Origin of the sequence: Flavobacterium amnicola, from assembly GCF_004122165.1 — a bacterium.
In the GTDB taxonomy this organism is placed as follows: domain Bacteria; phylum Bacteroidota; class Bacteroidia; order Flavobacteriales; family Flavobacteriaceae; genus Flavobacterium; species Flavobacterium amnicola.
On record NZ_SBKO01000005.1, the window covers coordinates 1 to 57,671 of the forward strand.

The window sequence follows — 57,671 nt, forward strand, 5'->3', positions numbered from 1 at the left end:
ATAACGTAACCGACAGATGTTATGCTGGCGGAAGCGATTCAGCTACCTTTACCATTACTCCAGCGCCAGCTGTTGTGGTGAGCAATGTTCAAGATGCAAGCATCTCAGCCTGTGCAAGTGAAGCGGACATCAATGCGGCGTATGCAGCTTGGTTAGGAAGTTTTGGTGTTAGCGGTGGATGTAATCCACAAGGCGGTTTTACGGGTCCAACTACAATGCCAAATATTTGTGGAGGCTCAATCCAACTGACTTATAACGTAACCGACAGATGTTATGCTGGCGGAAGTGATTCAGCTACCTTTACTGTAATTGCTCCAGATGCACTTGTTATTAATTGCCCAGACAGTATAGAACTTACTTGCAGTCAAAATCCACAACAAGTATTTGATTTATGGATTTCTGGTTTTAGTTTCTCTGGAGGTTGTAGTCCAACTGCTACAGATTTATCGGGTTATCAATTGCCTTTGCCAGGAAATACCTTATCAATAACTTATGAAGTTACAGATAAATGTGAAGTAAAATCCTGTACAGCAACATTTATGGTACCGGATTGTGTAAAACCACATTGTACTTATACTCAAGGTTATTATGGTGATTATAATGGTGCTGCTTGTGATATTAATGGTAATCCAACAACCGATTATCAAATTATGGTAAATGCTATTAATGAAGCAGGTGGAGCTTATAATTTTGGTAGTAAACCAGTAGGTAATTATTTTACATTAAAAGCAAGTGATGTATATGGAAATCCTACCATTGCAGCAAATAATGTATTTACAATGTTACCAGGTGGTGGAACTCCAAGAGCGTTAGTAGGTTTTGCTACTTTTGATACGTATTCGACTTGGTCTGATGGTGATCCATTAACAGCAAGCGGAAGTAATTCTGGTAAAATCAATAATAACTTATTGAGCCAAACCATGACAATGTTCTTTAATTTATCTGTAGATAACACTTTAGGAAGTTTTGTTTTAGAACCAAAATTCGCAACATCAGATGTAAATTGTGGTAGCGATGAGCCTATTCCAAATACTTATAAAGAGTTTAAAATTCACCCTAATATAATTGCATATTTAAATGCTAATTATGTTGGTGGTGCCACAGTTGCTAATTTATTTAAATTGGCAAATAGAGCATTAGGTGGTGAAAATATAGGTAATTTGAATCATCCATTGATTAATGATGCGGTTGATAATATTAATAGAGGATTTGACGGTTGTAGAATTCAAGTACCACTTGTAATTATAATCATTAAACCAAATGTTGATATTCTAGATACTTATAGAACAAATGAACCTATTTTCACTGTGTATCCAGTGCCATTTAAAGATGTCTTTACGTTGAAATATGATTTTGATTATCCTTCAGACGTAAAAATTCAAATATTTGACACTAAAGGAACCTTGTTACAAAGTGAAAATGATACAAACCCATATTTGAATAAAGAATTGTCAATTCGACCAAAATTCAATAGAGGCGAAGGTCAAATGTTCTTTGTAAAAGTGATAACCGAAAAAGGTGTAAGCATCAAAAAAGTTATTTCTGAAAAATAAAAAAAGTTTAATCTAAAATAAAAAGGCACGCATTGCGTGCCTTTTATAATATATACTACAAAGGAAATTATTTTACTAATCCTCTTGAAATTACAATACGTTGAATTTCTGAAGTTCCTTCGTAAATTTGAGTAATCTTAGAATCACGCATCATTCTTTCTACATGATATTCACTTACATAACCGTTTCCTCCATGAATTTGAACGGCATCATTAGCTACCTCTAAAGCAATTTCAGATGCATATAATTTTGCCATAGCTCCAGAATGAGCAATATCTAATCCTTGATCTTTTTCAGCAGCAGCTTTATGAACTAACAATCTTGCAGCAGTAGTTTTAACGTGCATATCTGCTAATTTAAAAGCTATCGCTTGATGTTGAAAAATTGGTTTTCCAAATGCTACACGCTCTTGCGCATATTTTAATGCTAACTCATATGAACCTTGAGCAATACCTAAAGCTTGAGAAGCAATTCCAATACGTCCACCGTTTAAAGTTGACATAGCGAAAGCAAAACCGAAACCATCAGCACCAATTCTATTTTCTTTTGGAACTTTTACATCATTAAATAATAAAGTATGTGTATCTGAACCACGAATTCCCATTTTCTTTTCTTTCGGACCTACTTCAAAACCCGGCATTCCTTTTTCCATAATAAGAACATTGATTCCTTTATGTCCTTTTGAAGCGTCCGTTTGTGCAATAACTAAATAAGTTGAAGCGGTTCCTCCATTGGTAATCCAGTTTTTAGTCCCGTTTACTAAATAATGATCACCCATGTCAATGGCTGTAGTTCTTTGCGAAGTGGCATCAGAACCAGCTTCTGGCTCAGACAAACAGAAAGCACCAATAACGTCTCCTTTTGCAAGCGGCGTTAAATACTTTACTTTTTGTTCTTCAGAACCATATTTTTCTAAACCAGCACAAACTAATGAGTTATTAACTGACATAATTACTGCAGCAGAAGCGTCAACTTTTGCAATTTCTTCCATTGCCAAAACATACGAAACACTATCTAATCCAGCTCCTCCGTATTTCGGATCAACCATCATTCCTAAAAAGCCCAATTCGGCCATTTTTTTAACTTGTTCTGTCGGGAATTTTGAATGCTCATCTCTTTCAATAACTCCAGGTAATAATTCAGTTTGAGCAAAATCTCTTGCTGCTTGTTGAATCATTAATTGCTCTTCGCTTAAATTAAAGTCCATCGTATTTTGTGTTTTGTTTGTAATTTTAAAAGTTTTCAAAGATAAGTATTTATACCAATTTTTCAAGAAGATTGAGTATTTTTGAAACATGAATAAACAGAATTACAACGTTGTAGGTGTAATGTCGGGGACTTCCCTTGATGGAGTCGATTTAGCACATATTATTTTTTCAATTTCAGATGGAAAATGGAAGTATGAAATTTTGGAAAGTGAAACCATTCCGTATACGAATCAATGGGTAAATAGATTGAAAATAGCCGTTGATTTTTCAGAAGAAGAATTACTACAACTCAATAACGATTACACCGAAGTTTTAGGGGAAATAATTACAAATTTTATTCAAAAATTTAATTTGAAAAACCTTGATGCTGTTTGCAGTCACGGTCATACAATTTTACACCAACCTCAAAACGGATTTACTCTCCAAATTGGGAACCTTCCTGAAATAGCAAAAATTGTCAACCAAAAAATAATTTGTGATTTTAGAGTACAAGATGTGCAATTAGGAGGTCAAGGTGCGCCGTTAGTGCCAATTGGCGACCGAATTTTATTTTCAGAATTTGACTATTGTTTAAATCTGGGAGGATTTTCTAATGTTTCTTTTGAAGAAAATGGAAAACGTATCGCTTTTGATATTTCGCCTGTTAATACCGTTTTAAATTTTTATGCCAATACAATTGGATTACAATATGATAATAAAGGAACTATTGCCAAGTCCGGTATCACTTCAGAAGATTTGTTAGCTGAATTGAATGCGTTAGATTTCTATCAAAAAAAATATCCAAAGTCACTCGGATTTGAATTTGTTAAAACAATAGTACTTCCTATTATCGAAAAATATGAATTATCCATTGAAGATAAATTGAGAACTTTTACCGAGCATATTGCGTTTCAAATCGCAAACGCATTACCATTAAAAAATGGAAAACTCTTGATTACTGGTGGTGGAGCTTACAATGATTTTTTAATTGCGCAAATGAAGAATTATCTTCCTGAGATGCAAATTGTTATTCCGAATGCGAAAACTATCGAATTTAAAGAGGCCTTAATTTTTGCTCTATTGGGCGTTTTAAAACTAAGAAATGAAATCAATGTGTTGTCTAGTGTAACTGGTTCTAAACAAGATCATTGCTCTGGAGTGTTGTTTGATTCTTAACAAAAAATTCACATTAGAGTTGATGAAAAATAGGTGTATTTGTAGTACTTTTGCAAACCCTAAATTTATTAAAAAATGAAAAAAAATGTAATCATTGTGCTACTCTTTTTAGTACAAGTCTTTTCGGTTAATGCACAATCTCAATTTGAAGTGGAAGGAGTTACGGTTCCAAGAACTATTACTTTTGAAGGTCAAAAATTAGAACTTAACGGTTTTGGTGTGCGTTCAAAAGCTTGGGTGGATGTCTATGTACAGGCACTATATTTAACAACATTGAGCCAAGATCCTAACTTTATTATGGATAGTGAGACGCCAATGGGAATTAGAATAGAAATTCTTTCTTCTTTAGTTTCTTCTAAAAAATTATCAAAGGCCTTGTATGTTGGTTTGGAAAAATCAGTTGGAGATGAAGGTATGATGAAAATTCAAAATGAAGCCAAACAATTAGAAGCACTTGTAAATGGTGATATAACCAAAAAAGGCGATGTTTTTAATTTAATTTATAATCCGTCAGATACTTCTATTTGGATTGTGAAAAATGAAAAATTTGTTGGAAAAATCGCTGGTTTAGACTTCAAAAAAGCCTTTTTAGGAATATGGTTGTCTGAGAATCCAGTCGACAAAGATTTGAAAAATGATTTACTTGGAATTATAAAATAATATTCTAAATAAAAATATTTTATTGTTAGTTGTGCAAATTACAGATTTCGATTTGTTAAATTTGCACAACTTTTTTATAAGCTTAACACAATTAACATACCATGAAAGACCTTTTAAAGAAATTCGAAGATAAAGAACCAGAAGTAGTTTTTAACTGGAAAGATCCAGAAACGGAAGCAGAAGGATGGACCGTTATTAATTCATTACGAGGTGGTGCTGCCGGTGGTGGTACACGTATGCGTAAGGGATTAGACATGAATGAAGTATTGTCGTTGGCTAAAACTATGGAGGTTAAATTTTCAGTTTCTGGTCCTGCCATTGGTGGTGCTAAATCGGGAATCAATTTTGATCCAGCTGATCCTAGAAAAAAAGGAGTATTACAACGTTGGTACAAAGCCGTTTCTCCTTTATTAAAAAGTTATTACGGTACTGGTGGCGATTTAAATGTGGATGAAATTCACGAAGTAATTCCTATGACCGAAGAGTGTGGTGTTTGGCACCCACAAGAAGGCGTTTTCAACGGACATTTCAAGCCAACCGAAGCCGATAAAATTAACCGAATTGGTCAATTACGTCAAGGGGTTGTAAAAGTAATCGAGAACACAACATTCTCTCCTGATATCAACAAAAAATACACGGTTGCCGATATGATTACCGGTTATGGTGTAGCACAAGCAGTTCGTCATTATTATGATATTTACGGCGGAAGTGTAGTGGGTAAAAAAGCCATTGTACAAGGTTTCGGAAACGTAGGTTCTGCAGCTGCTTTTTATTTAGCCGAAATGGGTGCAAAAGTGGTTGGAATTATTGATAGAGATGGTGGAGTGATTAATGAAGACGGATTCTCTTTTGAAGAAATTAGAACCCTATTCTTAAATAAAGACGGAAACAAATTGGTTTCTGATAAAATGATTCCTTTTGAAGAAATCAACGCTAAAATTTGGGCTATTGGAGCAGAAGTATTTGCACCGTGTGCCGCGTCAAGATTAGTGACTAAAGCGCAAGTCGATAGTATGGCTGCTGCTGGATTGGAAGTGATTTCTTGTGGTGCGAATGTTCCGTTTGCCGATAAAGAAATTTTCTTCGGACCGATTATGGAAGAAGTAGATAGCAAAGTGAGTTTGATTCCAGATTTTATTTCAAACTGCGGAATGGCGCGTGTTTTTGCATATTTTATGGAGAAAAAAGTGCAAATGACTGACGAAGCCATCTTCAACGATACTTCAGATATTATCAAAAAAGCAATTGAAAAAACTCATGCATTAGGTGAAGACAAGAAAAACATCAGCGCCAGAGCATTTGAAATTGCATTAAAACAATTGGTATAATTATTGATTTTTCTTCTGTAACATAACAAATAAATAGTATTTTCGTTACTATTGTTAGACAACAAAAGAATTATGCAAACATTAGATTTATCAGCAAAAGAAAAGAGAAAATCGTTACTATTAACTGTAGTGATTTACACTTTGTTTTTGCTGATTTTGTTTTTTATACGTTTTTGGCCACCTTCCAATATGAATGAAGCACTTCTCGCAGGAGGTGGAGGAGGTGGTGGTGTAACTATCAATTTCGGGAATAGTGATTTTGGCTCTGGAAAAGATTTTCAAAGCGAAGAATTGGATGTAAAAACCGTTAAAAATGTGGCGGCAGCATCCGAACCTGAGGAAGATATTATTTCGGGTGATGCGGAAGCTAATGAAGCCGTAAATATACCGAAGAAAATTAATCCCGTTAAAGTTACCAAGCCAAAAGTTAAAATTGATCCGAAGCCGGTCGCAGAGACCAAACCGAAAGTCAATAAAAACACGAATGATGCCTTGTCAAGTATTTTAGGAGGCTCCAAAAAAGGGGGCGACGGAGACGATTCGCGTTCTGGAAACAAAGGAAAAACTAACGGAAGTCTGGGTTCTAATGATTACTACGGCAGTGGTGGTTCTGGAGGTGGAGCCGGAGGCGGAACTGGTACGGGTAACGGAACAGGAACAGGAAGTGGTTCGGGTTCAGGATCAGGTGGTGGTTCAGGAAGTGGAAGTGGAGGCGTAGTTGGTTATTCCTTAGGTAATAGAAAGGCACTCTCTAAACCACAACCGAATTATACCTGTAACGAAGAAGGTAAAGTTGTGGTAGAAGTTACTGTAGATCAAACTGGTAAAACGATTAATGCTGTTGCGGGTGTTAAAGGAACAACAAATACCGCTTCGTGTTTGCTACAACAAGCAAAATTAGCAGCATTGAATACCAAATGGCAAGCCAGTGCCGATGCTCCAGAACGACAAGTCGGAAAAATTATTTATAGTTTTAGTTTGAATTAGATTAAAAGAATTTAAATATCTGAAATAGATATAAATGAAAACGTCCCAAATTATTTGGGACGTTTTTTTATTCATTTAAAATTTTACTTCGAAGCACTCGTAGCAATCACAAATTTTAAATTATTCCTTACTCCAATTTGTAGTACGTCAACTAAATCCTGTACTTGTAAGTTATACGGAATACGAACTACAACGGCTTGTTCTTTATTATCTCCAATTTTTGCAAGTAATTCAGCTTCCAATTTATCAAAAGTAACTTCTTGCTTGTCTAAGTAAAAGCGTTTTTCTTCGGTAACCGATAAACTAATTAGTTGTTTATTGGTTTTTTCATTGTTTTTAGCCTTTGGCAAAGTCATTTTAATCACGTTCGGATTGGCTAAAGTCGAGATAATTAAAAAGAACAATAGCAAGAAGAACATGATGTCGCTCAAAGAACTGGTGGCGACTTCGGCTTCAAATCGTTTATTTCGTTTTATCGGCATTTGGTCTCTGAATTATATTAACAAACTCTAATACGTGTCTTTGCATGTTTAACGAATAATTGTCAATCATACTGTTATACAAGTGATAACCAGAGTAGGCTACAATACCTACAATAAGTCCAGCGCCACTACTAATCATTTTTTCGTATAAACCTCCAGAAATATTTCCGATACTGATGTTTTCTGTCACCGAAATGCTGTAAAAAATCTTGATTACCCCAGAGATCGTTCCAATAAATCCTAAAGTAGGTGCAATACCGGCAACTAATCCCAAAATAGCTAATTTTTTCTCCATTTCACCAATTTCAATATTGGCTACTTTTTCCATATTCGATTCGATCTCAGCAATTGGTCTTCCAATCGTTTGAATTCCTTCTTTAATCACATTGGCTGATGCAGCTCCATCTCTTTCGGCAGCTGTAATAGCTAAATCGATACTTCCGTTGTTCAAATGTGTACGAATGTCTTTCAATAAGTGCGGATCGTGTTTGGTCGCTTTTTTAATGTAGATGTACCGTTCTATAATAATGTAAATGGTGTAAAACAATAATAAAGCAATCGGAATTAAGAAAAACCCTCCTTTGAAGATAAATTCCAATACCGAAATTTCATTTTCTTTTCCAATGTTTTCAATCACGGCTCCGGATGCCTGAGCAATAGTGTCGTTTTGCGCTTGTAATAAAAATCCAATCATAAACTAAATTCGTTGTAATTTATTTTAAAAATAATCTCAATTTTGCAATAAAGATAAAAGTCTCTAAGGTATTAAACTAAAAAATGATTCTTTTATTTTATAGCAATGATGTAAATAGCAATTATTATTCCAAATGACCTATCAGGAAACAATTAACTGGATGTTTGCGCAGTTGCCTATGTATCAATTACAAGGGGCTTCTGCTTATAAAGCCGATTTGAACAACACGGTTTTATTAGCCAATCATTTGCAGCATCCAGAACAAAAATTTCAATCGGTTCACATCGCGGGAACCAACGGGAAAGGTTCAACTTCCTCAATGATAGCTTCGGTGCTTCAAGAGGCAGGTTATAAAGTGGGTTTGTATACTTCGCCGCATTTAAAGGATTTTAGAGAACGAATTAAAATCAATGGCGAAATGATTTCAGAAGATTTTGTGGTCGATTTTATTGAAATTAACAAGTCTTTTTTTGAATCAAACAGTTTGAGTTTTTTCGAAATGACAGTGGGATTGGCCTTTGATTATTTTGCCAAAGAACAAGTAGATCTAGCCATTATTGAAGTCGGTATGGGTGGAAGGTTAGATTCTACAAATATTATTACTCCTTTGGTTTCGGTGATTACTAATATTGGTTTCGATCATACACAGTTCCTTGGTACTACTTTAACGTCAATTGCATCGGAAAAAGCAGGAATTATAAAGCCGAACATTCCTGTCGTTATTGGTGAATATACTCCAGAAACAAAAGAAGTGTTTTTGGCAAAAGCTTCGGAATGTAATGCAGAAATTTATTTTGCCTCCGATTTGATATCCAAAGAATATGACTCTGCTTTACTGGGCGATTATCAATTTCACAATAAAAAAACGGTGGTGCAAACTATTGAAGTGTTGCGAAACTATTTTACGATTTCAGAATCTGATTTGACAAACGGATTGTTAAAGGTTGTTAAAAATACCGGTTTGTTGGGAAGATGGCAACAAATTAATGCGAACCCGAAAACAATTTGTGACACGGCGCATAACAGTCACGGATTAAAAATTGTGCTGAATCAAATTCAAAAAGAAAAATTTGAACAATTACACTTTGTTTTAGGAGTAGTGAATGATAAAGATTTGGAAGATATTTTACCTTTATTTCCAAAAAATGCGAAATATTATTTTTGTAAACCCAATGTTCCTCGAGGTTTAGCAGCAGCAATTTTAAAAGCAAAAGCAGCAGAATATAATTTAATTGGAGAAGTATTTGATTCGGTATCAGAAGCTTATGAAAAGGCACTAAAAAAGGCCCATCCAAACGATTTCATTTATATCGGTGGAAGTACTTTTGTAGTGGCAGAAATTGTGTAATTTTTTTCAATTATTGTTTGCAGATATGAAAAACTGTTCTATATTTGCACCCACAATAACGGAAGATATTCTTCTTGTTTATTGGGCGATTAGCTCAGCTGGTTCAGAGCACCTCGTTTACACCGAGGGGGTCGGGGGTTCGAACCCCTCATCGCCCACAAAATGTTTCTCGAAGACATTTAAAATAATTTCGGGCGATTAGCTCAGCTGGTTCAGAGCACCTCGTTTACACCGAGGGGGTCGGGGGTTCGAACCCCTCATCGCCCACATAAAAAAAGCACTTCATTTGAAGTGCTTTTTTTATTTCTCATATTGATCTTCCATTTGTTTAATGGCATCAATCATCTCTTGTATCCTATCGTATTCTTTTTGTTTTTGTTTTTTACCTAAATAGAAATACGCAAAGAGCATCCAACCGACATAAAGAAATAATACAAATGCTTTAAGACCAGTTGACATAGGTTGCATTACTTCAATAAAATAAAAGACAAATGCTATATTTAAAACTATAAAATAAGCAAGACTAATTTTGGTGCTTACTATTTGTTGAAAAGCATAATATTTTTCAAGTTGGTTTAAAGTTAGGGATGGTTTTTGAGTCAAATCTATTTTTCGCAACGTGATCATTTGTGATAATCGTACCAAAGAAAAAGCTGTAACGCATAAAGCCATTAACAATAATCCAATATAAGTTGTTGACATTTTAAAATTAATTGTTGAGCCTACCCAAAATAAAACGGGTAATACTAAAACGAGAGTGGCAATTTGAAAAAACACTTTATTAGAATATTGTGTTCGGTCTTTTTTTGCTTTCGTGATGATTTGAGAAACATCAGGAAGCGTTGTTTGTTGCTGTTGTTTCCAGATTTCCTGAAGGTTATTAAATTCTTTCATATTTCGAATAAATAGTGCTAAGTTGTTGTTTGATTCGGTGAATTTTTACTCTTAGATTTCCTTCTGAAATATCGGTAATCGATGCAATTTCAGCATAAGGAACTTCTTCTAATAAAAGTGTAATGATGAGTCGGTCGGATTCAGGTAATTCGCTAATACATTTGTATAAAAGCTGAATTTGATTTTCCTTTTCATCAGTATCTTCACTTATTTTTAAAACAGTTTTTTCAATATCTACTTTAGTCGTTTTTTTAGCATTTCTGATGTACAAAAGGCACGTATTAACAGTAATTCGGTATAACCAAGTGCTGACTTGCGATTCGCCTCTGAATTTTTCTAAATTTTCCCAAACTTTTATGAATACTTCTTGCAGTAAATCATCCGCCTGCATACTGTCACCGGTGTACCCCAAACACAACCGATGGACTTTTTGAGAATAAGTGGAATAAATGTCTTTAAATTGATTTTCTATTGAACTCACTATTTGTTTATGATTTTGAGTTTAAAAATAAATCAATTTCGTTATAAAACCATTCTGGTTGATCATACATGATGAAATGTTTTGCTTCGGCTACTTTGATGGTTTTGTTTTTTAGCTGTACATATTGAATTCCGTACTCTTTTTCACTGGCTTCTTTGGTTCCCCAAAGGCTGGCTAAAATCAAAATAGGCGCTTCAATTTTTGAAATTTCTTGTCTTAAATCGGTTGTCGACATTTCTACTATCGTGCTACCTAAAGTTTTGCGATCACTTTTAAAACTCCATTCAGCAATTTGTTTGGCACGAACACTATCATTTACCTGATACAACATGGCTTTGGTCATATTTTTCACATAACCCTCAGAAGGTAATGATTCAAAATTTTTGATTACTGCTTGTTTGTTAAATTGCGGATTGTTTTTAGTAATTTCAGCAGTGATTTCAGGTTTTCCTACCGCAGAAACAAATGGAAGTCCATCAACACAAATACTTTTTCCAAACATTTTTGGCTGGCTGCTTTGTAACCAAAGAGTCATGAATGCACCAAGACTGTGACCTATAATCATTGGTTTTTTTAATTTCTTATCGTTTACATATTGAATGATGTCATTGTGAACGGTTTTAAGTATTTCCTCATTTTCAATAGGTTTTACGCCTCCAAATCCTGCAATAGTAATTACATGAAGTTCGTATTTGTTTTTTAAATGTGCTACGGTTTCTTTCCAAACGTCTCCACTACAAGAATATCCCGGAATTAATAATACCGGTTTTCCTTTGCCAATTACAGTTACTTCAAAAGAGTGTTGATTTTGTGCAAATACATTTACAAATGCAAGAATTGCGACTACTAAAATGATGACTTTTTTACTAAAGCTTCTAGAATTGTTTGTTTCGTTTGTGTGAATCATTGATTTCATAATTATTATTTTTTAGTTTGTTTATTTTCTCTTTTGATACAAACCGAAATCAATTGTTACAAAAAAAATAAAATTTTTTAATTAAAACTTTTAAAGTATTGAAAAACAATAACTTAAAATATATTTTTTTAGAAAATGACAAGTTAATGCATGTAAATTCTTGTAGAAAGTAGCATCACGGAAGGAAAGAAAGTGTAAAATATTCCTCTGTATACATTTTACAGTATAGATGATAAATCAAAGCTTGATTTGAATCGGAACAAACAATTAAGATTGAATTTTTGTGTTAACTTCTAAATCTTTTATATAATCTTCATTTTCATAGAAGAAGCGTTCAAAAGCATCCATATGTTCGTTGAAAAAATCAAAAATAGTATTCCAAGTGGCTTTGTTGTTAATGCTAATTCCGTCAGTTTCCACCCATATTCTACTGATAATTTTACCAGATTCTAAGTAGTAATTTCTTTCGAAAATGGCTTCTGGTAAATAGTCTTCAAGTAAAATAGTTTTTAAAGATTCGACTTTTTCAAAATAAATTTTTCTTTTTTCTTCGTCTTTGGGTTCAATATCTAAAAGGACTTGCGCTTTTTTATTATCTACAAAAAACTTGAAGCTTACATCTTTAATTTTAGTATTGTATAATAACCATTTTCGTGGATAAGCTTCCGCGAATTGTGTCCAAAATTCCTTTTTTATTCTGATGCTTTCTTCTTTACTATACATGGATTTGAATGACTTAAAATTGGTATATCAAAAAAAATGTCCTAAATTTATAAGATTGATTTGTAAGAATCAATAGGATTACTATTGTTAAAACTTGGCAAAATGGACTTTTCTGATTTTTTAAAATATGTTCCAAAGATAGCAAATGAAATGCTTCCAGCGACGACAGCACATGCAAAAATGGTGCCGCCCGAACGTATAGAATTTTTGGAACGCCAAAATCTAGCCAACGTAGTTCCGAAAAAAGCAGCCGTCTTGATGCTTTTATATCCTAAAAGTAATATTACACATTTGGCTTTAATCGTACGAAATTCGTACCCAGGAATTCATGCTTCTCAAATCGCTTTTCCAGGTGGTAAAGTCGAATTGTATGACGCCGATTTATCACAAACGGCCTTAAGAGAAACGCATGAAGAAATAGGTGTGGAAAAAGATAAAGTATCAGTAATTAGGGCTTTTACAGAAGTGTATATCCCGCCGAGTAATTATTTGGTTTCTCCTTTTTTGGGTTTTTCTAGAGAAGAATTGACTTTTACATTGAGTCCAGACGAAGTTTCAGGATTGATAGAATTACCTTTGTTGCAGTTTCTTGATGAAAGTATAATTGTAAATGTTGAGATGTCTACATCTTACGCTACTGATATTTCAGTACCTGCTTTTCAAATTGGAAATCATTTGGTTTGGGGCGCCACCGCCATGATGATGAGTGAATTGAAAGATGTTATAAAAAGAGTCTTATAATTTTTTTGTAAATTCGCAGACTCAAATCAAAAAAAATTATGGGTTTATTTAAAAGAAATCCTTTTGGTCATATTTTATTTATCAAACGCTGGTTAATCCGAATTTTCGGTGCTTTAACCCATCGTCGTTATCGCGGTTTTAATGCATTACAAGTGGATGGTTCCGAAATTATACGCGATTTACCCGATACGAATGTATTGTTTATTTCCAACCATCAAACCTATTTTGCCGATGTAGTCGCGATGTTTCATGTCTTTAATGCCAGTTTAAAAGGTCGTGCTGATAATATCAAAAACATTGGTTATTTATGGGATCCTAAACTAAATATTTACTATGTTGCAGCCAAAGAGACCATGCAATCTGGTTTATTACCCAGAATTTTAGCCTATGTTGGCGCTATAACAGTAGAAAGAACTTGGAGAGCAGGAGGGAAAGATTTGGATAAAAGCGAACAAAAAGAAGTTAACTTTAATGACACCGAAAACATCAAAATTGCCTTAGAAGATGGTTGGGTCATTACATTTCCGCAAGGAACAACCAAATCATTTAAACCGGTGAGAAAAGGGACTGCTCATATCATAAAACAGCACAAACCTATTGTAGTTCCTATTGTGATTGATGGATTTCGTCGCTCGTTTGATAAAAAAGGATTGCGATTAAAAAAGAAAGGTATACTTCAGTCCTTTACTGTAAAAGAGCCCCTTCAAATTGACTATGAAAATGAAACAATTGAAGAAATTGTAGAAAAAATTGAATACGCGATTGAACAACATCCTTCTTTTTTAAAAGTACTTTCAGTTGAAGAAATTGAAGAACTGGAAGAATTGAACAAAATGCGTTTGTGGAAATTGTAAAACAGCAATAAATTTTTAGGAACTATTTTGAATTGTTTTTATGGTAGTAACAATTCAAAATATTTTCGAACCGATTTATCGTTGTCCTGTAATCCCATTTCAAGATGATTCTTAGTATTCTCTAATTTGTGTAAGGCTATTATTGATTCTTGTCTTATATGTGGGATACAATGTTTTTTGGAAAGTTCCATCAAGAAATTTTTTGTTTCATCGTCTCCAAATTTTGAAGCCAAATCTATTATTCCAAATTTAGATTCGGTAGACCCTTTGATAAGCCCGCTTATTTTTTGGTTTGGAATATCAAATTCATATTGTTTCATGTTGAATTGATTATACGATTTTAGGATCACATTTATGGCTAATGAATCTTCAGTAGTAGGAGGTAACTGAATATGAATGTCTTTTGATGGTTCATAAAAGATTGCTCTTTTTTCACAAAGGTTTGTGTGAATAGAAAAATCCAGTTGAACATCTTCTCCCACATATCCAATGGTTTTATTGTAATCGTATTGCCAAATTTTTGTCCAATATCCTTCTCCTTTATATCCCGTAGTTAATAATGCAAAATTATGATCATGTGCATAATTATACGAAAATACTTGATTTTGAGAATTTTTAATGATACTGTTTTCAGATAGCATCGGCCAATACGTTGCTCTTATGTAATAATCATCTGTATTGTATAATAAAAAACTTTGTTCGTTGTAACTATTCTCTGATTGGAATCCGGATAGATTGTCTTTTAATTCTTCATTCAAATAATTGATAAAGAAATTTCGATTATTGCCTAACATTAATAGTTCATCTTTGATACTCAAAAGGGAATCAATATTGTCAAATTCAATTTTAGAATTAGCGATTTCAATAAATTCTTTTAATTCTAGGCTTTTATTACTGGTATCGTTAAATAGTATTGGCATTTTCGGAGTTTAATAGTTTTAGAGATTCTTTTGCTGCTTTTTGAATTTCAGGATGCGAGTCTAACAGCATTTTTTTTAACTGAATAATTCCCGAATCATAATCCAAATTGATTAGCGCTTTCAATGCTTCCCATCGAATTGAATGGTTTTCGTTTGATTGCAATGTGTTATGAATAAAATCTAAAGAATCTTGATTTCCAATTTCGGATAAAATTTTTAGTGTAGAAATAAGACGGTTATCATTTTGATCTGTAGAAATGAGCCTAATAGGTGCTAAGGTGTTTGTGTCATATTCCCAAATGAAATTCTCATAATCAATTAACTTGGTTAAACTTAGAAAATATACAGGGCTGTTATTTTCAAATCGTATAAGATTATAAAATTTTTCAATAAAAATGGTGACGTTTGATTTTAAAATGTTGGATTCAATTATTTCTAATTTCGAGTCTTTTAATAAAATATTTGGCTGACAGCTTTTTTTCTGCGAATAGATGCTGTAGCTGTTATTGTTTTGATCAGAAAATAGAGGACAGAAAAAAACATCAGAATTATTAGAATACAATTTTTTTGGATTCTTTCGACCAGCATTGTCTAGTATAATTAAAGATAATTCGAAATAGCTTGTATTGTCAATTTTGTAGCGTGTTGAGGAAGAATCAATTGGAAAATAATAATCCAATTTGGTTAAATTTTTTAAATGGTAATTTAAAAAATTTGTTATTGAGAAAGTTGAAGAAAGTTGAGATAAATTATGACAGATTTCTGCATTATCCAGTCCTTCTAGTTTGTGTAAAAACGATTTATAGTCCATATAAAAAAAAACTGTGAAGGTTAACTTCACAGTTTGATTACAAGTTAAAATTTAATCTGCTAGCCAAGTTGCTATACTTGTTCCAACATATACTCCTACGGCTACGATAACTGTAGTTGATGTGGCATCACTCAGATTTGAAGTTACAGGATTCTGTAAATCCACTAATTTTAAATTTCTCATAAAGTTTGTTTATTTAGATTTAGTCAAAAATAAATAAAATATAAGAATAATCTTACTTTTTTATTTATTTAAAATCAATTTTTTTTAATTCGTTAAAATTTTTCTTCAAACGCTTTAATAGGAGGCCATACATAATATAATATAACAAGATGAAAACGCCTATAATAAAAATCAAAATAGTTAAATAAACCCCAATTAAAAACACAAAACGCATATTACTATTCTCTACAGAGTCGTGCAATATTTGTTGGATTTTTTGATCATGCGTAATTTGTGAAATCATGAAAATGAAGTAAATAACGATAATCATACTTAAATTATACCAAAAATAGTATTTAACCGTATTACGGGAATTTAAAATACTGGCTAACATGCCTTTAACACTGTCTGAGGTGCTTATTTTTTTGTAATTTCTATAAAATTTTATAATAAAATAGACGATGATAAGGTAATTTACGTAGGTAAACGTTTCAATTATTATTTTTAGATGATAGGCTTCCAATAAATCGGTATACTTAGTGTCGTCGCTAAAAATAAAGCTCAATCCAGTCCAGAATAAAATTTCTATTACACTAATAATAAATATCCATTTTATCGCCGAAGAAGAATTCTTGTGCAACATGCCATAGATTTTTTCTTCCGAAACATTCGGATAATTATCGCTTTTATTCCAAGTTTTTTTTAATAAATCCAACTCTTCCATTTTCTCCTTTATCGTTACGGATTAATAATTTGTTTCAGTTTTGTTTTAATTCTATTCATTTTCACACGGGCATTAACTTCACTAATACCCAATGTTTCGGCAATTTCAGTATAATCTTTATCTTCCAAATACATGAAGACCAAGGCTTTTTCAATGTCATTTAATTGCTGAACTGCTTTGTATAATAGTTTGATGTGTTCTTCTTCCTCATAGTTGTATTCTTCCTGCAAAACAAAATGCCTACCAGTTTCAAATTCAATTGTATTGACTGATTTGGTTGATTTTCGATATAAAGTAATAGCAGTATTAAGAGCCACTCTATAAGCCCAAGTTGAAAATTTTGATTCGCCTCTAAACTTAGGAAAGGCTTTCCAAAGCTGAATGGTTATTTCCTGAAACAAATCATTGTGTTCGTCCTCATTTTGAGTATATAGCCGACAAATCTTATGAACAATGTTCTGATTTTCTTTTAGTTGCGTAACAAAGGATTGCTCTAGCGTGGTACTCATATAGAAATTAGTAGTATTTTGGCCGAATTTGTTACAAATAAAGTAAAAATCTATTCTTCTAAACCTTTAAACTCCTGAACTCTTTTGTAACTTTGGGAATCTGAAAAATTAATTCAATGAACATTCCCCAATCTTCTAAAAAAAGAGTCGTAATTATAGGTGGCGGTTTTGCCGGAATTTCTTTGGCTAAAAAACTTAAGAATAAAAACCTTCAAGTAGTACTTTTAGACAAGCATAATTATCATACGTTTCAGCCGTTATTGTATCAAGTGGCAACAGGTGGATTAGAAGCAGGTTCTATTGCCTACCCGATTCGAAAAGTAATGCAAGATTGTCCCGATTTTTATTTTCGATTGACTTCCGTTAAAGAAATTGATGCCGATAATCAAAAAATTATTTCTGAAATTGGTGATTTACATTATGATTATTTAGTAATTGCTACAGGTTCTAAAACCAATTATTTTGGAAATAAAGAAATCGAACGCAATTCGATGTCGATGAAAACGATTCCGCAATCGTTGAATATTAGAAGTTTGATTTTGGAAAATTTCGAACAAGCCGTTCTCACTAAAGATGCTGCTGATAAAAATGCACTGATTAATTTTGTTTTAGTGGGCGCAGGTCCAACAGGAGTAGAGTTGGCAGGTGCTTTGGCCGAAATGAAAAAAGCAATTCTGCAAAAAGATTATCCTGATTTGGATATACGTAAAATGGAAATCAACTTAATCCAAAGCGGCGACCGAATTTTAAACACAATGAGTGAGAAATCTTCTAAAGCATCGGAGGCATTTCTTGAAAGTCTAGGAGTAAAAATTTGGAAGAATGTGCGTGTGACTAATTATGATGGAAGAACGGTAACTACCAATTCAGAGCTAACTTTTGAATCAGCAACTGTTATTTGGACAGCAGGGGTTCAAGGCGCTGCCATTCAGGGATTATCTTCTGAAGCCCTAATTGAGCGTGTTGAACGCATTCGCGTAAATGAATTCAATCAGGTAAAAGGATATGATAATATTTTTGCCATCGGAGATATTGCCGCTATGGAAAGCGACGCCAATCCGCAAGGACATCCCATGATGGCACAACCGGCTTTACAGCAAGGCGCTTTACTCGGAGAAAATTTGGTGCATCTTATTCAAAATCAGCCTATGAAACCCTTTTTGTATAATGATAAAGGGTCTATGGCTACTATTGGTCGTAATAAAGCAGTTGTCGATTTACCCAAATATCATTTTAGTGGCGTTTTTGCTTGGTTTGTTTGGATGTTTGTGCATTTATTTTCTTTAATCGGATTCAAAAATAAAGCAGTCGTATTCCTGAATTGGGTCTATAACTACATTCGTTTTGATCGAGAAGGGCGTTTAATTATACGTCCATACAAAAAGAAAAGTTTTACCACGTTTACCAGCGATGAGATTTAACTAACAGAACCTATGGAAAGCTTTATAAAATCATGATTTATAGTTATATCATGATTTTTTTTTTTGTAACTTTAAGCTGGCTAAATAAGTTAAAATTTACGCTAAATTCCTTTCAACTTTTACCCAATTACTTGACGGTACACATGGGTTTGAGGTTCATGTAAACTTCAAACAAATGAAAGATTGTCCTTATCGAAAAGGAAGCCGAAAACCAAAAGAGTAGGCAAGAATTTAATTTAAAAAAAAATGAAAAACTCAATGTTGATGAAATTCTCATTCGTTGCTATTATGCTATTTATTAATGTGCATAATATGAATGGACAAACAAAAATGGAGTCGTGGCCTGGAGTCACAAAAAAAGTTTTGACAGATAACGAAAAAGTGAGTGTTGCAGAAGTAACTTTTGCACCAGGAGCTGTTGCAGATTGGCATTCTCACCCACAGTATTCAGTATATGCTGTGACAAATGTTAAAATGAAAACGGAAATAAAAGATAAAGAAACCGTTGTAGTCGAATTAAAATCAGGACAAGTAGGTTGGTCTGAAGCAGTCACACACAAAACTACTAATGTGGGTAAAAAACCTTTTACGGTAATCGTAACTGAAATTAAATAAATTTATAGGGATAAGGGATAAGGCAAAAGGGATAAGTTTAGTAACTATAGAACTTTTTCCTTGTATCTTTTCTCTTTTCTCTTTTCTCTTTTCTCTTTTTTCTCAACTCTTACAATTCCCTTTTATCATAATAATTCACCAACAAATCGACGAACTTACTATAGCTCTCCATACCATCCTTTTGTTGATTCATTTTTAAAAAATGATCATAAAATATTTCAAAACCTTTGTCGATAAAACTTCTGTGACTCATCCAAAAATCTTCACTTTCTTGAAAATTAGTCAAAATGCCAGGATGTATAGTTTTGAGTAGTTGATTGAATTTCGCTTCGTCTTTGGTTGCAATATTTGCCAAACAATAGCGTAATGCATAGGTATAACCCGCATATTTAAAATGTAAATCTTCATTTTGTGTCGAAGCTAAAAAACCAATAAAATTGCATTCGCTTTCACTGGCAAATCCCATTTGATGCGCCATTTCGTGACAAGTGGTAGCAGGTAAATTATATTTTGGAGGCAAACTATTGACTTGCGCCTCATTGGTAAACGGATTCAAATAGCCTCCAAAGCCCATATAGGTTAGAGGATAACTGAATAATGATTTCTTTATACTCGGATTAGAGTATGTGAAAAAGGGGTGTTGTAAAGCTAGTTTTTGATATCCATTTTCTACTTTTTCAAATATTTTATTTACATCATAAGGCGATTGAACTGGTTTGCTACTGTTTTTTGTGATTGTAAAATGGATAGTGTTAGTTTTTGCAATTAATTTTTGAGTGAATTGTATTAATTGCTCATCGGTATATTCTCTTTTAATATTCATTTTTTCAAACAATGGCAATCGATAGTAATTAAAAGCCCATAACAAATGAAATAAAAAATAGACCACCGAAACTAAACTTATAATAGATGCTACTTTTGACTTCCAATGGGTTTTTTGATGTATAAAAAACCATCTAATACCCCAAATGATTAATAAACCGTAAAAAATATCCCCAACAGAAAAAGGAATCCACCCTAAAAGTATTCTCGAAAATTTTGAGAGGTATACATATAAGCCATTACTGTAATTGTTTTCCACAAATTCTGGAAAAAAAGTCAATAGTTGTAATCCAATAATTTGAACAACCAATAACAAAATTACTATGTTTTTTGTTTTCATTTTTTTAATTGCCCTATTTAACTTTACTTGTTTTTTTGATAAAATCCTCACAAACCAATTTAAAAATTTCTTCTTCAAATTTATAAAAGGAACTGTTTTTACCTTTTTCAAACGGAATTAAGCAACCATTTGTAATAACTACAAAACCAAAATTTTGTTTTTCAGAAAAATATGCATCACTAATTAATCCATAAGCATCTCCAGCATGCCCGATAAAATTTCCAAAAAAATCAGGATCATAGATTAAATCGGAAGTATTCAAATTCGTTTGATGTAATCCTAATCCATATTGCTTGAAAAATCCATTATAATGATCTCCATTATTTCCAGTGAAAGTCCACTGATTTTTTTTCATCAATTGAATCGTTTTTTTTGAAAGTATTTTAGCTGTCTTCCCTTCATTTTTTAGATACTTTATGAATTTTCCAATATCTAATGCTGAAGCTCTTAATCCGCCTTGAGGTGCAAAAAAAACAGCATTATTTCCAACTTTATAATTATTTAAATCACTTGGTGAAGGTTTTATTCCTTTGAAATCATCTTTATTGGGAAGCCAACCCTTTTCATCAAATCGATATATCGTTCCGATTGTTTGAATATCTTCAATATCTTGCAGATTAAATGTTGCTGTAATACCTAATGGATTTAGTATTTCGTTTTTCATATAAATATCGAAACGCTGCTTACTTATTTTTTCTATCAAAGTTCCAATCAGTCCATAATTAAAATTACAATAGGTAAAATAAGTACCCGGTTTATAGTTCATAAACATATCGGATGTGAAACTTTTGCCTGTTGGAGTAATTACACTGCTTACACTAGGACTAGGAGTTTCATTGTAGGTAGACGCTAAAAAAGCATCATAACCCGCACCATCTTGAATTGAGGATGTATGACTCAGCAACATTCTAAAAGTAATAGGAACACCAGGGAAGTTAGGATTTTCAACTTTGAAATTCAGATAGTCAGAGATAGCATCATCCAATTGAAACATTTTTTTATCATACAATTTCATCAATCCCAAAGCGGTAAATGCTTTAGAAATAGAAGCAATTCTGAATTTAGTTTCGGGAGTAATGGGTAATTTTTGAGCTTCATTTCGATAGCCAACAGCATATACTTTCTCAGTTGTACTAGAAAAAGTGTAAACCGCTAGTCCCATTAATTGATTTTCCTTGCAAATATGTTCAAGACTTGTCTCCATATTTTGAGCTAGGAATGGACTACAAAAAAACAACATGATTAAAAATCTCATGGGATACCTTTTTAATCAAATATAGATTATTTTTAAAAACAAACTAATCCTTTTATACTCCAAACTTTGTAACTTTGGACTTCTGAAAAATAAAACTAACAATAATGAGCCAAGAAATAAGAAATTTGGAACCCAAAGCACTTTGGAACAAATTTGCCGATTTAAACGCAGTGCCTCGTCCGTCTAAAAAAGAAGAGCGAGTTATCGAATTCATGAAAAACTTCGGAACCAGTTTAGGATTGGAAACTTTTGAAGATGAAATACGCAACGTAATTATCCGAAAACCAGCCACACCAGGGATGGAAAATCGTAAGCCTATCGTAATGCAAGGGCATTTGGATATGGTACATCAAAAAAATAATGATACTGTTTTTGACTTTGATAAACAAGGGATTGACATGTATGTCGATGGTGACTGGGTTCGTGCTAAAGGAACGACATTAGGTGCGGATAATGGACTTGGAGTAGCTGCGATTATGGCTATTCTTGAGAGTAAAGATATTGCACATCCTGCTATTGAAGCCTTGTTTACGATTGATGAAGAAACAGGAATGACAGGGGCGTTGAATTTAAAAGGAGGGATTTTGCAAGGACAAATTCTTTTGAATTTAGATACCGAAGAAGACGATGAAATTGATATCGGTTGTGCCGGTGGAGTAGATGTAACAGCTACTCGTGGGTATAACGTGGAAGAAACACCAGAAGGTTCTGTAGGCTATACTATTACTGTGAAAGGATTAAAAGGAGGACACTCCGGAATGGACATTCACAAAGGATTAGGGAATGCTAACAAAATCATGAACCGTTTGTTATTTGACGGATTTGAAAATTTTGGTTTGCAAATTGCCGAAATTTCAGGAGGTAGTTTGCGTAATGCAATTCCGCGTGAAAGCGTTGCGAAAGTTATTATTGCCGAAATGTATGATGAAGCCTATGTGTTCGACATGCAAGAGGTAATCAATGATATCAAAACAGAATTCAAAACAACGGAACCTAAATTGGAAATTTTGATTGAAAAATCAGATTTGCCAGCCAATGTAATGGATTTAGGTGTACAAGAAGGATTGTTAAGATCCCTTTATGCTGCCCATAACGGAGTGTACCGAATGAGCGCTGATATGGAAGACTTGGTTGAAACTTCAAATAATATTGCAAGAGTAATTGTAAAAGATGGTGAAATTTCGATTCAGAATTTAACCCGTTCTTCGGTTGAAAGCTCAAAATTTGATTTAGCGAATGCCTTGCGTTCGGCCTATGAATTATTTGGATGTGAAGTTGAATTTGGTGGAAGTTATCCAGGTTGGACACCAAATGTTAATTCGGAAATCTTAGATGTTTTGGTTAATATCTACGAAAAGCAAAATGGAGCAAAACCAAACGTTGTGGCTTGTCACGCAGGTTTAGAATGCGGAATTTTAGGAACAAATTATCCGGGAATGGATATGATTTCTTTTGGTCCAACCATTCATGGAGCGCATAGTCCAGACGAAAGAGCTTCAATTAAATCGTCTCAAAAATTCTGGAAGTTCTTATTAGAAATATTAGGAAACATTCCAACGAAATAATACCTAAAAAAAAAATCCCGCATAAAGCGGGATTTTTTTTAAGCTAAGAATATCAAAAAGAGAAGGGGAAACAAAATTCCGGCAAATGCCAGTTTCCAACCTCTACGTTTAAAACTAAATTTACCAGCAGGTATCATAATCGTTCCAGTTATCGCAATAAAGATTAAAGACAATCCAAAAATATCCGAATAGTAAATCCACCAATTAGAAGTATTTTTGTGTAGCTTCATCATTTGGCTAACGATAGGTGTTTTTTGGAAGGATACAATTTCACCTTTTCCGGTTTTCATGTCAATTTCAACATCGTGCTTTTCGAAAGAAATTTTAAACTCACCATCTTTCACTTTGTGACGGCGAAATTTATCATCAATGCCCAATTGTTTTCCAAAATCTTCTGCAAATTTTTCAGTTATTTTTTCTTCTTCTTGTGGTACAGTAACCGAAATTTCTTTGGTTTCTACTGTGTATTTTTCGGCATGAAAAATATCTCTATGATTCATTAAAATCCCCGAAAAAGCAAAGGATACAATTAATCCGATATAAAAATAGCCTAAATCACGGTGTAAGCCTCTAAATGTTTGTTTGTTCATTTTTAGTATAAATAATTCAGTTATTAGAATATTCTATGATTGTTTTTTTTCTAAAAAACAAATTCAAGCGTTGTATAAAATGATCTCGCATCAGAAGGAATGATTCCTGGGCCAGGATAGCCGGTAGCTCTTCTTGTAAAATAACTGTTATTTGTAAGATTCGTCACACCAACTTCTAATTTCCATTTTCCCAATTTATACGATGATGAAAAATCGGCTACATAGTAATCCGGAATTTGTCCAAAAATACCGTATGTGTTGTCTTTTAAATCCGTCCTACTATTTTTTGCTTCAGTAAACTGAGACGAAACATAAGTAAATTGTATACTTGACATGAAGTTTTTATAGCCAAAACCTGTCCCAGTTTTGATATTGTATAGTGGCACAAATTCAACTTTATTTCCTTCAATATTTGGTGCATTTGATTTTAAATATTCAGAATTTGTAACTGCAATATTTGAAAATAAATTCCAGATTAAGTTATCATTATTTTCAAAAAAAGTCTTGTTCAAACTCCAATCAAACATCGTTTCAAAACCATAGGTTAAGGCTGTTCCTATATTGTCTCTTAATCTAACAACTGCTGCCGAACCATTAGGGTTTTCTGTTTCATATTCACCAATTTTGTCATCATAATAAAGTCCATAAATACTAGTGTCAAATGTTATTTTACTTCCAATTTGGCCTCTAATTCCAATATCGGAGGTATAACCTTTTTCGTCCGTTATGTTTTCAGCGATTACCTGACTTGGACTAACAGTACGAATGTCATTAAATGTCACCGAACGATAATTTTGAGAAACATTTCCGTAAATTTCTATTTTATTTTGCGGTTTATAGCTCAAGCCAACTCCAAATAAGAAAAAGTTTCGATCTTTAACGTTGTTTTCATTTTTGGTTTCATCAAGGATTACATTCCCAGAAAAATCAAGATTAATTTTGCGGTACCATCCATTAGCCTGTGTTTTTATTTTTTCAAATCTGAAACCTGGAGTAACTGAAAAATTGGATGTGATTTTGAATATGTTTTCTCCAAAAACTGATAGATTTAAATTAGGATAAGAATAATTGGATTGGTTTTGATAGAATGGAAATTCGTTTGTTGCAATGTTGAAATTTGCATCAGAACCTGAACTTCCAGGACCTTGAATTCCTGTATTTTTTGACTGATAATATTTTGCTCCTAGCAATAAGGCACTGGTTTGATTTTTAATTTTATAACGTTTTAAAATTCGAGATTCAGCTCCCCAATTCACAAACTCTCCAATAATTAAGTCTCTTTGACCTCCCACAGGATCAGTGTCTGCAACTCTGTTAGAACGAAATCCAACCGCTTTTCTACTCGCATCTAAACCAAATAATTGCAATGAAAAATCGGTAGTTGGATTAAATTTATGTTTTAAACGTAACGCAAATAGATTCCAGTTTACAGCAAACCAGTTTCTGGTTCTGTTGCTTTGTAATGGATCTTCAGTAAACATTACATCGGTAAGTCCACCAGCCTGGTGCGCTAAATAATTGAAATGGGTATAATCGAAATGTAACGAAGTATTATCGTTCAATTTGTAATTAAAATTTCCAAAATAATTTTTACTGTTAAATTCAGAGTTAGGTCTAAATCCATCTCCTTGCTTGTAATTGTAAAAAGTATAATAACTGAATTTGTTTTTCGTACCGCTTAATGATGTAAAATTGGTAAACAGACTATAGGATCCAACGGTAGTTCTAGTTTGGAATTCCATTATTTTAGAACTTGGTGTTTTCGTTTTAAAATTTACTAAACCGCCAAATTGTGTTCCATATTGTAAAGAAGCAGCACCTCTAACAACTTGTATTTCTTCTAAAGATTCTGTTGGTGTGGCATAATAGCTTTCAGGGTAACCTAATACGTCAGCGCTAATGTCATACCCATTTTGACGTGTATTAAAATTTGAAGTTCTGTTAGGGTCTAATCCACGTCCACCGATACTTAGTTGAAGTCCACCATCCGAACTTTCATTAATGGTAAGTCCTGTTACTTGCGCAAAAATTTGACGTGCATTATTAGTAGCTTTGTTTGCTGTTAATTTGTCTATTGCAACAACTTCGGTTTTCTTACCGGCATAAATAGCAGTTTCATCAATGTCTTTTAGCTTATTGATGGCAAATAACTTTTCCTTTTGTTTACTAACTGTAACCTCTGTAAGGTTAACTATTTTTTCTAAAACCACTGTAAGATTTTCGCTTGAAGCTGTTACCTTTTTTTCAAGGATAGCATATTGATCTTTATGAAAAACCAGTTCTAATTCCTCGGAATTTTCTGTAGTTATTGTAAATTCTCCTTTGGAATTAGATACAAACTTGGCACCAGAACTCTTGATGTATATTTCGACAGCAGTTAAAGGTACGTTGTTTTCTGAGGTAATAATACCTGAAACTTTATTTTGAGCGTAACTATTAAAAATTACAAATAAGAAAAAAAGATATTTAAAATCCTTTAATTTCATCGTTGAAGGGTAATATCCAATTTTTGTGACTAAAACTTTCATTTTCTTGGGCTAAATTTATTTTTGGGTCTATATATAATTTACTTAATCTACCATTAATGGCTACGTAGCTTTCTACTCTGACTTCTGGATTAAACATTCCTAGTTGTTTGTGATAATCGGCTAAAAAGTGGGCATATTCTAAAATGAAATCAGGTTGAAATGACATTTGCTTTTCCTGAAATGAAGTTAAGAATTGACGATTGTTTATGTGAATTGTTTTTTTTGTTAGGTTATCTGTAACTGTGAATTGTGTATAACCTGCTTTTTCCATTAGCATTACACGCCATGAAAATCGGTAGCCTTCTTCTGTCCAAAATAATTCATCTGGATAAGCTAAGTATCGAAATGGGAAGGCCAGTTGAAAAATAATAAAACAAAATAAGAAGGATAATTTTACCTTGTTTATATTATTGTATTGTTGCACTTTTTGTTTTCCATTCTCAAATACAGTTGTCGCTACTCCAAATATTTTAAATATAAACTTTAGGCATTTGGTATGAAAACTCGCGTCGAAAAAAAGCAAAGTACTCACAATCATCACATACGGAAATATACCTATTGGAAATAAAATCTTAGTCATTAAATGAAACACTACAACTAGAATAAAAGCTAGGTTGCGTGTTCTTTTGTATAGTAATAAAAAAGGAATGGCAAGGTCGTAAATCATTCCCGACCAACTAAAAGCATAATGTACCCAACTTTCATTGAAATAAGTACCAATCAAAGGTAAATTGGAATTATTGGGAAGCCAGATTTTAAGCGGCATTGCTTCAAGAATCCAATCCGAGTTTATTTTGGCCAAACCAGCATAAAAATATACAATTCCCAACAAGAGCTTTAGAATATCTGTCGTCCAGCGAGGAATTTCTTCAAAGGCATTTTTTGAATTTCTAAAAGCATCAATAGAAAAAGTAGCATTTGCAGGTAAAAAGATAAGCACAAAACTTACCACTGAAATGAAATAATAATGATTGAGATAGGTTGTTTTATCCATTAGCTCTATATAGGTAAAGCTAAGGAAGAAAGTGATAATGGCTATTTTGTATTTATAACCTAAGGCAACAAATAAAGCAGAAATTCCACAAATGGCAAATAAAACATAAGTAAATTTTCCTAAAGTTTTAACCCATTCAAATCCATAATAAGTAAAATGAAATACAGGCTGAATATAAAACTGATCAATCCAACCAAAAGATGCAAATCGAATGATACTAAAAACCATCATTAAACCAAACGCTAGCCTAAAGAAAGCTAGCGTTGAGGCTTGAGTATTGGTATTTAAATAATTTTGTATATTAAAATTCATATGATTTTTAATCACCATCGTTATCTACATAATCAATAGTGATGTTTAAAGCTTGCATCATGTCTAATTTAAAATAAACAACATTTTTTTGTATGGCCTGATAACTTTCAATCATTTTTGTATTATCAGAATTAACTTGTGTTGTAAAGCTATTATTTAAATTATTGTTTGTGTTGTAAATTGTTGTGTATTGGGCATTAACAATATCACTTAATTTTTGATTGTCTCTAACCGCATTAACGAAATTCAAATAAGATTTTAAACTTTTTCCTGTAGCCGTACTATTAAAATGCTTTCCGTTAAAAAAATCTTGTGAAGCTTGTAAAGCGGTGTTTAATAATTCTTTCGAAATGTTATTTTTGTAATAACCTTCTACTTTTTCTGGATATAATGTACCGCTTGAAAACAACCCTGCAGGAATACCAACTTTTGCATAACGAATGTCTTTTTCATAACACTGAACAAAATTGTTTATTGTTTTACTCACAGACCCTGTAATTGAATTTCCGTTATTACTAATAAACGTACTTCTGTAACCACCGTTCCAATCAGCTACGATTAAATCCGCATTAGTTTTTAAACGATTTGCCAGAGCCGTTAAATATTGTTTGTATTTAGTTGCATTTGGATTCGATGTGTAAAATCCAACAATATTAGCATCACTAGCGTCCAATCCATTAATTAAGTAATCAACGGCAGGAAATCCTTGTCTATCATATTGTGATAATAAGGTGAAATCGTAAGTCCCAGAAGATATATTTGATTCAATTCCAGTAGTGTTTATTGGATAAATATTGGTGCATTCTTTGAAATTAATGGTAGCAGACTTACCAACATTAAATAAAGAAACGTATTGATAAGCTTTGTATGCTTCAAACCATGAATTTCTAACTGTTTGAAGATTTGTTTCATTTGGTGTAGAAGTAAAAGCATTAACATCTGTTACTAGGACTTGTACTTTTGTTTGGTAATTTGTATAACTTGGAATGATGATGTTATCAGCCCAGTCTTTCAAAAGCGCTGTTTTGTCATAATTATTTCCAATAATGTTGTTATTATCACTATCATTTGAAGAACAACTTAAAATAAGAGTTATAACAGAAAAAATAAAAAGTATCTTTCTCATAATGTTAAAAATTTTTTGCAAAAGTACAAAAAGCAGTAGAACTTAACTTCTACTGCTTTGTCGTTTTTTTGTTATTATTAGTTTACCGTTGCTGCTTGCGCTACAGTGAAACCGAATTTTGTTGCAATTTGATTAGAAATAGCATCTAATTTTGGTCCGATTTGATCAATATCCCATAATCCGTTTGGACCACTAATCATCGAAGCTAACATTGAATCCACTTCTGATTTTGAAAAATATGGATTATCAGTTCCTGGTTTGTTTGTGTAACGTAATGACATAATGAAACCATATGCTTCAGACAAAGCGTGGAACGCTTTAATTCCTCCATCTCCTTGAGCTAATTTTGTTTTTCCTTCTTGAAGGTAGAATACCGCTCTAACAGCAGGAACCATAGCTAATTTTGCTTTGATGATGTTGATTTGTTTGTTACGAGTTTCATAATCATTAGCTACAATTGCAGCTCTACCTTTACGGAACGCTAAGTTGATGTCATTTTTTAAAGTATTAAAATCTGAATCAGCATTAACTTGATTGATATAACTACTCCAGTATTTGAATGTATTTGGAGTTACAGTTAAGTTGTCATTACCATAAATATATCCATAAGCTTCATCCCATGCATGTTCCATTGCAGTATATGGTTTACCAACTTCTAAAACTTTTTTGGTATTGTTTGTTCTGTTACTTCCTTCGTCTAATTTGTGTTTGCTTAAATAATTATTAACGATTTGATCCATTAAACATGCACCCATCATTCCTTTTAAGAAAACTTGTTGAGGCTCTAATCCATTAGCAGCATATAAACGCTTGCTTGAACCATCAAGATAAACACCAGCTACTCCAGGAGAAGCAGCAGCTCCTTGACTTGCAGCTTCAGCATCATCAAAAGTTGATTCAAAAAAAATACGAACATTTGTTTGTTCTAATGTGGTACCACCACCATAGTACAATGAGAAATAATCTTTAGATGCAGCAGTTTTGTCTTTCAATTGTTTTCCAGAAGTGTTCAATCCAGCACCAGCGAAACGATTGTTTGTGTTAGTAAACATGTCTGATAAATAAGCGTCATCAGCTACTGTACCATTAACTCCTGCATTTCTGATATAAGCCCCCATTTCATCCAACATAATTAGACGGTAAGTTTGTCCGGAGTGATCAACAGTAGTTGCACTTTCTCTTTCAAAAGTATAAGTTTCAGGCACTGTGTAGTTAAAAACTTTTGGAGTAGGAATAATAAGTGGCGTTTCGTCATCATTTGAACATGATGTTATTGTGATTACCAAAATTGGTAAACTTGATAAGAATAAGCTTTTTAATTTCATTAGAACTTTATTTAGATTGAATAAAAATTATTTGTTGCTGCAAATATAAAAACGACTTTTTAATTTACAAAACTTATTTAGACTAATTTTAAATAAAATTTATAAACTGTTTGATTCTAGAGGGATTGCAAATAAAAAAAATCCAGTAGGTACTGGATTTAAGTATAGATATTTCGGAGTAGTTCTTATTTTTTCTTTTGCATCGGATAGGTTTCTGATTGTTCGACGCCTTTTACTTTTCCATGAATGGAAGCCGAAATACTATCCGGGCTTATTAAATTATAGATAATTTTAGTCGGATAATCATGCTTCGGATTTTCAAAAACCAATTGTTTGTCGGTAAACGAAGTCAAATAAAAGGAAGTAACTTCTTCTGTATTTCCTTTAATGGCTACATTGTAAAAAAGACTATCATTTTTCTGCTCCAACACAACATTTTCGTGAAAAACAGTGTCTTTACCTTGCTTAACGATACTGATACCCATAAAGGTAGAATCAGAGAGTTTTTCCCAATTTTCGGTAAAATCACCCATTTTCGACTGGTTTTCCCATTCTCCTAAAAACCAATTGGCTTTTTCAATTAAAGGGAATTTTTTGGCTTCTTTTTTCTCACCACAAGAAAACAAAAGCAGCGAAGCAAATAGCAAAATATAATTTTTCATAGAAAGAATTAAGAAATATAAATATAGCAAAAAAACTTGAAAATTTTAACTTGAAACTTACAACAAAAAAATTGTATTTTTGCACTCTCAAAAAATAGTATACGACTATGTTAGATAGATTGCAATTTGTAAAACAACGTTTCGACGAAATTTCAGACTTGATTATTCAGCCTGATGTTATCGCCGATCAAAAGCGTTATGTACAATTAAATAAAGAATACAAGGATTTAAACGCACTTGTTGAAAAACGTGAAGAATATCTAAATCTTGACGGAAATATTAAAGAAGCGCAAGAAATAATTGCAGATGGTTCGGATGCCGAAATGGTGGAAATGGCCAAAATGCAAATGGACGAAGCAAAAGCAAGAATTCCGGAATTGGAAGAGGAAATCAAATACATGTTGATCCCTAAAGATCCAGAAGATGCTAAAAACGTAATGGTGGAAATCCGAGCTGGTACTGGAGGTGATGAGGCATCAATCTTTGCCGGAGATTTATTCAGAATGTACACTAAATATTGTGAAGCACGTGGCTGGAGAACATCTGTTGTAGATGTAAGTGAAGGTACTTCAGGTGGTTTCAAAGAGGTCATTTTTGAAGTAACGGGTGAAGATGTTTACGGTACTCTAAAATTTGAAGCAGGGGTTCACCGTGTACAACGTGTGCCTCAAACGGAAACGCAGGGACGTGTGCATACTTCAGCAGCAACTGTAATGGTATTGCCGGAAGCGGAGGAATTTGACGTTCAAATTGATATGAATGACGTTCGTGTCGATTTCTTCTGTTCGTCAGGGCCTGGAGGACAATCGGTAAATACTACTAAATCGGCTGTACGTTTAACGCACATTCCAACAGGATTGGTAGCACAATGTCAGGATCAAAAATCGCAGCATAAGAACAAAGATAAAGCAATGGAAGTATTGCGTTCTCGTTTGTACGAAAAAGAATTAGCAATCAAACAAGCGGAAGATGCTACTAAACGTTCATCTCAAGTAAGTTCTGGTGACCGTTCGGCAAAAATTAGAACCTACAATTATTCGCAAGGTCGTGTAACCGATCACCGAATTGGTTTGGATGTTTTTGATATGGATGGAGTAATGAACGGAAAAATTCAAAAATTCGTGGAAGAACTTCAGTTGGTTAATAACATGGAAAAACTAAAGGAATCGGAAGTTTTCTAAAAATACAAGCCTCATTTATTGAGGCTTTTTTTTATATGTATAGCGGACTTTGCGAAAAACTTTGCGAACTTTGCGGTTAAATAAACAACAATGACAACACAACAACTACTCCAACAAATTCAACTTAAAAAATCATTTTTGTGCATCGGATTGGATGTCGATGTAAATAAAATACCAAAGCATTTACTGAATTCTGAAGATCCTATTTTCGAATTCAATAAAGCCATTATTGATGCTACGCACGATTTATGTGTTTCCTATAAACCGAATATTGCTTTTTATGAAGCTTACGGAATTAAAGGATGGCAATCGCTGCAGAAAACCATACAATATCTTAATACCAATTATCCCGGGCAATTCACTATTGCTGATGCGAAACGTGGTGATATTGGTAATACGTCTTCCATGTATGCTAAAGCTTTTTTTGAAGATTTACAATTCGATTCGGTGACCGTGGCGCCTTATATGGGGAAAGATTCAGTAGAACCTTTTTTAGCATTTGAAGACAAACACACCATTATGTTGGCACTAACTTCCAACGAAGGAGCTTTCGATTTTCAAACATTAGAGACTAATGGTAAGGAATTGTACAAACAAGTTCTAGAAACTTCCAAAACGTGGAAAAATTCTGAGAACCTGATGTACGTGGTAGGTGCTACAAAGGCAGAATATTTTACCGAAATTCGTAAGATAGTTCCCGATAGTTTCTTGTTAGTACCTGGAGTAGGAGCGCAAGGCGGAAGTTTGCAAGAAGTGTGTAAATACGGAATGAATGCCAACGTCGGACTTCTTATCAATTCGTCTCGTGCGATTATTTATGCGTCTAACGGAGAAGATTTTGCTCAAAAAGCAAGAGAAGAGGCAGAGAAATTACAGTTAGAAATGGAAAAAATATTAACCATTTAAGCCATATAAGTGCATATGAGTTTTTCTACATATATGACTCATATGGTTCAAAAACAAAATAAATGAATTTTACAGATCAATTAGGAACTCAACATACTTTTGAAACCACTCCCAAAAGAATTGTTTCATTGGTACCTTCCCAAACCGAATTATTATATGATTTGGGATTGGAAGATGCTATTGTAGGAATTACGAAATTTTGTGTGCATCCGTTTCATTTGAAATCGACCAAAACGATTGTTGGCGGTACCAAACAAGTGAAGTTGGATAAAATTAAAGCGCTTCAACCTGATATAATAATTTGTAATAAAGAAGAAAATACTCAAGAAATTGTCGATTCTTTGAAAGAAATCTGCCCGGTTTGGGTCACCGATATTTATACGATTGAAGACAACAATAAAATGATTCAAGATTTCGGACAGCTTTTCAACAAACGCACCGAGGCCATGAAATGGTTGGATAAAATTAATTTTGCTCATCAGGATTTTCAAAAGTTTATTACCGATAAAGCACCACGAAAAGTGGCATATTTTATTTGGGCAAATCCTTATATGGTAGCGGGTGGAAATACTTTTATTAATGAATTGTTGAAGTTGAATAAATTCGAAAATATTTATGACAATAATCCAACTCGAGGCGAAGCCGAACAGAGCGTAGCTAAATACGAAGGAAGATATCCTGAAGTTGTGGTCCAAAAAATGCGTATTCAAGGCGATCCCGATGTAATTTTTCTTTCTTCCGAACCCTTTCCATTTAAAGACGAGCATGCTTTCGAATTGGGCAGACATACGCATCACGCCACCACAATTTTTGTCGATGGTGAAATGTTTTCTTGGTACGGCAGTCGCTTGGTAAAAGCCTTCGATTATTTTAAAAAACTTCAAGACCGATTAGGCGAACCTCATTTGCATTCGCATTAAAAAAAGTATATTTGTCAAAATTAATCACGTGATCAACTACACCATTTATAAAAATGAATCGAGTAACCAATGGGTGACTTTTGTCCATGGTGCTGGTGGCAGTTCGTCGATTTGGTTCAAGCAAATTCGGGATTTTCAGAAGCATTTTAATGTATTGTTATTGGATTTACGTGGCCATGGGGAGTCAAAACAAACCACGTTTAAAAATCCTTTTCAAAAAAAATATACCTTTAAATCGATTGCACACGATATTGTTGAAGTGATCGATCACCTTAAAATTCAATCCTCTCATTTTGTTGGAATTTCACTAGGGACCATTGTGATTCGTCAGTTAGCTGAAACCCACCCTGATCGTGTTAAAAGTATGATTATGGGAGGTGCCATTTTAAAAATGAATTTTCGTTCGCAAATTTTAATGCGTTTGGGAAATATCTTCAAATATGTTTTGCCGTATCTGGTTTTGTATCGCTTTTTTGCGTTTGTGATTATGCCCAACAAAAATCACAAGCAATCCCGATTATTATTCATCAACGAAGCGAAAAAACTCTACCAAAAAGAGTTTATTAAATGGTTCAAATTAACGGCCGAAATTAATCCGGTGTTAAAATGGTTTCGCCAAGTGGAAGTCAATATCCCAACACTTTATATTATGGGAGAAGAGGATTATATGTTTTTACCTTCCGTGAGAAAAGTGGTGGAAGCCCATTATAAAACTGCTAAATTACATGTGGTTGAAAAATGCGGACATGTGGTGAATGTGGAGCAAGCTTCGGTTTTTAATGATAAAGCTTTGGCCTTTCTTCGCCAATTTTAAAAAGAAAAGCCAGTACCAAGGCACTGACTTTTCCGTAAACTAACCAAACCAAACAAAATTCTATGAATTTCTAATACAAAGTACGTCATTATTTTTGAATTCGAACGTTAATATAATGTTATTATCTGTTTGATTATGAAAATTTTAACTATTTTTTATCCTGCAATGCAAATACTCTTTTTAACAATTCAGACGTTCGTGAAGCAAGGTTCGTTCTAATGCTTTTTTCCTCCACAGCCACCATTTTAAAGACGCCATTCATGGCTTGATTGGTCACATAATCGGTTAAATCTGGGTTCACTTTTTGAACAAAAGGAATGCTGTTGTATTTGGTGATGATATTCGTCCAAACTTTATCGGCGCCCACTTTCGAAAATGAATTTTTAATGACCGGATTAAATTTCCCGTATAATGCCGTAGAAGTAGTATTTTGCAAATAAGTAGTTGCGGCACTTTCATTCCCCATTAAAATGTTTCTAGCATCGGTAAAGGTCATTCCTTTAACCGCATCTACAAATATAGGAGTAGCTGTTTTTACCGCATCCTCGGCAGTTCTATTCATCGCTTTTAAGCCTTCGTCTGCCAAACTTCCCAAACCAATTTTACGCAATCCTGAATCTACTTTTTTCAATTCTTCCGGAAGTAAAATTTTCACCATTTGATTTTTGTAAAAACCATCGGTAGCCGTAAGTTTGGTTACTTGTTTACTAATTCCGTTATTTAAGGCTTCTTTCAATCCTCCGGCAATATCTACATTACCTTCCGCTAAAATAGTTGGTAATTGTGTGGCAACTTGTTGTAATTCGGCGCAACTTGAAAAACTTCCACCAATTAATAGTAGCACAATAACTTTTTTCATATTCTTATTTTTTATCTTGTAAGGCAAATACTTTTTTTAATAAATCAGAGGTTCTAGCACTGAAATTGGTTCTAATGTTTTTTTCTTCCACTGTAATCATTTTAAATACGCCATCTAATGCTTTATTGGTCACATAATCCGTAATGTCAGGATTTACTTTAGTAACCAATGGAATACTGTTGTATCTCGTGATGATATTGGTCCAAATGACATCAGCACCTACTTTGCCGATTGATTCTTGGACTACTGGACTAAATTTAGCATAAAGAGGTTTTGTAGTGGCTGATTGTAAATATACCGATGCTGAATTTTCTTTCCCCATCAAAATAGTTTTGGCATCGGTAAAGGAAATCCCTTTAATTGCGTCCACAAATATTGGGGTTGAGGTTTTGACAGCGTCTTCGGCAGCACGATTTAAGGCTCTTATACCATCATCCGCCAAACTCGATAATCCTATTTTTCGTAACGTTTTGTCTACTTTTTGTAATTCTTCTGGCATTAAAATTTTAACCGCTTCATTTTTATAAAAACCATCAACAGCGGTTAGTTTTGATACTTGTTGGGTAACGCCTTTATTCAAAGCTTCCTTCAACGCGGCTCCAATATCTAGTCCAGTAGACGTTTTGGAGTTGGTAACCGTAACTACTTTTTCACTAGCTTTCTTAAGTAAGTCGTTCAATTGCGCATGGGAAACTAGCGGAACTAAAAATAAAAGGAAAAGAATTTTTTTCATAGATATTGTTTTCATCAGCTAATACAAAAATAGCGCCAATTTTTATTAGAAGCATAAAGTTATGATTTTCTTTGAAACTTTGTCCCGCTATTCGCAGTATCTTTTATTCCGTTTACCAAACGAAATAAAAGGATACTTGCTGTTATCGGGGCTAAAAAAGAACTTTTCTCTTACTTTTGAAACTTTTAACTTTTAAAGATTAGCTATAAAATAATTTGTAAATTTGCACTTCAAAAATCTATCAAATCCCTATAATGGAACCACAAATACCTTATACCCCAAAAAATAAAGTTAGAATTGTAACAGCTGCTTCGCTTTTTGACGGACATGATGCCGCCATTAATATTATGCGTCGAATCATCCAGGCTACCGGAGTTGAAGTGATTCACTTAGGTCACGACAGAAGTGTAGAAGAAGTTGTAAATACAGCTATTCAAGAAGATGCGAATGCGATTGCGATGACATCGTACCAAGGTGGTCACAACGAATATTTTAAATATATGTATGACTTGCTAAATGAAAAAGGAGCAGGGCATATCAAAATTTTTGGTGGAGGTGGCGGTGTAATCTTGCCTTCTGAAATTTCAGAATTGCACGAATACGGGATTGAAAGAATTTATGCTCCAGACGACGGACGTGAATTAGGTTTACAAGGAATGATTAATGATTTGGTAAAACGTTCTGACTTCCCTGTTGGAAATGTATTGAATGGCGAAGTCGATCATTTGGAAGATAAAAATCCCACTGCCATTGCACGTGTGATTTCTTCAGCAGAAAATTTTCCTGAAGTAGCAAAACCCGCTTTAGAAAAAATTGCTAAAATCAACAAAGATTCTAAAACACCAGTACTTGGAATTACAGGTACAGGTGGTGCAGGTAAATCTTCATTGGTAGATGAATTGGTGCGTCGTTTCTTAATTGATTTCCCTGAAAAAACAATAGGGTTAATTTCTGTCGATCCTTCTAAACGTAAAACAGGAGGTGCGCTTCTAGGAGATAGAATTCGTATGAATGCGATTAATAATCCTCGGGTTTATATGCGTTCGTTGGCGACTCGTCAATCGAATTTGGCCTTATCAAAATATGTTCAGGAAGCGATTGAAGTACTGAAAGCAGCTAAATACGATTTAATTGTGTTGGAAACTTCAGGAATTGGTCAGTCTGATACTGAAATTATGGACCACTCAGATGTTTCGTTATATGTGATGACACCTGAATTTGGTGCTGCAACACAATTGGAAAAAATTGATATGTTGGATTTTGCCGATTTAGTAGCCTTGAATAAATTCGACAAACGTGGCGCTTTAGATGCGATTCGCGATGTGAAAAAACAATTCCAACGTAACCATAATCTTTGGGACGTTGATCCTGATAAAATGCCGGTTTTCGGAACCATTGCTTCGCAGTTTAATGATCCAGGAATGAATACCTTGTACAAATCAATCATGGATAAAATCGTGGAGAAAACGGGAATCGATTTGCATTCGACTTTTGAAATCACCCGTGAAATGAGTGAGAAAATCTTCGTGATTCCACCACACAGAACACGTTATTTGTCTGAAATTGCTGAAAATAATCGTAAATATGATGAAACGGCACTTTCTCAAGTGGAAGTGGCACAAAAATTATACGGAATTTTTAAAACGATTGAAACAGTTACAGGGAATGTTCCTACACTTACCAAAGCCGGAATTGATGAAACGATTTTAAAATCGAAAGATGAAGAAAGAAATGAATTCTTAAATCTTTTAGTGAAAGAATTCGACCGAGTAAAAATGAATTTAGATCCTTACAATTGGGAAATCATTTTAACATGGGATGAAAAAGTAAATAAATATAAGAATCCAATTTACTCATTTAAAGTAAGAGATAAAGAAATAAAAATTGCTACGCATACAGAGAGTTTGTCACATACTCAAATTCCGAAAGTTGCCTTACCAAAATACCAAGCTTGGGGGGATATCTTAAAATGGAACTTACAGGAAAATGTTCCTGGTGAATTTCCATTTGCTTCGGGATTGTATCCATTTAAACGTGAAGGAGAAGATCCATCTCGTATGTTTGCCGGTGAAGGTGGTCCTGAAAGAACCAACAAACGTTTCCATTATGTAAGTGCTGGTTTGCCAGCCAAACGTTTATCGACTGCTTTTGATAGTGTAACTTTATATGGAAATGACCCGCACATTCGTCCAGATATTTATGGAAAAATTGGTAATGCCGGAGTTTCTATCTGTTGTTTGGATGATGCCAAAAAATTATATTCTGGATTCGATTTGAGTCACCCAATGACTTCGGTTTCCATGACAATCAATGGTCCAGCACCTATGTTGCTTGGTTTCTTTATGAATGCCGCTATTGATCAAAACTGTGAAAAGTACATCAAAGAAAACGGATTAGAAGTTGAGGTTGAAGAAAAAATCAACGAAATCTACAAGAAAAAAGGAGTAGAGCGTCCTTCTTATCAAGGAGATTTACCAGAAGGAAATAACGGATTAGGGTTAATGCTTTTAGGGGTTACTGGAGATCAAGTGTTGCCGGCTGATGTATATAACGATATTAAGATTAAAACCCTTGCACAAGTTCGTGGAACGGTTCAAGCGGATATTTTAAAAGAAGACCAGGCGCAAAATACGTGTATTTTCTCTACAGAATTTGCATTGCGTTTAATGGGTGACGTTCAAGAATATTTCATCAAAGAAAACGTTCGTAACTTTTATTCGGTTTCGATTTCTGGATATCACATCGCAGAAGCGGGAGCGAACCCAATTACACAATTAGCCTTTACATTAGCCAACGGATTTACTTACGTAGAATATTACTTAAGTCGTGGAATGAATATCAATGATTTTGGTCCAAACTTATCGTTCTTCTTCTCGAATGGTATTGATCCGGAATATGCAGTAATTGGTCGGGTGGCACGTAAAATTTGGGCAAAAGCTTTAAAGAATAAATACGGAGCGAACGAAAGAGCGCAAATGTTGAAATATCACATTCAAACTTCTGGACGTTCGTTACACGCACAAGAAATTGATTTTAATGATATCCGTACGACATTACAAGCGTTGTATGCGATTTATGATAACTGTAATTCGTTACATACCAATGCGTATGATGAAGCGATTACTACTCCAACGGAAGAATCAGTGCGTCGTGCCATGGCAATTCAGTTGATCATCAATAAAGAATTAGGATTAGCGAAAAATGAAAACCCAATTCAAGGTTCGTTCATTATTGAAGAATTAACTGACTTAGTAGAAGATGCTGTTTTAGCTGAATTTGATAGAATTACCGAAAGAGGTGGAGTGCTTGGTGCGATGGAAACAATGTACCAGCGTTCAAAAATTCAAGAGGAAAGTTTGTACTATGAAACACTGAAGCATACTGGTGAATTCCCAATTATTGGAGTAAATACGTTCTTGAGTTCTAAAGGTTCTCCAACGGTTATTCCTGCAGAAGTAATTCGTGCTACCGAAGAAGAAAAAGCATATCAAATTGAAATGCTTAATCATTTGCACGAAGCCAATAAACATAAAGTAGAAGAACATCTAAATATTCTTCAAGAAGCGGCTATCAAAAACGAAAATATATTTGAACATTTAATGGATGCTACGAAAGTGTGCTCATTAGGTCAAATAACAGCAGCCTTGTTTGAGGTTGGTGGGCAATACAGAAGGAACATGTAAAAAAAATAAGTTTATCTGAAAATATAAAAAGCAGTCTAAATTTTAGACTGCTTTTTTATTTATAAGTGATTTTTTACTCTTCTAAATCTTCTTCTCCACCTAATCGAAGCGAGACTAATATTCCAACTAATAAGGCAACCGCAATAAAAGTTAACGAAGCCCATTCTGGAATTTCAATATAATCGTGCGCTAACATTTTAATCCCTACAAAACTCAAAATAGCAATCAAACTATATTCCAAATAACTGAATTTTTCCAGCATATTAGCTAAAAAGAAATACATAGAACGCAATCCTAATATGGCAAAAATGTTAGAACTAAAAACCAAAAACGGATCGGAAGTAATAGCCAAAATAGCAGGAACGCTATCCACTGCAAACAATACATCCATTACCTCTATAACGATAAGAGCAACAAATAATGGAGTAGCGGCTTTTCCTTTGGATGTCGGAATAAAAAATTTCTCTTTGTCTGTTTCCGAAGTGATAGGCATTATTTTGCCTAAAGTTTTATATACGAAAGAATCTTTGGGTTCGAAATCTTCATCATCTCCACTAAATAGCATTTTAATTGCCGTAAATAGAAGGAAAGCGCCAAATAAGTAGGTTGTCCAAGTGAATTTATTAATAATGATTACGCCAAAGGATATCATGAGTCCTCTAAACACAATGGCTCCTAATATTCCCCAAAACAAAACACGGTGTTGGTATTTCTGTGGAATCTTGAAAGAAGCAAAGATGACAGCAATGACAAAGATATTGTCAATACTTAGGGATAATTCGATAAGATAACCTGTAATAAATTTTAAAGCAGCGCCCGTTTGGGTTAAGTGGGTTGGATTTGAAATATAATCGGTACCGTATAACCAATAGATGACTCCTGAAAATGCCATAGACAACGAAACCCAAATGGCAGTCCATTTACTGGCTTCTTTTGTACTTATAATATGAGGAGTTTTATTAAATACACCCAAATCTAATGCAAGGATTACTAAAACCATTGCAAAAAATAATATCCAAACAATCATAATTTAAATTTTGTTCTGACAAATATAGTGCTTGATTTTGGAATACTCAATTTTACACGCGTTTTTACAAAAAGTAAAATTTTATGCATATAATGTTATTTTTATAGGGGTAAATGCTTTTAAAAATGATTTTTTATTATATTTGCATCAAATTATTAGGGGTATAACTAAAATTATGTAATTTTTATGGCAACATTACGATTTCAAGCTTTGCAAAATGCTACCAACAGAAAACCTGTTTTTGTAGAAGAATTAGACAAAAAGTCGATTATTTTTGGTTCAAACGTTTTTAACGACAAAGCAATGCGTCAGTTTTTAACGTCAGAAGCCTATAAAGCGGTTCAAAGTGCCATCCAGCACGGAACAAAAATTGATCGAAAGTTAGCCGATTATATCGCTATGGGAATGAAAGAGTGGGCGTTGACAAAAAATGTTACGCATTATACACACTGGTTTCAACCATTAACTGGAACTACTGCAGAAAAACACGATGCTTTCTTCGAAACTTCTTTTGATGGAAGTGATCCAGTAGAAAAATTTGGTGGAAGTCAATTAGTACAACAAGAACCTGATGCTTCTTCTTTTCCAAATGGAGGAATTCGTAATACGTTTGAAGCACGTGGATATACGGCTTGGGATCCAACATCTCCAGCTTTCATTTATGGAACTACTTTGTGTATTCCTACTGTTTTTATTTCATACACAGGTGAAGCTTTAGATAATAAGACTCCTTTGTTAAGAGCTTTACACGCTATCGATACAGCAGCGACGGATGTAGCGAAGTATTTTGACAAAAACGTTAAAAAAATTACGCCAACTTTAGGTTGGGAACAAGAATATTTCTTGGTTGATAGCGCTTTGGCTTCATCAAGACCTGATATTTTAGCCACAGGAAGAACATTGTTAGGACATACTTCTTCTAAAGGACAACAATTAGACGATCATTATTTTGGTTCAATTCCAACACGTGTATTACAATACATGCGAGATTTAGAAAACGAATGTATGCTGTTAGGAATTCCGGTAAAAACACGTCATAACGAAGTTGCACCGAATCAGTTTGAGTTGGCTCCTATTTTCGAAGAAACGAATTTAGCGGTTGACCACAATTCATTATTAATGGATGTAATGCAAAAAGTTGCAGAACGCCATGATTTTAAAGTATTATTCCACGAAAAACCTTTCAAAGGAGTAAACGGTTCAGGAAAACACAACAACTGGTCATTGGCAACAGATACTGGAATTAATTTATTGGCTCCAGGTAAAACACCTATGAGTAATTTACAATTCTTAACGTTCTTTATCAATACGATTAAAGCGGTTCATGATTATGAAGAATTGTTAAGAGCTGGAATTGCATCAGCAAGTAATGATCACCGTTTAGGAGCAAATGAAGCGCCACCGGCAATTATTTCGGTATTTATTGGTCAACAATTGACTAAAGTATTAGAAGAATTAGAAGGTGTAACTAAGGGGAAACTTTCTCCAGAAGAAAAAACCGATTTAAAATTAAACGTTGTAGGTAAAATTCCAGACGTTTTATTAGACAATACCGATAGAAACAGAACGTCTCCATTTGCATTTACTGGAAATAAATTCGAATTTAGAGCCGTAGGTTCTTCTGCCAACTGTGCCGTTTCTATGGCGACTTTAAATACGATTGTAGCAAAACAATTGAAAGATTTTAAAGTAGAAGTAGATGCTTTAATCGATAAAAAAGGATTGAAGAAAGACGAAGCAATCTTTAATGTTTTGAGAGAATATATCAAAGTAACTAAAAACATTCTTTTCGAAGGAGATGGTTATAGCGATGCATGGGAAAAAGAAGCGAAGAAACGTGGATTAAGCAATCATAAAACAACACCGCAAGCTTTAAAAGCGAAAGTTTCTAAAAAAGCAATCGAGTTGTTTGGAGAAATGAACGTAATGAATCATGTTGAGGTAGAAGCGCGTTACGAAATCGAATTGGAAGAATACACGAAGAAAATTCAAATTGAAGGACGTGTGTTAGGTGATATCGCTCGTAATCACGTGATCCCAACTGCGATTCGTTATCAAAATGTATTGATTGAAAATGTAAAAGGATTGAAAGAAATTTTCGGAAAAGATTTCGAAAAAATCGCCAAAGAACAAATTGGTTTGATCAAAGAAATTTCAGAACATATTGAAGGGATTAACCACAATGTGGATGAAATGATTGAAGAGCGTAAAAAAGCCAATAATTTATCGTCAACCGAAAAAATGGCTAGCGCTTATTGCGACAAAGTAAAACCTTATTTTGAAATCATTCGTGAACATTGTGATAAATTAGAACTTTTAGTAGATGACGAAATTTGGACCTTAACCAAATACAGAGAATTGTTATTTACGAAATAATAATCAATAGCAAATAATCAGATAACCGTGTCATTTTCTTGGCACGGTTTTTTTATGTATTTTCGTAGTATGAAGAATTTGCTTTTAATAGTATTGCTTTTCGGAAATGTTATGGTGTCAAAAGCACAAGAACAGTATGAAGTTTATTTTCAAAGTAATAAACACACATTACCTGTTTCTGAAAGCGTTGGACTTGAGAAATGGATTTTAGAAAATAAACAAAGTAAAATCCTTGCGATTAGCGGTTATACTGACGAAGACGGAACCAATCAATTTAATGATACTTTAGCCAAAAAACGGGTCGAATCGGTATTTAAATTGGTGAAGGATAAAATTAAAATACGAGAGGATTTTAAAAAGTTAAGCTTTGGTGAAAATCATACCCAATCAAAAATTAAAGCCGAAAATAGAAAAGTCATCATCTATTTTTTAAAAGAAAAAGACTTAGCCCGTGAAGCGGAAATAATCGGTTTGAAAAATAAAGAAGTTGTGCAACCTAAACCAATTGTTTTTCCTGAATCTATTATTGTGACTAATTTTGATGGTTCGCAAATGGAATATAAATTGGATGTTGCTTTTATGAAATCGCTAAATGAGGCCAAAACAGGAGAAAAATTAAAAATTGATAACCTTAACTTTGTCTTAAATACATTTGCTGTAACTGCCGATTCTCGTGGAAAATTATATGAATTGTTATTGGTAATGCAACAAAATCCGAACCTTAAAATAAGTATTCAAGGGCATGTTTGTTGTGTTCAAAATGATAGACAAAATTTATCGACACAAAGAGCCAAAGCGGTTAAAATGTTTTTAGAACAAAAGAAAATAGACCCCACACGAATGAATTTTAAAGGCTTCGGAAGTACGGTTCCCTTATTTCCAATCCCGGAAAAGTCAGAAATTGAGCGTGCTGCCAATCGTCGTGTTGAAATTGAAGTCATATCCAATTAAATTATGAAGATGAAGTTTTTATTTACCTTTTTAAGTTTGTGTTTTTCAACCCTTGTATTTTCTCAAGAAAAATTTGATATTTTTTTCGATTTCAATAAGGATATTCCAAATGAAAAATCGGCACTTGAATTGCAAAAATGGATTACCGAAAACGACCATGCACAAGTCCTCAAAATTTATGGGTATTGTGATAGTGTCGACGATAATTCCTATAACAAAGAATTGGCTTTAAAACGAATTCAATCGACTTTAAAAACGTTGACCGAGAATAAAATTCAAATTAGTAAAAGTATCGAGCTAATTCCGTTCGGAAAAGATTTCAAACGTTCATTAATTCAGGAAGAGAATCGTAAAGTGACTTTGTTTTATGAGTTACTAAAATTGCCTGTCAATAATGTTGGAAATGAAGAAATTCCTACAATGGGTGACATCACTGCAAAAATCGAAAGAGAAAGAGCTACTTTGGCATCAAAATTCGCAAAAGCTAAAATAGGAGATATCATCACTATTGAAAATATTTACTTTCAATTGGATACCGACAAAATCATCGAGAAATCACGACCAATTCTGAACGAGTTGTACGAGATAATGCGCAAAAATCCGAAACTAAACATTAGAATCAACGGGCATATTTGTTGCAATGTCGAAGCCACAAATAGTAAATTATCTTCGCAACGTGCCATTGCCGTTAAAGCTTTTTTATTAGAAAAACAGATTCATTTCTATCGTTTATCGTATAAAGGCTTCGGAAGTACAAAACCAATATTCGAAATTCCAGAAAAGAATGAAAAAGAGCGCTTGGCCAATCGTCGTGTTGAAATTGAAATTGTAGCAAATTAAATAAGCAAAAAACTTTAAACTTTTTTACCCTGAGCTTGTCGAAGGGCTAACTTCTTGCTATCTTTGCCGCACAACAACACTAACTACTTTTATGAGTTCTGATACTTCAAAACGCTATGCCATGCGCGGTGTTTCTGCTTCAAAAGAAGATGTACACAACGCTATCAAAAACATTGATAAAGGATTATTCCCGAAAGCTTTTTGCAAAATTGTTCCCGATTATTTAACCAATGATGATGATTATTGCTTAATCATGCACGCCGATGGTGCGGGTACTAAATCGTCATTAGCCTATATGTATTGGAAAGAAACCGGGGATTTATCTGTTTGGAAAGGCATCGCACAAGACGCTTTAATCATGAATATTGATGATTTGTTATGTGTTGGTGCAACCGATAATATTATGTTGTCTTCCACCATTGGTCGAAACAAGAACTTAGTTCCCGGTGAAGTCATTTCAGCAATTATAAACGGAACAGAAGAATTAATTGAAGAATTAAAATCTTTTGGTGTCACCATCCATTCTACCGGTGGAGAAACTGCCGATGTAGGGGATTTAGTACGAACTTTAATCGTAGATTCAACAGTAACCGCTCGTATGAAACGTGCCGATGTGGTCGATAATGCCAATATTCAAGCTGGTGATGTGATTGTAGGTTTAACGTCTTTCGGTCAGGCCAAATACGAGAACTCATATAACGGCGGAATGGGAAGTAACGGATTAACATCGGCACGTCATGATGTTTTTGCTAAATACCTAGCCAACAAATACCCAGAAAGTTTCGATGCTTCGGTTCCTTCCGAATTAGTGTATTCTGGTAATGTAAAATTGACGGACAAAGTAGAAAATTCTCCTATCGATGCAGGTAAATTAGTGCTTTCGCCAACGAGAACATATGCGCCAATTATTAAGAAAATACTAGAAAAATATACACCAAACGACATTCACGGGATGGTGCATTGTAGTGGTGGAGCACAGACGAAAGTCTTACATTTCGTAGACAATGTTCACGTGATCAAAGATAATTTATTTCCAGTGCCACCTTTGTTTAAATTAATTCAGGAGCAATCTGGAACCGATTGGAAAGAAATGTATCAAGTATTCAATTGTGGACACCGTATGGAAATTTATGTTCCTGCCGAAATTGCAAATAATATCATCGAAATATCTCAATCTTTTGGGGTCGATGCGCAAATCGTGGGTAGAGTGGAAGCTAGTGCTACTAAAAAGTTGACCATCCAATCGGAATACGGTATTTTTGAATATTAGAAGCTAATCCTGCTGTTCGCTGTATCTTTTCTAGTTCATTTCGAGTGCCTCAATGAACTATAAAAGGATGTCGCTTCCATCAGGGCTAAAAAATAAAACTATGTACGAACTACTTTTCTGGAAATACCTCGATGAGGTGTATTTGAATCATCATTTGGTTTACGAATCATTATTGGATAACGAATCGGTGGAAGGTTTGGAAGAATTGCCTGTTCAGGTGATTTTGAACCGAATTACTTCCGTTTTTTCCAAATGGGAAAAAGTAGACGAATACAGTTTTAAAAATAACGAAGGAGTTGGTGCTTTTCATATTATCACTACTCCACAAAGTATTCAAATCAATTGCTATGGTACCGAAGGGAAAACCATGAATAAATTGTGTGAAATAATGGAAGAATTCAAGTGTCCGTTATACGATCCACAAGTACCGCAACGTTATGATGAAATGGCGGAATAAAACGTCAGTTCAATTGATAGAGTAAACTCTATTGAGAACAAGTTAAATTAATGCTACTTCAAAATGAGTTTTCAATTTCAATTTTCAGAAAATTATATTCTCGAATCCGAAATAGTTCGTTTAGAACCATTAGAGCAATCACATATTCCAAGTTTGCTTACCTATTCTTTACACCAACCAGAAATATGGAAATTTTCTTCCATTGCTGCCATTGGTGAAGAGAATTTTAAGAAGTATGTCCAAATTGCTTTAGACCAAAGAGAAAAGTTGATAGAGTATGCTTTTGTGGTGTATGACAAACGCACTAATGAATATGCCGGAAGTACTCGTTTTTATGATATGCAGTTGCAAAATAAAACATTACAATTGGGATACACTTGGTACGGATCACAATTTCACGGAACTGGTCTTAACAAGCACTGTAAATATTTATTGTTAGAATTTGCCTTCGAAAAAATGGGAATGGAACGTGTGGAGTTTCGTGCCGATAATACGAACGAACGGAGCAAATCTGCCATGAAAAGTATCGGCTGTAAAGTAGATGGTGTGTTGCGAAAGAATATGCTCAAACTTGACGGTACAAGACGCGACAGCATTGTATTGAGTATTTTGCGCGACGAATGGTTTGATGAAGTAAAAGAGAATTTGAAGCAAAAATTATAAGTTAAAAACACGATTATGATAATCAATCCCAAAATAGGAATAGATCAGCTCGTTTTCGGTATGAAGCAAAACGATGTGGTTGCTTTATACGGTAAGCCTAGCAAACAATTTAAAGACGAAGACGATAACATCATTTATTTGTATAATGAGAAGAAGTTACGCTTGACGTTTTATGAAGATGAAGATTTGCGTTTGGGGTACATTATTTCTTCCAATCCAGAATTGACTTTGTTTAATGAGGAAATAATTGGAAAGCAGATTGCAAAAGTAGAAGCACTTTTAAAAGCCAAAAATTTTAAAGCCCTAGAAATTGAAAGTTTCGATTCGGTCGATAATTATTTTAACGAAAGCAATTGGATGATTTTTCAAGTAGAGTACGATGAAATTATTCGTTTCGAATTAGGAGCCGTTTTTAACGATAAAGAAGATGAGTTTGATTGGAAATTTAAAGGGAAATAAGTCTCACAAAAGAATTTATGATTTCTTGATCTAGAAATAAAAAAAATGACAACAACTACAACACAACAAACAGAAGTAGTTTTAATTGGCGCCGGAATTATGAGTGCCACACTAGGATTACTACTAAAAGAATTACAACCCGATCTTAAAATTCAAATTTACGAGCGATTGGATATGGCTGCTGCCGAAAGTTCTGATGCATGGAATAATGCTGGAACGGGTCACGCCGCCTTTTGTGAATTAAATTATACGCCCGAATTAGAAGACGGAACGATTGAAACCAAAAAGGCTCTAAAAATTACGGAATCATTTGAGGTATCACGTCAATTTTGGTCGTATTTGGTTGAAAAAAACTTGCTTCAAAATCCAGAAAATTTTATCAAAGCAGTGCCGCATTTAAGCTTTGTTTGGGGCGATGAAAATGTCGAATACTTGCGAAAAAGGTTTGAAGCCTTACAACAATTCCATCTTTTCAAAGAAATGGAATATACCGAAGATATAAATCGCGTGAAAGAATGGGCGCCATTAGTCATGGAAGGTCGAAAAAGCAAAGACAAAATTGCAGCCACGTCAATGAAGTACGGAACGGATGTCAATTTTGGAGCTTTAACGAGAAGTATTTTTAAACATCTGGAAACGCTAGAGGGTGTGAGTCTACATTTCAACCATGAAGTACGAAAGTTAAAAAAGAAAGAAAACCTTTGGCGTATTAAAGTGACCGATTTAGCAAGTGGAGAAAAGAAAAGAATTTTCACTCCTTTTGTGTTTATTGGTGCTGGAGGAGGTTCTTTATTGCTGTTGGAAAAAGCTAATATTCCGGAAGGAGAAGGTTATGGAGGTTTCCCAGTAAGCGGACAATGGTTAAAATGTACCAATCCCGAAGTGATTAAAAAACACGATGTAAAAGTGTACGGAAAAGCTTCGGTTGGAGCGCCACCAATGTCGGTTCCTCATATCGACACGAGAATGATTGATGGTGAAAAAGCATTACTTTTTGGTCCGTATGCTGGATTTTCGACAAAATTTTTAAAGAATGGCTCTTATTTTGATTTAATCAAATCGATTGAGCTTGACAATATAAAACCGATGTTGGGTGCTGGAATCAAAAATATTCCGTTAACGAAGTATTTGATAGAACAGGTTTTTCAATCCTCTAACGATAGAATGAAAGCCTTGAAAGAATATGTACCTTCTGCCAAAAAACAAGATTGGGTTTTGGAAACCGCAGGACAGCGCGTTCAGGTGATCAAAAAGGATAAAGAAGGCAATGGAGTGCTAGAATTTGGTACTGAAGTGGTGTGTGCGGCTGATGGTTCCTTGGCTGTTTTATTAGGCGCTTCACCTGGCGCTTCTACGGCGACTTCTATCATGTTGGAATTATTGACCAAATGTTTTCCGGAAAAAATGAAAAGCACGCCTTGGCAAGAGAAACTCCAAAAAATGATTCCATCCTATGGGAAATCACTGAATGATCATCCGGAACTAGCCAATCAAATCAGAAAAAAAACAAACGAAGTCTTAAAATTGAAAGTGGAATAAGCATTTTTAGTTACTTTTGCACTTTAAAATGCGTTAGGGGTTGAAATGAAAATCCTGTCATTGCGAGGTAACGAAGCAATCTGACAGATTGCAATGTAAGACCCGACCCGAGCAAAAAAAATAGTTTTTTCAATCGAATTAGTTGTTTGCGAGGGAACGCCCAAAGAAATAAGAAAATGATATTACCAATTGTAGGATATGGTGATCCTGTATTACGTAAAGTAGGCGAAGAGGTAGCTAAAGATTATCCAAATTTAAACGAGACGATTGCTAACATGTACGAAACCATGTACAATGCTTGTGGAGTAGGTTTAGCTGCCCCTCAGGTTGGATTAGCAATTCGATTATTTATTGTAGATTGTGAACCGTTTAGTGATAGTGATGATGTTTCTGAAGAAGAAGCAGCACAACTTAAAGGTTTTAAACGTACTTTTATTAATGCCAAAATGCTCAAAGAAGAAGGAGAACTTTGGGGTTTTAATGAAGGGTGTTTGAGTATTCCAGATGTACGTGAAGACGTGTACCGAAACGAAAAAATTACATTGGAATACTATGATGAGAATTTTACTAAAAAAACGGAAGAATTCGACGGACTAATTGCACGTGTGATTCAGCACGAATACGACCATATTGAAGGAATTTTGTTTACCGATAAAATATCTACTCTTAAAAAGACGTTGATTAAAAAGAAGTTACAAAACATTATGGATGGTAAAGCAAGACCTGATTATAGAATGCGTTTTGTACCTAAAAAAAGATAACAATTTTTTCCAACGAATAGTAAACAATAGTATATTTGCTACCGAAATTTTTGGGATTTATAAAAAAATATAGATAAAATGAACTTAGAAAGAATATTAGCCATTTCAGGAAAGCCAGGTTTATATGCTTTGAAAATGCAAACAAGAACTGGTTTCGTTGCAGAATCATTAATGGATGGAAAAAGAATTACAGTAAGTTTACGTAGTAACGTAAGTTTATTGTCTGAAATTTCAATGTATACGTACAACGAAGAAAAACCTTTGGCAGAAGTAATGAAGGCAATTGCAGCTAAAGAAAACAACGGTCAAGCACCAAATTTAAAAGATGATAAAGCAGCATTAACCGCTTATTTTGTGGAAGTACTTCCGGATTATGATCAAGACAGAGTGTATGCTTCAGATATTAAAAAAGTATTAAATTGGTACAATATTTTACAAGCTAAAGGTTTACTTACTGCTGAAGAACCTTCTACAGAAGATAAAAAAGTAGAAAAAGTAAAAGCTACCACTGAAGCAAAACCTAAAAAAGTAGCGGCTCCTAAAAATGCAGGAACAGCAACTGCTAAAAAGGCACCAGCTCCTAAAGCAACAAAATCAACTAAAAAATAGTTGATTGCACCAAAATATAAATCCCGCATTTGTCATTCGAATGCGGGATTTTTTGTTATTTAGTATTTCGAAATTAAAAATATGAACACACGCCAACAACAACTAGATGCTTTCGGTCGGTTATTAGATATCATGGATGATTTGCGTTCCAAATGTCCGTGGGATAGAAAACAAACCTTAGAGTCATTACGCCATCTTACTATTGAAGAAACTTATGAACTAGGAGATGCGATTTTGAATAATGATTTGAATGAAATTAAAAATGAGTTGGGCGATTTGTTATTGCATATTATTTTTTATGCCAAAATAGGTTCTGAAAAAAACAGCTTTGATATGGCCGATGTGGCCAATGCCATTTGTGATAAATTAATTCACCGTCACCCACATATTTATGGCGATGTAGTTGTGGCCGATGAAGAGGAAGTCAAACAAAATTGGGAAAAATTAAAACTGAAAGAAGGAAAAAAATCGGTTTTAGAAGGTGTTCCTAATGGTTTGCCAGCCCTAGTCAAAGCCAGTCGCATTCAAGACAAAGTAAAAGGTGTCGGATTTGATTGGGAAGAACCGCACCAAGTGTGGGACAAAGTACAAGAAGAATTACAAGAACTTCAAGTGGAAGTGGCTGCAGGTAATCAGGATAAGATCGAAGCCGAATTTGGCGATGTATTGTTTTCGATGATTAATTATTCTCGCTTTTTAAATGTAAACCCAGAAGATGCGCTAGAACGCACCAATAAAAAATTTATCAAGCGTTTTATGTATTTGGAAAGTAAAGCGGTCGAATTAGGTAAAAACTTGTCCGATATGACCTTGGCTGAAATGGATATTTTTTGGGAAGAAGCGAAGCGATTACCATAAAATTGTAATTAGAAAATCAAAGATTTTCAAATTCCCAAATTGGGAAGAAGCGAAGCGATTGTAATTTCCAGTTTAAAAAGTTATGAAAAAAATTATAGGCTTTATTTTACTGTTTTGTATTACAACAATACAGGCACAAGAAAAGGATTTTGTTTTAGGAAAAATTGCAACCCTAAAATCTACGGTCTTAAATGAAGATAGAAAACTCAATATCTATTTTCCTGCAGGATATGACGCTACTACTAGTTATCCGGTAATTTATTTATTAGACGGTTCGGCCGATCAAGATTTCATTCACATTGTTGGAATTGTGCAATTTGCGAATTACGATTGGATTAACATGCTTTCTAAATCGATTGTTGTTGGCATCGAAAATGTGGATAGAAGACGCGATTTTACCTTTCCGACCACTATCGAAAAGGATAAGCAAGATTTCCCTACTACCGGAGGTTCTGAAAAATTTATCACTTTTTTAGAAAAAGAATTGCAACCGTATATTGAACAGAAATACAAAACAACAGCTTCTAAAACCATTATCGGACAGTCTTTGGGCGGACTATTAGCCACCGAAATTTTATTCAAAATGCCAAGGTTGTTTACCAATTATATTATTGTAAGTCCAAGTATATGGTGGAATAAACAATCCTTATTTGCTGTTGCTCCTGAATTTGCGAATACCAATTTTAATCAGAAAACGAAAGTTTTTATTAGCGTAGGTAAAGAGGGTAGTGTCATGGAAAAAGATGCTAAAAAATTATATGAAATGGTAAAGAAGAATGGCAAATCTATAGATAGTCATTTCCATTATTTTAATGACAGTAGCCATGCCGATATATTACATTTGGCTGTATATAAAGCGTTTGAAACCTTAAAAATATGAGACCACCGTATTATGCCGTAATTTTTACATCGGTTCGGACAGAAATTGAAGAAGGCTATTCGGAAATGGCCGACTTAATGCTTACTTTAGCCCAACAGCAAGAAGGATTTTTAGTTATTGAATCAGCTAGGAGTGAAGTAGGTATTACCGTTTCGTATTGGAAGGATTTAGAGTCGATTCGAAAATGGAAACAAAATCTAGATCATCTGGTCGCGCAACAAAAAGGTCGCGAACAATGGTATAGTTCTTACACCACTCGTATTTGTTTGGTAGAACGTGAGTATAGTTTTGAAAAATAATTGGAATAGTTTTTGATAAAGGATAGTTGTGAAAAAAATAATTTTACTTGTCGTTTTATTACCATTGATTGGTTTTTCTCAAGAAGGAAAGCCCATAAAATCTATAGCCATACCTAGTGCTGATTTGCCAAAACCTGACATAAAGCCTGAAACAACGGCTAATGCGCCACAATATTCGATTTCAAAACCTTTTGAACCTAAATTGTTCAAAGTCCCACCACGAGTCTATGGGGCGCCAAAAGAGGAGAGTAAAGTATCGATGACTCCCAAACAAAGTGATTTGAATGTTGGAAAGCAATTTGCAGAAAAAATAAATAAAGCCAATACTCCCAAAAAAGAAGGAAGCGAAGACCCGAAAGCGTTTCGTAGAAATCAATATTTTGGAGAATACAAAACTGAATCGGCTACCATTTCAATTTCCTATAGAGATTTCGGTGAAATTGATGCGGATCGCGTTAGAATTTGGTTGGATGGAAAAGTAGTTTCAGATATAATTGAATTGGAAGCCGATACTAGAAAAGTATACATTGGATTGTTAATGGGTATTAATCACATTGAAATTGAAGCATTAAACGAAGGAGTTTATACACCTAATACTGGAGAATTTGGATTCTTTGATGAAAATAAACAAATGATTGCTGGAGATAAATGGGGATTAGCAACAGGTTTTAGGGCCACATTCAATATTTTAAGAGTAGAAAGAGGAGCATTAAAAAATGAATAAAATAAATAATCCCAGCAATTAGCTGGGATTATTGTTTAAACGTTTTCTACTATTTTATTGGTATCGTAACCAAAAAGATGATCTTTTTTAATTAATTCGGCAATACCTTCTGGAAGCATTTTTTCCCAGCCCGGTTTCCCTTTGCTAATCATTTTAAGTACTTCTCTCGAGAATATTTTTAAATTTTCGCGATCATAATCGGTAATATCTATTACTTTTCCGTTGTAAGCGAAGAATTTATAAAGCTCTTTCATTCTAGGGTGTACCTTCAAGTTTTGAGACGTTAAGAGTGTTCCGTCTTCATCTTCCATTGGATATAAATACACTTTCATATCGCGATAGAATAATTTTCCGAAGGCTTCTAAAATACCACCACTTAAATGACGGTAGTATTTTTCATCAAAGATGTCGACTAAGTTGTTTACTCCAAGGGTAATTCCCATTCTTTCCTTGGTGTAATTAGAAAAATATTCCACCACTTTATAATATTCTTGGAAGTTGGAAATCATTACGGTTTGTCCAAGTGAACACAGTAATTCGGCTCTGTCCATGAAATCTCTTTCATCAATTTCTCCATCAGAACGTAAATTCGATAAAGTAATTTCAAAAATAACCAAGGTATTTTCCTTTTTCACCTTGTTTTCATCGACAAACATTTCTAACGATTTCTCGTACATGTCCATATTTACTTTGGTCACCGGACGAAAACTTCCGCGTAACGCTAAAATGTTCTTTTTGTATAAAACGGCGGCCGGTAAAATATTTTTTCCATTTGGATCAAACATTACGGCGTCGGTCATTCCATTTTTTACCAACTGTAAACTCATCAATCGGTTGTCAACTTCTGCAAAACGTGGTCCTGCAAAGTTAATCGTATCAATTTCTAACTGATCTTGATCAATATGGTCGTATAAATATTTCAATAATCGTTTCGGATCGTTGTATTTATAAAAAGCGCCATAAATTAAATTCACTCCTAATTTACCAAGGGTTTCTTGTTGTAATTTAGCGTCGGTTTCTTTAAATCGAATGTGAATTAAAATTTCGTTGTATTCTTCATCCGGTTCAATTTGGTATTTTATTCCAACCCAACCATGACCTTTGTATTGTTTTGCGAAATCGATTGTAGCCACTGTATTGGCGTAACTAAAAAACATTTTTGACGGATGTTTTTCACGTTTTAAACGCTCTTCAATTAGTTCTACTTCATGATTTAACATTTTACGCAAACGATTTTCGGTCACATAACGTCCATCATCTTCAATACCATAAATCGCATCACTAAAATCTTTATCGTAGGCTGACATTGCTTTTGCAATTGTTCCCGAAGATCCTCCAGCTCTAAAGAAATGACGAACCGTTTCCTGACCCGCACCAATTTCAGCAAAAGTACCGTATATGTGTTCGTTAAGATTGATTCTTAGTGCTTTATCACTAATAGAAGGGATTTGTTCTATTGCTCTGTCTCCTTTAAGAACAATCTCATTTTTAAGATCTTTCATCTTTAAATATTAAATACCTTGCAAAGGTAGTGAATGACTTATTTTTTATCAAATATTATTTACTTTTGTGTAAAAAGCTTTTCAATTGAACATTTATTTTTTGGGTACTGGTACTTCACAAGGCATTCCTGTTATAGGAAGCGATCATCCCGTATGTCATAGTCAAGACTCAAAAGACAAACGTTTGCGAGTATCGGTTTTAATTTCTTGGGGAACACATTCTTTTGTGATCGATTGTGGTCCTGATTTTCGTCAACAGATGCTCACTTCAAATTGTCCCAAAATTGATGCCATTTTTTTTACGCACGAACATTCCGATCATACTGCTGGTCTAGATGATATTCGGCCGTTTTTTTTCAGACAGGGTGAAATCCCGATTTATGCGCACCAGAGGGTTTTATTGAATTTGGAAAAAAGATTTAATTATATTTTTGAAACCGAAAACAGATATCCCGGAGCGCCTGGTGTATTTCCAATTGAGGTAGTCAATAATGAAAATATTGAAATTGAGGACAAGCAAATCATTCCAATTAATGCCTGGCACGGAAATCTTCAAGTGTTCGGGTACCGATTTGAAAATTTTGCCTACCTAACGGATGTTAAAACGATGGATGCCGAAGAAATACTAAAATTGAAAGGATTGGATGTTTTGGTAATCAATGCCTTGCGAGATGACCCACATCCTACACATTTTAATTTGCAAGAAGCATTAGATTTTATACATTTGGTGCAGCCTAAAAAGACCTATTTAACTCATATTAGTCATACGTTTGGGTTTCACGAAGAAGTGCAAAAAAGACTACCTAAAAACGTGTTTTTAGCTTACGATAATTTACAAATAACAATATAAAATATTATGAAGAAACTACTTTTATACGGATTCATTTTTTCAGTGTTGATGAATATTTTTCAATTGATGTATTCTACTAAGAAATTCAATCACGACAATGATGTGAACACGAAATATAAAGCGAAAATAAAAGATACAATTGCTAAAATTGTAGCCGATAAAGAAGAAGGCGATTATTTTTCGTTACTGCACAACGATAAAGCATTTGATTATTATGAAGGAAAGGATATCCCGAAATTAATGGATCAAATCAAAGAACAACTAAATGAAATGAATACTGCTTCTGGTGGAAATAAATTAATTCCGTACGATGAAATGGTAATTAATAAAGTTCGTTTTTTAAATCATCGTTGGATTATTGCCGATTTTACCGGACCTTCTGGATGGGGTGAAGTGATTTTAAAATACTTTGTAGAAGCAGATGGTAAAGTAACTATCGAAACCGCCGAAACATTAATGTACCCACAACAATAATTCTATATTAAAAAGAGTTAAGTGATAATCATCGCTTCTCGTTTAATTTAATGGCATAAAACTTGACTAATTAGTTTGCTGGGATATCAATTAATTGTACTATTTATTGATTTTCAGTAAGATGACTATTGTTTATGTAATATCTTTGTATTGCAGGTAGTCAATGTTTAATGACAAAATGACCTAAATTTTATATGTCTCAACAAAAAATACTTACACTTGACACTTTGTCACTTCAGGAATTAGACCATGAAGCCGATTTAATTCCGTTAATGACTCCCGAGGATGAGGAGGAAATGAATAATGAAGAATTGCCTTCCGATTTAGCGATTCTTCCGTTACGAAATACTGTTTTGTTTCCTGGTGTTGTAATTCCGATTACTGCCGGTCGTGATAAATCGATAAAACTATTAAACGATGCTAATGCATCAGATAAAATTATTGGCGTTGTTTCTCAAATCAATGAAGAAGACGAAGATCCGGACGAAACCCAAATTAACAAAGTGGGAACAGTTGCTCGAATTCTTCGTATTTTAAAAATGCCCGACGGAAATGTTACTGTTATTCTTCAAGGGAAAAAACGATTTGAAATAGATAAAGTCACTACGACAGAACCTTACATCAGAGCTTCCATAAAAGAAGTGGAAGAAGTACGACCAGCCAAAAAAGAAAAAGAATTTTTAGCGATTATTGATTCTGTTCGTGAGTTGGCTATTGAAATTATTAAGGAAAGTCCAAACATCCCTACGGAAGCTACTTTTGCTATTAAAAATATTGAAAGCAATTCTTTTTTGGTAAACTTCGTGTCTTCCAATATGAATCATCTTTCGGTAGTTGAAAAACAAGAATTATTAGAAATTAATAATTTAAAAGACAGAGCTTTAGCCACGCTGAAACATATGAATGTCGAACTTCAAAAATTAGAATTGAAGAATGATATTCAATCGAAAGTACGTTTTGATTTAGATCAGCAACAACGTGAATATTTCTTACAACAGCAAATGAAAACCATCCAAGAAGAATTGGGAGGAAATTCGACTGAGCAAGAAATTGAAGAAATGCGCAAAAAAGCGAAAACCAAAAAATGGGAGGAAAAAACAGGGGAGCATTTTGAGAAAGAACTTCAAAAATTGCAACGTACCAATCCGAATTCTCCAGATTTTGGAATCCAACGCAATTATTTAGAGTTGTTTTTAGAATTACCATGGAATGATTACTCTAAGGATAATTTCGATTTGAAACGCGCTCAAAAAATATTAGACCGCGACCATTTTGGTTTAGACGATATTAAAAAACGTATTATAGAACATTTGGCGGTATTGAAGTTACGT

General features: G+C 33.9%; 57 protein-coding genes and 2 tRNA genes (1 of these 59 running past the window's edge). 35 read left to right on the top strand and 24 right to left on the bottom strand.

The features are described from left to right. Window positions 1-1,553: T9SS type A sorting domain-containing protein (locus tag EQG63_RS12250; RefSeq protein ID WP_164974500.1), on the top strand; the 1,553-nt coding region annotated here is incomplete at its 5' end. Window positions 1,554-1,620: 67 nt separating this feature from the next. On the opposite strand, the gene EQG63_RS10470 is transcribed toward EQG63_RS12250, so the two are convergent. Beyond that, complete coding sequence (locus tag EQG63_RS10470) at window positions 1,621-2,760, bottom strand: acyl-CoA dehydrogenase (RefSeq protein WP_129436328.1); 1,140 nt, start codon at window positions 2,758-2,760, stop codon at window positions 1,621-1,623. 88 nt (window positions 2,761-2,848) lie between these two features. On the opposite strand from EQG63_RS10470, the gene EQG63_RS10475 reads away from it, so the two are divergent. The 4 genes from EQG63_RS10475 to EQG63_RS10490 all read left to right on the top strand — a co-directional run bounded on the left by EQG63_RS10475 (window position 2,849) and on the right by EQG63_RS10490 (window position 6,891). After that, complete coding sequence (locus EQG63_RS10475) at window positions 2,849-3,916, top strand: anhydro-N-acetylmuramic acid kinase (protein WP_129436329.1); 1,068 nt, start codon at window positions 2,849-2,851, stop codon at window positions 3,914-3,916. A 75-nt stretch (window positions 3,917-3,991) separates the two neighbouring features. Further along, complete coding sequence (locus EQG63_RS10480) at window positions 3,992-4,576, top strand: chalcone isomerase family protein (protein ID WP_129436330.1); 585 nt, start codon at window positions 3,992-3,994, stop codon at window positions 4,574-4,576. Window positions 4,577-4,677: 101 nt separating this feature from the next. Beyond that, window positions 4,678-5,904: a Glu/Leu/Phe/Val dehydrogenase dimerization domain-containing protein gene (locus tag EQG63_RS10485; RefSeq protein ID WP_129436331.1), complete on the top strand. Its 1,227-nt coding sequence runs from the start codon at window positions 4,678-4,680 to the stop codon at window positions 5,902-5,904. Between the two features lie 72 nt (window positions 5,905-5,976). Then, window positions 5,977-6,891, top strand: a complete 915-nt coding sequence (locus EQG63_RS10490; protein ID WP_129436332.1) for an energy transducer TonB — start codon at window positions 5,977-5,979, stop codon at window positions 6,889-6,891. A gap of 83 nt (window positions 6,892-6,974) precedes the next feature. Here EQG63_RS10490 and EQG63_RS10495 read toward each other — a convergent pair whose 3' ends face one another. Further along, window positions 6,975-7,373, bottom strand: coding sequence for an ExbD/TolR family protein (locus EQG63_RS10495; RefSeq protein WP_129436333.1), 399 nt, complete (start codon window positions 7,371-7,373; stop codon window positions 6,975-6,977). Beyond that, window positions 7,354-8,067, bottom strand: a complete 714-nt coding sequence (locus EQG63_RS10500) for a MotA/TolQ/ExbB proton channel family protein (RefSeq protein WP_129436334.1) — start codon at window positions 8,065-8,067, stop codon at window positions 7,354-7,356. The genes EQG63_RS10495 and EQG63_RS10500 overlap by 20 nt, the downstream gene beginning before the upstream one ends. 133 nt (window positions 8,068-8,200) lie before the next feature. Between EQG63_RS10500 and EQG63_RS10505 the strand changes: the two genes are divergently transcribed. From EQG63_RS10505 to EQG63_RS10515, 3 genes are all read left to right on the top strand, one after another. Then, window positions 8,201-9,415, top strand: coding sequence for a bifunctional folylpolyglutamate synthase/dihydrofolate synthase (locus EQG63_RS10505; RefSeq protein ID WP_129436335.1), 1,215 nt, complete (start codon window positions 8,201-8,203; stop codon window positions 9,413-9,415). Between the two features lie 83 nt (window positions 9,416-9,498). After that, window positions 9,499-9,573, top strand: a tRNA-Val gene (locus EQG63_RS10510). A gap of 34 nt (window positions 9,574-9,607) precedes the next feature. Next, a tRNA-Val gene (locus tag EQG63_RS10515) sits at window positions 9,608-9,682 on the top strand. A 33-nt stretch (window positions 9,683-9,715) separates the two neighbouring features. Here EQG63_RS10515 and EQG63_RS10520 read toward each other — a convergent pair. The 4 genes from EQG63_RS10520 to EQG63_RS10535 form a co-directional block, all read right to left on the bottom strand. Continuing rightward, on the bottom strand, window positions 9,716-10,309 hold the full coding sequence (locus EQG63_RS10520; RefSeq protein ID WP_129436336.1) for a hypothetical protein: 594 nt from the start codon (window positions 10,307-10,309) through the stop codon (window positions 9,716-9,718). Further along, window positions 10,296-10,790: an RNA polymerase sigma factor gene (locus EQG63_RS10525; protein ID WP_129436337.1), complete on the bottom strand. Its 495-nt coding sequence runs from the start codon at window positions 10,788-10,790 to the stop codon at window positions 10,296-10,298. Before EQG63_RS10525 ends, EQG63_RS10520 begins: the two co-directional genes overlap by 14 nt. 7 nt (window positions 10,791-10,797) lie before the next feature. After that, window positions 10,798-11,706, bottom strand: coding sequence for an alpha/beta fold hydrolase (locus EQG63_RS10530; RefSeq protein WP_129436338.1), 909 nt, complete (start codon window positions 11,704-11,706; stop codon window positions 10,798-10,800). A 267-nt stretch (window positions 11,707-11,973) separates the two neighbouring features. Further along, complete coding sequence (locus tag EQG63_RS10535) at window positions 11,974-12,429, bottom strand: DUF4268 domain-containing protein (protein ID WP_129436339.1); 456 nt, start codon at window positions 12,427-12,429, stop codon at window positions 11,974-11,976. 102 nt (window positions 12,430-12,531) lie between these two features. Here EQG63_RS10535 and EQG63_RS10540 point away from each other — a divergent pair, with 102 nt between their 5' ends. Both EQG63_RS10540 and EQG63_RS10545 read left to right on the top strand, forming a co-directional pair. After that, window positions 12,532-13,170 carry an NUDIX hydrolase gene (locus EQG63_RS10540; protein ID WP_129436340.1) on the top strand — a complete coding sequence of 213 codons (639 nt, stop codon included), beginning with the start codon at window positions 12,532-12,534 and terminating at the stop codon, window positions 13,168-13,170. Between the two features lie 38 nt (window positions 13,171-13,208). After that, window positions 13,209-14,024: a lysophospholipid acyltransferase family protein gene (locus EQG63_RS10545; protein ID WP_129436341.1), complete on the top strand. Its 816-nt coding sequence runs from the start codon at window positions 13,209-13,211 to the stop codon at window positions 14,022-14,024. A gap of 38 nt (window positions 14,025-14,062) precedes the next feature. Here the strand turns inward: EQG63_RS10545 and EQG63_RS10550 are convergent, their stop codons facing one another. From EQG63_RS10550 to EQG63_RS10565, 5 genes are all read right to left on the bottom strand, one after another. Further along, entirely contained in the window at window positions 14,063-14,944 is an 882-nt protein-coding gene (locus tag EQG63_RS10550; RefSeq protein WP_129436342.1) for a hypothetical protein, read from the bottom strand. After that, the gene (locus EQG63_RS10555; RefSeq protein ID WP_129436343.1) at window positions 14,928-15,785 is read right to left on the bottom strand and encodes a HEAT repeat domain-containing protein; all 858 of its coding nucleotides are present in this window, start codon (window positions 15,783-15,785) and stop codon (window positions 14,928-14,930) included. Before EQG63_RS10555 ends, EQG63_RS10550 begins: the two co-directional genes overlap by 17 nt. 21 nt (window positions 15,786-15,806) lie before the next feature. Next, a complete protein-coding gene (locus tag EQG63_RS12390) occupies window positions 15,807-15,938 on the bottom strand; it encodes a hypothetical protein (RefSeq protein WP_262707801.1) in 132 nt (43 codons plus the stop codon). Window positions 15,939-16,002: 64 nt separating this feature from the next. Continuing rightward, complete coding sequence (locus EQG63_RS10560; RefSeq protein ID WP_129436344.1) at window positions 16,003-16,641, bottom strand: hypothetical protein; 639 nt, start codon at window positions 16,639-16,641, stop codon at window positions 16,003-16,005. A gap of 14 nt (window positions 16,642-16,655) precedes the next feature. After that, on the bottom strand, window positions 16,656-17,150 hold the full coding sequence (locus tag EQG63_RS10565; protein ID WP_129436345.1) for an RNA polymerase sigma factor: 495 nt from the start codon (window positions 17,148-17,150) through the stop codon (window positions 16,656-16,658). Between the two features lie 116 nt (window positions 17,151-17,266). Here EQG63_RS10565 and EQG63_RS10570 point away from each other — a divergent pair, with 116 nt between their 5' ends. Both EQG63_RS10570 and EQG63_RS10575 read left to right on the top strand, forming a co-directional pair. Beyond that, the gene (locus EQG63_RS10570; protein WP_129436346.1) at window positions 17,267-18,571 is read left to right on the top strand and encodes an NAD(P)/FAD-dependent oxidoreductase; all 1,305 of its coding nucleotides are present in this window, start codon (window positions 17,267-17,269) and stop codon (window positions 18,569-18,571) included. 246 nt (window positions 18,572-18,817) lie between these two features. Further along, window positions 18,818-19,186 carry a cupin domain-containing protein gene (locus EQG63_RS10575; RefSeq protein WP_129436347.1) on the top strand — a complete coding sequence of 123 codons (369 nt, stop codon included), beginning with the start codon at window positions 18,818-18,820 and terminating at the stop codon, window positions 19,184-19,186. A 109-nt stretch (window positions 19,187-19,295) separates the two neighbouring features. Here the strand turns inward: EQG63_RS10575 and EQG63_RS10580 are convergent, their stop codons facing one another. Both EQG63_RS10580 and EQG63_RS10585 read right to left on the bottom strand, forming a co-directional pair. After that, complete coding sequence (locus EQG63_RS10580; protein WP_129436348.1) at window positions 19,296-20,348, bottom strand: DUF3810 domain-containing protein; 1,053 nt, start codon at window positions 20,346-20,348, stop codon at window positions 19,296-19,298. 13 nt (window positions 20,349-20,361) lie between these two features. Further along, window positions 20,362-21,603 carry a serine hydrolase domain-containing protein gene (locus EQG63_RS10585; protein ID WP_129436349.1) on the bottom strand — a complete coding sequence of 414 codons (1,242 nt, stop codon included), beginning with the start codon at window positions 21,601-21,603 and terminating at the stop codon, window positions 20,362-20,364. A gap of 104 nt (window positions 21,604-21,707) precedes the next feature. Here EQG63_RS10585 and EQG63_RS10590 point away from each other — a divergent pair, with 104 nt between their 5' ends. Beyond that, a complete protein-coding gene (locus tag EQG63_RS10590; RefSeq protein WP_129436350.1) occupies window positions 21,708-23,168 on the top strand; it encodes an aminoacyl-histidine dipeptidase in 1,461 nt (486 codons plus the stop codon). A gap of 38 nt (window positions 23,169-23,206) precedes the next feature. On the opposite strand, the gene EQG63_RS10595 is transcribed toward EQG63_RS10590, so the two are convergent. From EQG63_RS10595 to EQG63_RS10620, 6 genes are all read right to left on the bottom strand, one after another. Then, entirely contained in the window at window positions 23,207-23,758 is a 552-nt protein-coding gene (locus EQG63_RS10595) for a PepSY-associated TM helix domain-containing protein (RefSeq protein ID WP_129436351.1), read from the bottom strand. Window positions 23,759-23,808: 50 nt separating this feature from the next. Continuing rightward, window positions 23,809-26,286, bottom strand: coding sequence for a TonB-dependent receptor domain-containing protein (locus EQG63_RS10600; RefSeq protein ID WP_394343569.1), 2,478 nt, complete (start codon window positions 26,284-26,286; stop codon window positions 23,809-23,811). Further along, a complete protein-coding gene (locus EQG63_RS10605) occupies window positions 26,225-27,592 on the bottom strand; it encodes an HTTM domain-containing protein (protein ID WP_129436352.1) in 1,368 nt (455 codons plus the stop codon). Before EQG63_RS10605 ends, EQG63_RS10600 begins: the two co-directional genes overlap by 62 nt. A 7-nt stretch (window positions 27,593-27,599) precedes the next feature. Beyond that, entirely contained in the window at window positions 27,600-28,718 is a 1,119-nt protein-coding gene (locus EQG63_RS10610) for an imelysin family protein (protein WP_129436353.1), read from the bottom strand. A 77-nt stretch (window positions 28,719-28,795) separates the two neighbouring features. Next, window positions 28,796-30,043 (bottom strand): DUF4856 domain-containing protein, encoded by a 1,248-nt coding sequence (locus EQG63_RS10615; RefSeq protein ID WP_129436354.1) that lies wholly within the window; start codon window positions 30,041-30,043, stop codon window positions 28,796-28,798. 185 nt (window positions 30,044-30,228) lie between these two features. After that, window positions 30,229-30,705, bottom strand: coding sequence for a DUF6265 family protein (locus EQG63_RS10620; RefSeq protein ID WP_129436355.1), 477 nt, complete (start codon window positions 30,703-30,705; stop codon window positions 30,229-30,231). A 107-nt stretch (window positions 30,706-30,812) separates the two neighbouring features. Between EQG63_RS10620 and prfA the strand changes: the two genes are divergently transcribed. The 4 genes from prfA (at window position 30,813) to EQG63_RS10640 (ending at window position 34,526) form a co-directional block, all read left to right on the top strand. After that, on the top strand, window positions 30,813-31,886 hold the full coding sequence (gene prfA / locus EQG63_RS10625; protein WP_129436356.1) for a peptide chain release factor 1: 1,074 nt from the start codon (window positions 30,813-30,815) through the stop codon (window positions 31,884-31,886). A gap of 90 nt (window positions 31,887-31,976) precedes the next feature. Further along, window positions 31,977-32,792: an orotidine-5'-phosphate decarboxylase gene (pyrF, locus tag EQG63_RS10630; protein WP_129436357.1), complete on the top strand. Its 816-nt coding sequence runs from the start codon at window positions 31,977-31,979 to the stop codon at window positions 32,790-32,792. Between the two features lie 62 nt (window positions 32,793-32,854). Further along, the gene (locus tag EQG63_RS10635) at window positions 32,855-33,712 is read left to right on the top strand and encodes an ABC transporter substrate-binding protein (protein ID WP_129436358.1); all 858 of its coding nucleotides are present in this window, start codon (window positions 32,855-32,857) and stop codon (window positions 33,710-33,712) included. A 28-nt stretch (window positions 33,713-33,740) separates the two neighbouring features. Next, window positions 33,741-34,526, top strand: a complete 786-nt coding sequence (locus EQG63_RS10640) for an alpha/beta fold hydrolase (RefSeq protein ID WP_129436359.1) — start codon at window positions 33,741-33,743, stop codon at window positions 34,524-34,526. A 148-nt stretch (window positions 34,527-34,674) separates the two neighbouring features. Here the strand turns inward: EQG63_RS10640 and EQG63_RS10645 are convergent, their stop codons facing one another. Together EQG63_RS10645 and EQG63_RS10650 are read right to left on the bottom strand one after the other, a co-directional pair. Next, on the bottom strand, window positions 34,675-35,385 hold the full coding sequence (locus tag EQG63_RS10645) for a DUF4197 domain-containing protein (RefSeq protein ID WP_129436360.1): 711 nt from the start codon (window positions 35,383-35,385) through the stop codon (window positions 34,675-34,677). 4 nt (window positions 35,386-35,389) lie between these two features. Further along, window positions 35,390-36,118: a DUF4197 domain-containing protein gene (locus EQG63_RS10650; protein WP_129436361.1), complete on the bottom strand. Its 729-nt coding sequence runs from the start codon at window positions 36,116-36,118 to the stop codon at window positions 35,390-35,392. Between the two features lie 254 nt (window positions 36,119-36,372). Between EQG63_RS10650 and EQG63_RS10655 the strand changes: the two genes are divergently transcribed. After that, complete coding sequence (locus EQG63_RS10655; protein ID WP_129436362.1) at window positions 36,373-39,801, top strand: methylmalonyl-CoA mutase family protein; 3,429 nt, start codon at window positions 36,373-36,375, stop codon at window positions 39,799-39,801. A gap of 73 nt (window positions 39,802-39,874) precedes the next feature. Here EQG63_RS10655 and EQG63_RS10660 read toward each other — a convergent pair whose 3' ends face one another. Next, window positions 39,875-40,828 (bottom strand): TerC family protein, encoded by a 954-nt coding sequence (locus EQG63_RS10660; protein WP_129436363.1) that lies wholly within the window; start codon window positions 40,826-40,828, stop codon window positions 39,875-39,877. A 186-nt stretch (window positions 40,829-41,014) separates the two neighbouring features. Here EQG63_RS10660 and EQG63_RS10665 point away from each other — a divergent pair, with 186 nt between their 5' ends. The 14 genes from EQG63_RS10665 to EQG63_RS10730 all read left to right on the top strand — a co-directional run bounded on the left by EQG63_RS10665 (window position 41,015) and on the right by EQG63_RS10730 (window position 53,514). Further along, window positions 41,015-43,204: a glutamine synthetase III family protein gene (locus tag EQG63_RS10665; protein ID WP_129436364.1), complete on the top strand. Its 2,190-nt coding sequence runs from the start codon at window positions 41,015-41,017 to the stop codon at window positions 43,202-43,204. Window positions 43,205-43,273: 69 nt separating this feature from the next. Beyond that, complete coding sequence (locus tag EQG63_RS10670) at window positions 43,274-44,155, top strand: OmpA family protein (protein ID WP_129436365.1); 882 nt, start codon at window positions 43,274-43,276, stop codon at window positions 44,153-44,155. 9 nt (window positions 44,156-44,164) lie between these two features. After that, window positions 44,165-44,995 carry an OmpA family protein gene (locus EQG63_RS10675; RefSeq protein WP_164974501.1) on the top strand — a complete coding sequence of 277 codons (831 nt, stop codon included), beginning with the start codon at window positions 44,165-44,167 and terminating at the stop codon, window positions 44,993-44,995. 91 nt (window positions 44,996-45,086) lie between these two features. After that, a complete protein-coding gene (locus EQG63_RS10680) occupies window positions 45,087-46,265 on the top strand; it encodes an AIR synthase related protein (RefSeq protein ID WP_129436367.1) in 1,179 nt (392 codons plus the stop codon). A gap of 100 nt (window positions 46,266-46,365) precedes the next feature. Next, window positions 46,366-46,722, top strand: coding sequence for a hypothetical protein (locus EQG63_RS10685; protein ID WP_129436368.1), 357 nt, complete (start codon window positions 46,366-46,368; stop codon window positions 46,720-46,722). A gap of 63 nt (window positions 46,723-46,785) precedes the next feature. Then, window positions 46,786-47,385: a GNAT family N-acetyltransferase gene (locus EQG63_RS10690; RefSeq protein WP_129436369.1), complete on the top strand. Its 600-nt coding sequence runs from the start codon at window positions 46,786-46,788 to the stop codon at window positions 47,383-47,385. A 15-nt stretch (window positions 47,386-47,400) separates the two neighbouring features. Then, window positions 47,401-47,844: a hypothetical protein gene (locus tag EQG63_RS10695; protein WP_129436370.1), complete on the top strand. Its 444-nt coding sequence runs from the start codon at window positions 47,401-47,403 to the stop codon at window positions 47,842-47,844. Window positions 47,845-47,889: 45 nt separating this feature from the next. Next, a complete protein-coding gene (locus EQG63_RS10700; RefSeq protein WP_129436371.1) occupies window positions 47,890-49,383 on the top strand; it encodes a malate:quinone oxidoreductase in 1,494 nt (497 codons plus the stop codon). 176 nt (window positions 49,384-49,559) lie between these two features. Then, entirely contained in the window at window positions 49,560-50,144 is a 585-nt protein-coding gene (gene def / locus EQG63_RS10705; RefSeq protein WP_129436372.1) for a peptide deformylase, read from the top strand. 78 nt (window positions 50,145-50,222) lie between these two features. After that, the gene (locus EQG63_RS10710) at window positions 50,223-50,753 is read left to right on the top strand and encodes a DUF5606 family protein (protein ID WP_129436373.1); all 531 of its coding nucleotides are present in this window, start codon (window positions 50,223-50,225) and stop codon (window positions 50,751-50,753) included. An 81-nt stretch (window positions 50,754-50,834) separates the two neighbouring features. After that, complete coding sequence (mazG, locus tag EQG63_RS10715; protein WP_129436374.1) at window positions 50,835-51,611, top strand: nucleoside triphosphate pyrophosphohydrolase; 777 nt, start codon at window positions 50,835-50,837, stop codon at window positions 51,609-51,611. An 82-nt stretch (window positions 51,612-51,693) separates the two neighbouring features. Then, window positions 51,694-52,491 carry an alpha/beta hydrolase gene (locus EQG63_RS10720; RefSeq protein WP_129436375.1) on the top strand — a complete coding sequence of 266 codons (798 nt, stop codon included), beginning with the start codon at window positions 51,694-51,696 and terminating at the stop codon, window positions 52,489-52,491. Next, window positions 52,488-52,790 (top strand): antibiotic biosynthesis monooxygenase family protein, encoded by a 303-nt coding sequence (locus EQG63_RS10725; protein WP_129436376.1) that lies wholly within the window; start codon window positions 52,488-52,490, stop codon window positions 52,788-52,790. The genes EQG63_RS10720 and EQG63_RS10725 overlap by 4 nt, the downstream gene beginning before the upstream one ends. A 28-nt stretch (window positions 52,791-52,818) precedes the next feature. Beyond that, on the top strand, window positions 52,819-53,514 hold the full coding sequence (locus EQG63_RS10730) for a hypothetical protein (protein ID WP_129436377.1): 696 nt from the start codon (window positions 52,819-52,821) through the stop codon (window positions 53,512-53,514). A gap of 35 nt (window positions 53,515-53,549) precedes the next feature. On the opposite strand, the gene EQG63_RS10735 is transcribed toward EQG63_RS10730, so the two are convergent. Continuing rightward, window positions 53,550-55,016 (bottom strand): TonB-dependent receptor, encoded by a 1,467-nt coding sequence (locus EQG63_RS10735; protein ID WP_129436378.1) that lies wholly within the window; start codon window positions 55,014-55,016, stop codon window positions 53,550-53,552. Window positions 55,017-55,101: 85 nt separating this feature from the next. Here EQG63_RS10735 and EQG63_RS10740 point away from each other — a divergent pair, with 85 nt between their 5' ends. The 3 genes from EQG63_RS10740 to lon all read left to right on the top strand — a co-directional run. Next, window positions 55,102-55,866 (top strand): MBL fold metallo-hydrolase, encoded by a 765-nt coding sequence (locus tag EQG63_RS10740; RefSeq protein ID WP_129436379.1) that lies wholly within the window; start codon window positions 55,102-55,104, stop codon window positions 55,864-55,866. 6 nt (window positions 55,867-55,872) lie between these two features. Beyond that, window positions 55,873-56,340: a hypothetical protein gene (locus tag EQG63_RS10745; RefSeq protein WP_129436380.1), complete on the top strand. Its 468-nt coding sequence runs from the start codon at window positions 55,873-55,875 to the stop codon at window positions 56,338-56,340. 194 nt (window positions 56,341-56,534) lie between these two features. Continuing rightward, window positions 56,535-57,671 carry the 5' end (the start) of an endopeptidase La gene (lon, locus tag EQG63_RS10750; protein ID WP_129436381.1) on the top strand. Its footprint extends 1,317 nt past the window's final position, so 1,137 of the gene's 2,454 nt are visible here — the first part of the coding sequence; its start codon is at window positions 56,535-56,537; the stop codon falls past the right edge of the window.

What these genes read in the sequence shown, in the direction of transcription:
- EQG63_RS10470 (WP_129436328.1), bottom strand. Translation starts at nt 2,760, where the DNA reads ATGGACTTTAATTTAAGCGAAGAGCAATTAATGATTCAACAAGCAGCA.
- EQG63_RS10475 (WP_129436329.1), top strand. Translation starts at nt 2,849, where the DNA reads ATGAATAAACAGAATTACAACGTTGTAGGTGTAATGTCGGGGACTTCC.
- EQG63_RS10480 (WP_129436330.1), top strand. Translation starts at nt 3,992, where the DNA reads ATGAAAAAAAATGTAATCATTGTGCTACTCTTTTTAGTACAAGTCTTT.
- EQG63_RS10485 (WP_129436331.1), top strand. Translation starts at nt 4,678, where the DNA reads ATGAAAGACCTTTTAAAGAAATTCGAAGATAAAGAACCAGAAGTAGTT.
- EQG63_RS10490 (WP_129436332.1), top strand. Translation starts at nt 5,977, where the DNA reads ATGCAAACATTAGATTTATCAGCAAAAGAAAAGAGAAAATCGTTACTA.
- EQG63_RS10495 (WP_129436333.1), bottom strand. Translation starts at nt 7,373, where the DNA reads ATGCCGATAAAACGAAATAAACGATTTGAAGCCGAAGTCGCCACCAGT.
- EQG63_RS10500 (WP_129436334.1), bottom strand. Translation starts at nt 8,067, where the DNA reads ATGATTGGATTTTTATTACAAGCGCAAAACGACACTATTGCTCAGGCA.
- EQG63_RS10505 (WP_129436335.1), top strand. Translation starts at nt 8,201, where the DNA reads ATGACCTATCAGGAAACAATTAACTGGATGTTTGCGCAGTTGCCTATG.
- EQG63_RS10520 (WP_129436336.1), bottom strand. Translation starts at nt 10,309, where the DNA reads ATGAAAGAATTTAATAACCTTCAGGAAATCTGGAAACAACAGCAACAA.
- EQG63_RS10530 (WP_129436338.1), bottom strand. Translation starts at nt 11,706, where the DNA reads ATGAAATCAATGATTCACACAAACGAAACAAACAATTCTAGAAGCTTT.
- EQG63_RS10535 (WP_129436339.1), bottom strand. Translation starts at nt 12,429, where the DNA reads ATGTATAGTAAAGAAGAAAGCATCAGAATAAAAAAGGAATTTTGGACA.
- EQG63_RS10540 (WP_129436340.1), top strand. Translation starts at nt 12,532, where the DNA reads ATGGACTTTTCTGATTTTTTAAAATATGTTCCAAAGATAGCAAATGAA.
- EQG63_RS10545 (WP_129436341.1), top strand. Translation starts at nt 13,209, where the DNA reads ATGGGTTTATTTAAAAGAAATCCTTTTGGTCATATTTTATTTATCAAA.
- EQG63_RS10550 (WP_129436342.1), bottom strand. Translation starts at nt 14,944, where the DNA reads ATGCCAATACTATTTAACGATACCAGTAATAAAAGCCTAGAATTAAAA.
- EQG63_RS12390 (WP_262707801.1), bottom strand. Translation starts at nt 15,938, where the DNA reads ATGAGAAATTTAAAATTAGTGGATTTACAGAATCCTGTAACTTCAAAT.
- EQG63_RS10560 (WP_129436344.1), bottom strand. Translation starts at nt 16,641, where the DNA reads ATGGAAGAGTTGGATTTATTAAAAAAAACTTGGAATAAAAGCGATAAT.
- EQG63_RS10565 (WP_129436345.1), bottom strand. Translation starts at nt 17,150, where the DNA reads ATGAGTACCACGCTAGAGCAATCCTTTGTTACGCAACTAAAAGAAAAT.
- EQG63_RS10570 (WP_129436346.1), top strand. Translation starts at nt 17,267, where the DNA reads ATGAACATTCCCCAATCTTCTAAAAAAAGAGTCGTAATTATAGGTGGC.
- EQG63_RS10575 (WP_129436347.1), top strand. Translation starts at nt 18,818, where the DNA reads ATGAAAAACTCAATGTTGATGAAATTCTCATTCGTTGCTATTATGCTA.
- EQG63_RS10580 (WP_129436348.1), bottom strand. Translation starts at nt 20,348, where the DNA reads ATGAAAACAAAAAACATAGTAATTTTGTTATTGGTTGTTCAAATTATT.
- EQG63_RS10585 (WP_129436349.1), bottom strand. Translation starts at nt 21,603, where the DNA reads ATGAGATTTTTAATCATGTTGTTTTTTTGTAGTCCATTCCTAGCTCAA.
- EQG63_RS10590 (WP_129436350.1), top strand. Translation starts at nt 21,708, where the DNA reads ATGAGCCAAGAAATAAGAAATTTGGAACCCAAAGCACTTTGGAACAAA.
- EQG63_RS10595 (WP_129436351.1), bottom strand. Translation starts at nt 23,758, where the DNA reads ATGAACAAACAAACATTTAGAGGCTTACACCGTGATTTAGGCTATTTT.
- EQG63_RS10600 (WP_394343569.1), bottom strand. Translation starts at nt 26,286, where the DNA reads ATGAAAGTTTTAGTCACAAAAATTGGATATTACCCTTCAACGATGAAA.
- EQG63_RS10605 (WP_129436352.1), bottom strand. Translation starts at nt 27,592, where the DNA reads ATGAATTTTAATATACAAAATTATTTAAATACCAATACTCAAGCCTCA.
- EQG63_RS10610 (WP_129436353.1), bottom strand. Translation starts at nt 28,718, where the DNA reads ATGAGAAAGATACTTTTTATTTTTTCTGTTATAACTCTTATTTTAAGT.
- EQG63_RS10615 (WP_129436354.1), bottom strand. Translation starts at nt 30,043, where the DNA reads ATGAAATTAAAAAGCTTATTCTTATCAAGTTTACCAATTTTGGTAATC.
- EQG63_RS10620 (WP_129436355.1), bottom strand. Translation starts at nt 30,705, where the DNA reads ATGAAAAATTATATTTTGCTATTTGCTTCGCTGCTTTTGTTTTCTTGT.
- prfA (WP_129436356.1), top strand. Translation starts at nt 30,813, where the DNA reads ATGTTAGATAGATTGCAATTTGTAAAACAACGTTTCGACGAAATTTCA.
- pyrF (WP_129436357.1), top strand. Translation starts at nt 31,977, where the DNA reads ATGACAACACAACAACTACTCCAACAAATTCAACTTAAAAAATCATTT.
- EQG63_RS10635 (WP_129436358.1), top strand. Translation starts at nt 32,855, where the DNA reads ATGAATTTTACAGATCAATTAGGAACTCAACATACTTTTGAAACCACT.
- EQG63_RS10645 (WP_129436360.1), bottom strand. Translation starts at nt 35,385, where the DNA reads ATGAAAAAAGTTATTGTGCTACTATTAATTGGTGGAAGTTTTTCAAGT.
- EQG63_RS10650 (WP_129436361.1), bottom strand. Translation starts at nt 36,118, where the DNA reads ATGAAAAAAATTCTTTTCCTTTTATTTTTAGTTCCGCTAGTTTCCCAT.
- EQG63_RS10655 (WP_129436362.1), top strand. Translation starts at nt 36,373, where the DNA reads ATGGAACCACAAATACCTTATACCCCAAAAAATAAAGTTAGAATTGTA.
- EQG63_RS10660 (WP_129436363.1), bottom strand. Translation starts at nt 40,828, where the DNA reads ATGATTGTTTGGATATTATTTTTTGCAATGGTTTTAGTAATCCTTGCA.
- EQG63_RS10665 (WP_129436364.1), top strand. Translation starts at nt 41,015, where the DNA reads ATGGCAACATTACGATTTCAAGCTTTGCAAAATGCTACCAACAGAAAA.
- EQG63_RS10670 (WP_129436365.1), top strand. Translation starts at nt 43,274, where the DNA reads ATGAAGAATTTGCTTTTAATAGTATTGCTTTTCGGAAATGTTATGGTG.
- EQG63_RS10675 (WP_164974501.1), top strand. Translation starts at nt 44,165, where the DNA reads ATGAAGTTTTTATTTACCTTTTTAAGTTTGTGTTTTTCAACCCTTGTA.
- EQG63_RS10680 (WP_129436367.1), top strand. Translation starts at nt 45,087, where the DNA reads ATGAGTTCTGATACTTCAAAACGCTATGCCATGCGCGGTGTTTCTGCT.
- EQG63_RS10685 (WP_129436368.1), top strand. Translation starts at nt 46,366, where the DNA reads ATGTACGAACTACTTTTCTGGAAATACCTCGATGAGGTGTATTTGAAT.
- EQG63_RS10690 (WP_129436369.1), top strand. Translation starts at nt 46,786, where the DNA reads ATGAGTTTTCAATTTCAATTTTCAGAAAATTATATTCTCGAATCCGAA.
- EQG63_RS10695 (WP_129436370.1), top strand. Translation starts at nt 47,401, where the DNA reads ATGATAATCAATCCCAAAATAGGAATAGATCAGCTCGTTTTCGGTATG.
- EQG63_RS10700 (WP_129436371.1), top strand. Translation starts at nt 47,890, where the DNA reads ATGACAACAACTACAACACAACAAACAGAAGTAGTTTTAATTGGCGCC.
- def (WP_129436372.1), top strand. Translation starts at nt 49,560, where the DNA reads ATGATATTACCAATTGTAGGATATGGTGATCCTGTATTACGTAAAGTA.
- EQG63_RS10710 (WP_129436373.1), top strand. Translation starts at nt 50,223, where the DNA reads ATGAACTTAGAAAGAATATTAGCCATTTCAGGAAAGCCAGGTTTATAT.
- mazG (WP_129436374.1), top strand. Translation starts at nt 50,835, where the DNA reads ATGAACACACGCCAACAACAACTAGATGCTTTCGGTCGGTTATTAGAT.
- EQG63_RS10720 (WP_129436375.1), top strand. Translation starts at nt 51,694, where the DNA reads ATGAAAAAAATTATAGGCTTTATTTTACTGTTTTGTATTACAACAATA.
- EQG63_RS10725 (WP_129436376.1), top strand. Translation starts at nt 52,488, where the DNA reads ATGAGACCACCGTATTATGCCGTAATTTTTACATCGGTTCGGACAGAA.
- EQG63_RS10735 (WP_129436378.1), bottom strand. Translation starts at nt 55,016, where the DNA reads ATGAAAGATCTTAAAAATGAGATTGTTCTTAAAGGAGACAGAGCAATA.
- EQG63_RS10745 (WP_129436380.1), top strand. Translation starts at nt 55,873, where the DNA reads ATGAAGAAACTACTTTTATACGGATTCATTTTTTCAGTGTTGATGAAT.